The following is a 57671-nucleotide window of genomic DNA, read 5'->3' on the forward strand; positions in this document are numbered from 1 at the left end:
GGTGCTCCGCGGCGGCACCGGGCTCTCGCCGCCGCGGCGGCCGAAGGGGAACAGCAGCGGGAGCAGGATCCGGTCGTCCGCGAGCTCGGGGAAGCCGCCGTCCCGCAGCGCCCGGCGCAGCTCGGCGAACATCAGCGGCATCACGTCGCGCTCGTGGTCCACCCCCGCGGCGCGGACCGCGAGCTCGAGCACCCGCTCCCCCGTGAGCACCGCGGGGAGATAGGGCTCGGGCATCCGGTCGCCGAGATCGGGTTTGGGCCGGTAGACCATGCCGGAGCGGGAGCCGACCACCAGGCGCGGCTCCCCGCCACCGGGCAGGTAGCGCAGGCCGGAGGGGGCGGAGGCGTCGGGTTCGAAGCGGCCGCCGGCGACCTCGGTGAGCATGCCGATCGCGTCGTAGAAGTTCAGGCCCATGCCCTGGACCGCGACGGCCTCGCGCCCCAGCAGGGAGGCGTAGTCCACCTCGAGCGGGTTCGCGGGCCCGATGTGGACCAGAGAGTGGCGCTCGGCGGCGTCGGCGAGCTGCTGCGAGCGGGGTCCGAGCGCGGTGGGCAGGTGTCCGAGCGCGAGGGCGACCGCGTCGGCGCGCAGCACCCGCCCGTCGCTCAGTCGCACGCGCTGCGGACCGTCGGCCTCTCCGGTGACGTCGACCGCCTCGGCGGCGTGCTCGACGATCCGCAGCCGGGACGGATCCGCATCGCTGCGTGCTGTCTCGAGCACGTGGGCGAGGTAGCGGCCGTGCGCGGCGCGGGAGGCGAAGTCGGTGGGAGCGAGGCCCTCCCCTGCCAGATGGTCGGCGAGGGTGTCCGTTCGCGGCGCGGGCAGCAGCGCATGACAGGACTCGTCGGGGTACATCGTGGTCTGGCAGGTGGTGGTGTTCATCAGCAGCGCCTCGGACTGGTCGTGCCGCCAGACGGCACCGCCCCGGCCCACCAGGGGGTCGATCAGGTGCACGGTGAGGCCGCCCCGCCAGTTCGGACCGTTCGAGGCCGCCACCAGGCGTTCGATGATCGCCGTGCCCCGCGGCCCCGCCCCGACGACGGCGACGGTGCGGAGGGGGTCGGCGGCTGCGATCATCGCTCCAGTATGGCGCGCCGGTCGCCTGCGGCCGTCCGCGATCGCGCCGCCGCGTCCGCGCCGCCCCCACCGATCTGGGACGATGACACCATGTCGACTCCCGCCCCGTCGCCCAGACATCTCCCGCCCAGCGGCCCCTCGACACCCCCGGGACTGTTCGGCGGGCGCCAGGCGGCGAAGCTGCGCGCGATCGTGAGCGCGGACCTGCTGCCCGAGGAGCGCGCCTCGGCAGATGCGCTGGTGATGACGGCCTGGCTCACGGCGGCGCAGCGCGCGCAGTACGCCCCGTCGCTCCGCTCCGGTCCGAGCACCGAGGAGTTCGCCCAGCGCCTCGCGGACGAACGCCGGGTGGTGCTCGAGGAGGGGGCCGATCAGGTCCCCGACGAGCTGGAGTCCGCGGCACAGGCGGAGCGGCAGGCACGGCAGCTCCCGCTGCGGCTGGTCGAGGCCGGGCTGCTGCTGGTGGCGTTCACGCTCCTCGCGGTCACGATCATCCAGAGCATCCGCTCCGAGGCGGCCGAGATCGCCGAGCGCTTCCCGGAGCAGGGACCGACTCTGCTGGCGGTCGCTCTCGTGGCCGGGCTGCTCGCGGCGCTGGTGGGCGCGGTGGCGACCCGGCGACGGGACCGTCTCCTGCTGGACTGGGCGGTCTCCCGGCCCGGGCAGCTCGGCCGGGGCCTGCCGCTGCACCGCCCGCTGCAGGGCGAGTCGGCGGGTCCCGCCGTCGCCCGCTCCCTCGGCCCCGCACTGCTGGTGGGCGCCGGGGTGCTCGCGATCGTGGCGGGCGCGGCACTGCTGCTGATCTCTCCGATGCTGGGGGACGTGGGTGGGGTCTCGCACTGGGCGCCGTGGCTGCTCGGCGGGGGCGCCGCCGCTCTGGTGGTAGCGGTGCTCCTCATCTACGTGCGCTCCCGACGGCTCCGGAAGATCGTGCGCCGGTCCCGGGCCGCGGAATGGATCGGACCGATGCCGCAGGCGGAAGCACCGTCCGCGGTGTGAGCGGCCACCTCTCCCCTCCGTGCTCGCTCGCTGCGGGTCTCATCCCCCGTCAGCGATCCCCTGCTGGCGGGCGAAGCTCTCCCACTGCGCGGCGACCGGCACCCGGCGCAGGTCCGGACCGAGCACGGCCGCCAGCGCCCCGAGCGCGGTGATGGCCGCGAACAGCAGCAGCGTGGGCAGCGGGCCGGCCAGCTCGAGCCCCCAGCCGGCGAGCACCGGTGCCAGCGGCACCAGGCCCATCGAGACCAGGCCCATGAGCGCGGTGATCCGGCCCTGCATCGCCACCGGGGTGAGGTGCATGAAGAAGCCCTGGGTCGCCGCGTTCAGCGGTGCCAGGCCGAGACCCATCACGGCATAGGCGGCCCCGATCCCGAGCATCCCGGGAGCGACCGGGAGGAAGGCGCCGACGGCGACCATCAGCACGATCGGCACGATCGTGAGCGCCCCGGTGTGGACCCGGTCCACCAGGCGCGGCACAGCGATCGCCCCCAGCAGGATCGATGCCGCCAGGGCGGTGTTCAGCAGCCCGATCCGCTCTGCCGCGACGCCCGCGGAGGCCAGGTCCAGCAGCACCGTGAGGATCAGACCGTTCACGCCGAGGTTCACCGCGACCGCCACTGCCAGCAGCTGGCGGCGGATGCGCTGCGAGAGCGTCCAGGCGACCGCGTCGCGCAGATCATCGCGCACCCGGGAGCGCGGGGCGCCCTGGGGACGCGGCGGATAGCTGCCGCGCATGGCGAGGGTGGCGAGGACGGAGCCGAGCTCGCCCAGCAGCTGCGCGAGCGGCGGGCAGAGGAGCGAGATCCCCAGCAGCGCCCCGCCGAGCGGACCGGAGCCCATCTCGACCGCGGCCTCCCGGCCCTCGTTCACGGCGAAGGCCCGGGGCAGCAGTGCCGGTGGCACGATCTGCTTGAGCATCGCGTTCGACGCGCTGCCGAAGAGGGTCGCCCGCAGCCGGTCGGCGAAGACGAGGGCGGCGAGAGTCCCAAGGCTCCCCCACCCCGCCGCGAGCACCGCGATGAGCACCGCCTGCACCAGCATCCCCGTCATCCCCGCGAGCAGTCGCAGCCGACGACGCCCGCAGCGGTCGGCGAGCAGCCCGCCCGGGATCAACCCGGCCAGCGTGCCCAGGCCCTGCGCCAGACCGACCATCCCGGTCGCCCCGAGCGAGTCGGTGACCATCAGCGTGATCAGGGGAACGGCGAACATCCCGATCCCGGTGCCGAGATCGAGGCAGAGGTCGCCCACCAGCCAGCGGCGGTACTCGGGATTCGCGCGCAGCGTCTGGGCAGCGGCGGGAGCAGTGGCGGTCATGAGGGAGACAGTACTCACGCAACAGATCTTGCGCAATAGTTGTTGCGCACATAATGGTGCGCACGAGATCGCGCGCACGGAGCCGTGCGGAGCGCGGTCTCTTCCGTAGACTGCGGGGATGAGCAGCGGAGCACCCAGCGACAGGGACGGCACGGGACCGGCAGAGGATCCCGCATCGCCCGAGTACGCGAGCCGGGACCAGCTGCGGGCGATGGCCCATCCCCTGCGCCTGGACATCGTGGAGCGGGTGGGGCGGCGGGGCACGGCCCGTGCGGCCGATGTCGCCGCGGACCTGGGGATCCCCGCGAACTCGGTGAGCTACCACCTGCGGATCCTGGCGCGCGGCGGAGTCATCGAGGAGGCACCGGAGGCCGCCCGCGACCGTCGTGACCGGGTGTGGCGGCTGGCCCAGACCTCGTTCCATCTCGAGCGCCGCGGCACCGGTGCCCTCAACGATCCCGATGCCGCCGATGCGGACTACCGCAGCGCCTCCGGCGCCGCCGCCCTGGCCACCTTCGAGTGGATGCGCTCCGCCTGGAGCGCCGAGGTCGCCCGCTCCCAGGATCCGGACACCGATCCGGAGGGCGGTCTGGGTGTTCTGTACGGCACCACGCTGCGCCTGTCGACGGAGCAGATGGGCGAGCTGAATCAGCTGTTCAGTACCAAGCTCCAGGAGTACAGCCGGCTGAATCGGGACGAGCACGGCGCCGACCTGCCCGGGGATCCCGACTCCGACGGCGCGGCCCTCACCTTCCGTGCGCTCTGGGTGAGCGTCGGCGAACAGGCGCCTGAGCGGACGGCCGGCACGTCGGTCGAGGATCCCGACGCTCAGCGCTCGGAGGACGACTCCTCGTCCTCCTCGACCGCGAGCCCCTCCTGACGGGCGTAGACCTCCCACCGCGGCGCGGTGGGGATCCGGCGCAGGTCGGGGCCCAGCATCCCCACCAGGGCGCCGAGCGCCAGCACGGCGGCGAAGAAGAGCATGGTCGGCATGATGCCCAGGAGATCCAGTCCCCAGCCGGCGACCGCCGGCGCCAGGGGCATCAGCGCCGAGGAGACCACCCGCATCAGCGAGCTGACCCGCCCCTGCATCGACACGGGCGTGATGTGGGTGAAGAAGCCCTGGCTGGAGGCATTGATGGCCGGTATCCCGATCCCCAGCACCACATAGGCCACGCCGATCCAGACCATGCCGGGGGCGAGGCCGAGGAACACCCCGACCAGTGCCATCAGCACCACGGGAGCGATCGCGAGCGTCCCCGTCGGCACCGTGTCCACCAGGCGCGGCGCGAGGGCCGCGCCGAGCAGGATCGCTGCGGCCAGCACCGTGTTCAGCAGGCCGATCCGGGTGGCCGGGACCCCGTCCGAGGCGAGGTTCAGCAGCACCGCGAAGATCAGGCCATTGGCCCCGAGGTTCACCGCGGACGCGATCGCGAGGATCTGCAGGCGCAGCGGCTGGGAGACCATCCAGCCGAGCGCCTCGCGCAGGTCCTCCCGCACCCTCGTGCGCTCGGCCCCGGCGACCCGCGGATGGTATCGGCGCCGCATGCTGAGGGTCGCGACGACCGAGCCGAGGTTGCCCAGCAGCTGGGCCAGCGGCGGGAACACGATCGACAGGCCCAGCAGCGCGCCGCCGGCGGGGCCCGCGGCCATCTCCACCGCGGCCTGACGGCCCTGGTTGACCGAGACCGCCCGGGGCAGCTGCGTGGTGGGCACGAGCTGCTTGAGCATGGCGTTGGAGGCGCTGCCCAGCAGCGTCCCGCGGAACCTGTCGGCGAACGCCAGGGCGGCCAGCACCACGGCCCCGGCCACCCCGGTCAGCAGCACGATGACCAGCATCGCCTGCACGGCGGCACCGATCAGCCCGGCCAGCAGCCGCAGACGCCGCCGTTCGACACGGTCCGCCAGCAGCCCGCCCGGGAGCAGACCGACCAGCGCGCCGAGGCCCTGGACCAGCGCGACCAGTCCCGTCGTGCCGAGATCCTCGGTGACCATGAAGGTCACCAGGGGAAAGGCGAAGGCCCCGATCCCGGTGCCCGCATCCAGCAGGAGATCGCCGACCAGCCACCGCAGGTACTCGGGATTGCGGTGCAGCGGGGGCGGGGCCTCGTGTGCCGCCATCAGCGCCGGCCGCCGGGCACTGCTGTGCGGTTCGCCCCGAGCGGGGCGTCGCACATGACCTGGCACCCCGGAAGTTCGTAGACTCCGGAGATGACCACGACGACTTCGGACTCCCCCGCCTCGACGGCCTGGGGCATCGCACTCACCACCCTTGGCGCCGACGGCTCCGTCCTCGATGCATGGTATCCCTCACCCCGGCTCGGGGAGGCTCCTTCGCAGATCCAGGGTCATCCCCTGCATTCTCAGCTGACCGCCGCCGCCCGGGCCGACGAGGTGCGGGGCACCACGCAGGAGGTCGTGGTCCGCACGATCTCGCTGGCCGAGGCCCCCGCCGACGCGGTCGACGCCTATCTGCGCCTGCACCTGCTCTCCCACCGGCTGGTCCGCCCCAACACCCAGAACCTCGAGGGGCTGTTCGGAACGCTCACCAACGTGGTGTGGACCTCCGAAGGACCCTGCGCCGTGGCCGGCTTCGAGGAGACCCGTCTGCGCCTGATCGCGGCGGGCCGCACCCCCACCGTGTTCAGCCTCGACAAGTTCCCCCGCATGGTCGACTACGTGCTGCCGGCCGGGGTGCGCATCGGGGACGCGGACCGGGTCCGCCTGGGCGCGCATCTGGCCGAGGGCACCACCGTCATGCACGAGGGCTTCGTGAACTTCAACGCCGGGACCCTGGGCACCTCGATGATCGAGGGCCGCATCTCCCAGGGCGTCGTGGTGGGCGACGGCTCGGACATCGGTGGCGGCGCCTCGACGATGGGCACCCTCTCCGGCGGCGGTGCCGAGCGAGTGAGCATCGGTCGCCGCTCGCTGGTGGGCGCCGAGGCCGGCGTGGGCATCGCCCTCGGCGACGACTGCGTGGTCGAGGCGGGGCTGTACGTCACCGCCGGCACCAAGGTGGAGCTCGTCGGCGAGGCCGGTGCTGGAGCCGATCAGCCGCACGTGGTCGCGGCGCGGGACCTCTCCGGAGTGGCGAACCTGCTGTTCCGTCGCCACTCGCTGACCGGTGCGGTGCAGGCGGTGGCCCGCGCGGGGCAGACCGTCGAGCTCAACGCCGCGCTGCACGCGAACTGACGCGGGACCCGGAGGAGGCGAGGTGGCGGCACGCGCGCGTCGGCGCACCCGGAGGCGGAAGCGGTCCGCCGCTCGGCATCTCGCGGTGCCCCTGGTGATGGTGCTGCTATTCGGGGGCATCGCCGGGGGCAGCTATGTGGCGCTGCAGCGCTACGGCTCCCCCGCGCATGAGGGCACCTGCGTGGCGACCGGCCTGGGCACCAGCCACCGCTACTCCACCGACCGGGTCTCCAACGCGGCGCTGATCAGCGCGGTCGCCGTGGACCGGGAGCTGCCGCCGCGGGCGGCCTCCATCGCGCTGGCGACCGCCTATCAGGAGTCCCAGCTGCAGAACATCGATTACGGGGACCGCGACTCCCTGGGCCTGTTCCAGCAGCGGCCGTCCCAGGGCTGGGGCACCGCGGAGCAGATCCAGGACCCGGTCTACTCCACCAACGCCTTCTACGACGCGCTGGTGCGGATCCCCGGTTACCGGAGCGCGGACATCAACGACGTGGCCCAGCAGGTCCAGCGCTCCGGCCATCCGGAGGCCTACCGGGACCACGAGACCGAGGGCCGGCTCTATGCCTCGGCCCTGACCGGGCAGAGCGGGCCGAACCTGATGTGCACCCTCGGCGCGGTCGGCGCGACGGTCTCCCCGGAGCAGGTCCGCGCCGAGCTGGAGCGCCAGTTCCCGCGCGCCCTCGAGTCCGGTCGCCTCACCTCGGCCCTGGCCTCCGCCGCCGGGGCGGCGCCGCAGCCGCCCGAAGGCGCTGGCGCGACCGCCCTGGTGATCGATCCGGGCGGCGACGGCGCGCTGGGCTGGGCGGTCGCGAACTGGGCGGTCGCCCGTGCGGCGGACGACGGGGTGGTCCAGGTGTCCTATCAGGGCCGGGTCTGGGACCGCTCCGTGCACAGCGAGGAGGCCGGGAGCTGGGGCACCGCCGAGGGCGGCACCGCGGAGCGTGTCGTGGTGCTGGTCAGCGGGCGCTGACGCCGCGCGGTCGCGCGGGCTCAGCCCCGGCTGGCGATGTCGGACTGCAGGGCGGCCAGGCGCAGCTCGCTGGTGCCGGTGCGCTCGCCCATCTCCTGGTAGGTGCGCTCCGCGTGTCCGGTGTAGATCTGGCGGGGCCGGCCGATCTTGGTCTCCGGGTCGTGGACCATCTCCTCCCACTGGGCGATCCAGCCCGGCAGGCGGCCGATGGAGAACAGCACCGTGAACATCTCGGTGGGGAAGCCGATGGCGTTGTAGATCAGGCCCGTGTAGAAGTCGACATTCGGGTAGAGCCTGCGCTCGACGAAGTAGTCGTCCTTCAGGGCGATCTCCTCGAGCTTCATCGCCAGCTCGAGCCGCTCGTCGTGGACGCCGAGGCGTTCGAGCACGTCGTCGGCGATCTTCTTGACCAGGCGGGCGCGCGGATCGTAGTTCTTGTACACCCGGTGGCCGAAGCCCATCAGGCGGATCCCGTCCTCCCTGTTCTTGACCTTCTCCATGAAGTCGCGCGGATCGATGTCCTCGGCCTGGATCTGGTCGAGCATGTCCATCACCGCGGCGTTGGCGCCGCCGTGGGCGGGGCCCGAGAGCGCGCCGATCCCGGCGGAGATCGAGGTGAACAGGTTCGCCTGGGCGGAGCCGACCAGGCGCACGGCGGAGGTCGAGCAGTTCTGCTCATGGTCGGCATGGAGGATCAGCAGCTGCTCCATCGCGCGCACCACGACCGGGTCGGCGATGTAGTCCTCGACCGGGAAGCCGAAGGTCAGGCGCAGGAAGTTCTCGATCAGCGAGAGCCGGTTGTCCGGGTAGAGCAAAGCGTGGCCCTGGGCGATGCGGTGCGCGTAGGCCGCCATCGTGGGCAGCTTCGCGAGCAGTCGCACGGCGGAGATCCGTACCTGTTCCTCGTCGAAGGGGTCCAGGGTGTCCTGGTAGAAGGTCGACAGCGCGGAGGTGCCGGCCTGGAGCACGGCCATCGGGTGCGCATCCCGCGGGAAGTTGTCGAACATGCGCTTGAAGCGCTCGTCGAGCAGGGTGCGGTGCTCGACCTTGGCCTCGAAGTTGTCGAGCTGGCCCTTGGTGGGCAGTTCGCCGTTGATCAGCAGGTAGGCCACCTCGAGGTAGCTCGACTTCTCGGCGAGCTGCTCGATGGGGTAGCCGCGGTAGCGCAGGATGCCCTCGTCGCCGTCGATGTACGTGATCGACGACTTCGCGTTCGCGGTGTTCATGAAACCGGGGTCGTAGGTGACGGCTCCGGTCTCCTTGCGCAGCGGACCGATCGAGATGCCGGCGTTGCCCTCCACGGCGGGGACGGTGGGGAGGTCGAGGGTCTTCTCCCCCAGGCTGAGCTGAGCAGACGTCGTCGCGTGATCCATGGGCTCTCCGTTGTGCGTGGTCGGATCGGGGCGGCGCCCGTGGGCGCCGAAGATTCTAGAGGCGCTCGAGGCGCCGGGCGGCGGCAGCGATCCGCTCATCGGTCGCGGTGAGGGCGACCCGGACGAAATCTCCACCACTGCCACCATAGAACATCCCAGGTGCCACCAGGATGCCGCTGGCTGCGAGGCGTTCGACACTGGTCATCGCGTCCTCGCCGAAGGTGGTCCACAGGTACAGCCCCGCCTGCGAGCCCTGGATCGATCCACCGGCGGCCGCCAGCGCGGACCCGAGCAGTGTGCGCCGGGCGCGATAGATCTCACGCTGGGCGGCCGGGGCCTCGTCATCGCCGAGAGCTGCGGTCATCGCGGTCTGGAGCGGGCCGGGCAGCATCATCCCGGCCTGCTTGCGCACCGCCACCAGCTCGCCCACCAGTGCGGGATCCCCGGCGACGAAGGCCGCCCGGTAGCCGGCGAGGTTGGACTGCTTGGACAGCGAGTACACGCACAGCAGCCCCTCGAGCGAACCGTCGCTGACGCGCGCATCCAGCACCGAGGGGACCTCGTCCACGGTCCAGGGCAGCAGTGCGTAGCACTCGTCGGAGGCGACGACGATCCCCCGCTCCCGGGCCCAGCGCACCACGGCGGCCAGCTGCGTGACGTCGAGAACCTCCCCGGTGGGGTTCGACGGGGAGTTCAGCCACAGCAGCCGGATCCGCTGGGCGAGCGACGGGTCGGGCAGGGCCGCCTCCCCGCGGGCCGCGAGCTGGGCCATGTCCACCGGCAGCGGCTCGGCGCCGATGAAGCGCGCCCCCATGTCGTAGGTGGGATAGGCGATGTGCGGGAACGCGACGACGTCCCCGGGGCCGAGGCCGAGCTGGAACGGGAGATGCGCGACCAGCTCCTTGGAGCCGATGGTGGGCAGCACGCCCTCGACGCCCAGCGAATCCGGTGCGCCGCGGTGGCGATGGACGAAGCGCGCGAGCGCCTCACGCAGGGCCGGGGTGCCGATCGTGGTCGGGTAGCCGGGACTGTCGGCCGCACCGGCGAGTGCCGCCTGCACGGAGGCGGGCGTCGGATCCACCGGGGTGCCGACGGAGAGGTCCACGATGCCGTCCGGATGCGCGGCGGCGCGCTGCTTGGCCGGGAGCAGGGAATCCCAGGGGAAGGCGGGCAGTCGCTGGGCGAGCCCCGTGCGGGCGGACGCCCGGCGCGGCACGGCAGGGCGGGGGCCGGAAGTCACCGCCATGGCTCAGGTCAGAGGGTTCAGCTGCTGCGGAAGGGCTTCGATGATCGGGTGGTCCTTGTCGATCACGCCCATCTTCGCCGCGCCGCCGGGGGCCCCGAGTTCGTCGAAGAACTCGACGTTGGCCTTGTAGTACTCGGCCCACTGGTCCGGGGTGTCGTCCTCGTAGAAGATCGCCTCGACCGGGCAGACGGGTTCGCAGGCACCGCAGTCCACGCATTCGTCGGGCTGGATGTACAGCATCCGATTGCCTTCGTAGATGCAGTCCACCGGGCACTCGTCGACGCAGGAGCGATCCTTCACGTCCACGCAGGGCAGGGCGATGACGTAGGTCATGGGCGGCTTCCTTCGCTCGGAGACGGCACCCATCCTCTCATCCCGGCCGCTGCTCGGACGGCGCGACGAGCGAGGTTGCTCGCGGAGGTGACCGGTTGCACAGCCCGCCCCGGGCCGGTGATCAGGGATAGCCTCGGAGGATGACGTCGCCCGATGGTCCGCGGCCCCGTGCCGGCTGGGCGCCCTTCCTGCTGGAGGGGCGCCGGGTGGTGCTGCGCTATGCGATCGACGCGGAGCGCGCACCGCACGGGGAGTCGATGACGGACGCGCTGGGCACCATCGTGGGCAGTGACGAGTCCGCCGTGCAGGTGATGACCCGCCGGGGCCAGGTGCGGGTGCCGCGGGCACTGGTCATCGCGGCGAAGGAGGTGCCTCCACCGCCGGTCCGGCGGCGGGGGCCCGCCGCGCCCTGAGGATGTAGTCGATCCCCGAGACCGTGTGGAGCACCACGCCGAGCCAGATCAGTGCCTGCGCGGCCGGGACCAGGTCCGGCCACCAGGCAGCGGCGGCGACCAGCAGGAATACCGCGGACATCAGCACGAAGGTGCGGATCTTGCCGAGCCAGGACACCGAGATCCGCCCGCCGAGCGCCGCTCCGGTCGCGAACACCACCATCGCCACGTCCAGGACCACGATGAGCGCGAGCGCCGCCCAGGGCAGCAGGCCCGCCAGGGCCAGGGACAGCACGATCGCCGCCAGCCCGATGCGGTCCGCGATCGGATCGATGATCGCCCCGACCCGACTGCTCTGGTCCAGTGCCCTGGCGAGCATCCCGTCCACCCAGTCGGTGGAGGCCCACACCAGCAGCAGCACCACCGCGAGGGTGTCGGGACCGTCCACCAGCAGCAGGCACACCGGCGCCAGCAGCACGAACCGCAGCAGGGTGATGAGGTTCGGGACGGTGGCCCAGTCGGGACGGGGGGAGGCGCTCATGTGCTCAGCCTGCCCGAGGGAAGAGCTTCCCGAGGACCGTGATCACGGCCGCCGCGAGGAAGGGGATCGCGATGCCGAGACCCTGGACGATCCACCCCGACAGCTGCGGGACGTCGCCGATCATCGCCGGCAGCAGCACGCCGCCGCCGACGCTCCTGCCCAGGAACGGAGTGGCCAGCATCCCCCACAGGCACCCCAGCACCAGCAGCGGGAACCGCGAACCGGTCGCCGACCACAGGAACACGCAGGTCACCACCTGGAACACCGCCCCGAAGAGCATCCCCACAGGGACCTCGGGCCCGAACATCCCGAGCTCCAGCCGATGCGTGGTGAGCATCAGGAGCACCGAGATGATCGCGAGCACGATCGCCATCGCGGCCTGCGCGAGGCGGGCCGCGAGGGAGTCGGTGTCGACCCTGCGGGTCGACGCCGATGGCGACGGCGCGGGGGTCACGGCGTCACTTCCCCGACTTGGCCTTGGAGTGCGCACGACGACGCTCGTTCGCATCGAGGATGACCTTGCGGATGCGGACGATCTCGGGGGTGACCTCGACGCACTCGTCCTCGGCGGAGAACTCGAGTGACTCCTCGAGGGTCAGCCGACGCGGCGGCACCAGGTTCTCGAAGGAGTCCGAGGACGCCGCGCGCATGTTCGTCAGCTTCTTCTCCTTGGTGATGTTGACGTCCATGTCCTCGTTGCGGGAGTTCTCCCCCACGATCTGACCGGCGTACACCTCGGAGGTGGGCTCGACGAAGAAGGAGCCGCGCTCCTGGAGGTTGATCATCGCGAAAGGGGTGACCGTGCCCGCGCGGTCGGCGACCAGGGATCCGGTGGACCGGAACTCGATCTCGCCCAGCCACGGCTCGAAGCCGTCGGCGTAGGAGGAGGCGATGCCGTTGCCGCGGGTCTCGGTCATGAACCGGGTGCGGAAGCCGATCAGGCCGCGGGCGGGGACGACGAACTCCATGCGCACCCAGCCGGAGCCGTGGTTGCTCATGGTCTCCATGCGGCCCTTGCGCGAGGCCATCAGCTGGGTGACGGTGCCCAGGTACTCCTCGGGCACGTCGATCGTCATCCGCTCGACGGGTTCGTGGACCTTCCCGTCGATCTGGCGGGTGAGGACCTTCGGCTTGCCGACGGTCAGCTCGAAGCCCTCGCGGCGCATCTGCTCGACCAGGATCGACAGTGCGAGCTCGCCGCGGCCCTGGACCTCCCAGGCGTCGGGACGCTCGGTGGGCAGCACCTTCAGGGACACGTTGCCGACCAGCTCGGCGTCGAGGCGATCCTTGACCTGGCGGGCGGTGAGCTTGTGGCCCTTGCCGTTCTTGCCCGCCAGCGGCGAGGTGTTGATGCCGATCGTCATCGAGATCGCCGGGTCATCGATCGCGATCAGCGGGAGGGGTCGCGGATCGGCCAGGTCGGCGAGGGTCTCGCCGATCATGATCTCGGGGATGCCGGCGACAGCGACGATGTCGCCGGGCAGGGCGACCCGGGTCATCGGCACGCGGGAGAGCCCCTTGGTCTCCAGCAGCTCGGTGATCTTGACCTGCTTGGTGGTGCCGTCCTGGGTGCACCAGGCGACCTGCTGACCCTTGCTGAGCTCGCCGTTCTTGATCCGCAGCAGCGCGAGGCGGCCCAGGAACGGGGAGGCGTCGAGGTTGGTGACGTGCGCCTGCAGCGGCACCTCGTCGTCGAACTCCGGTGCGGGGATCTGCTCGAGGATGGTCTTGAACAGCGCCTCGACGTTCTCCTCCTCGGGGAGGGTGCCGTCGGCGGGCTGGCTGGTGGAGGCGCGGCCGGCCTTGCCGGAGGCGTAGACGACGGGCACATCGAGCACGGCGTCGAGATCGATGTCGTCCATCTCCTCGGAGAGGTCCGAGGCCAGGCCCAGCAGCAGGTCGGTGGCCTCGCCGACGACCGCTTCGATACGGGCGTCGGGACGGTCGACCTTGTTGACCACGAGGATCACGGGCAGCTTCGCCGCCAGCGCCTTGCGCAGCACGAAGCGGGTCTGCGGGAGCGGTCCCTCAGAGGAGTCCACCAGCAGCACCACGCCGTCGACCATCGACAGGCCGCGTTCGACCTCGCCGCCGAAGTCGGCGTGACCGGGGGTGTCGATGACGTTGATGGTGATGCCGTCGGTCTCGCCGATCGCCGCGGCCGACGGTCCGGTGTATCGGATCGCCGTGTTCTTGGCGAGGATCGTGATGCCCTTCTCGCGCTCCAGCTCGCCCGAGTCCATCGCCCGATCGTCGTGCTTGTCGCGATCGCCGAAGGCGCCGCCCTGGGTGAGCATGGCGTCGACCAGGGTGGTCTTGCCGTGGTCCACATGGGCGACGATGGCGACGTTTCGCAGATCGGTGCGGTGCTGGATGGTCATACGCAGATGCTCGTTTCAGGTTGCGCGGCGGGTCTCGGACCGAGCAGCGCCCGGCCGCACGCGACGTGCGGCCCGCTCCAGGGCCCCGGCGAGTCTATCCGTCCGCCGCCCGCTGCCACAGGGGGCGCGGTGAGACCTTCGACGCCCTGCTCCGGGAACGGCTGAGACGCAGGACGGCTGGGACGCGGAGGAGCTCGGCGGTGCCGGGCTCAGCGGCCGGAGCCCGCGAGCGGGATGGAACCACCGGGGATGGCGTCCAGCAGACGCCGGGTGTACTCCTGCTGCGGGTCGCGGAAGACGTCCTCGGTGGCACCCTGCTCGACCACCCGACCTGTCTCCATGACCATGGTCCGATCAGCGATCTGCCGGACGACGGCGAGGTCGTGGGTGATGAACACGTAGGAGAGGTCCAGCTCGGCCTGGAGGTCGTTGAGCAGGGCCAGCACCTGGTCCTGGACCAGCACGTCGAGGGCCGAGACCGCCTCGTCGAGCACCAGCACCTCGGGCCGCAGCGCGAGCGCCCGGGCCACCGCGATGCGCTGACGCTGCCCGCCGGAGAGCTCATTGGGGTAGCGCTGCATGGTCGCGGCCGGGAGCGACACCTGGTCCAGGAGCTCGCGGACGCGCGCTTCACGCTCGCCGCGCGAGGCCGTGCCGTGCAGGCGCAGCGGCTCCTCGATGGTGCGGAAGATCGAGTACGTGGGGTCGATCGACCCGTAGGGGTTCTGGAACACCGGCTGCATGCGTCGGCGGAGCGCGAACATCTCCCTGGTGGTCTTCGCCCCGATGTCCTGGCCCTCGAAGAGAATCCTCCCGGAGGTCGGGGGCAGCAGGCCCAGCAGCATCTGCGCGACCGTCGACTTCCCGGAGCCGGACTCCCCCACGATCCCGAGGGTGGTGCCGCGCTTGAGGGTGAAGGAGACGTCGTCGACCGCCGTGAACGGGGCGGCCTTCACCCAGGGCGCACCACCGCGGATGTCGAAGACCCGCGTGAGGTTCTCGGCGACGATGACGTCGTCGGTCCGTGCTGCCGTCGCAGCGGACTGCTCCGCGCCGGCCGGCTCCTCGCCGCGGCTGTCGTAGGAGGAGACCATCCGCTGGCTGGACAGCGAGGGGGCGGCCGCGATCAGCCGCTGCGTGTAGGGGTGCTGCGGGTTCTGCAGGATCTCCAGCGCCGGACCGGACTCCACCACCTGCCCGCGGTACATGACCACCAGGTGCTGGGCGCGCTCCGCGGCCAGACCGAGGTCGTGGGTGATCAGCAGGACGGCGATCCCGAGCTGCCCGGTGAGGACGTCGAGGTGGTCGAGGATCTGCCGCTGGACGGTGACGTCCAGCGCGCTGGTGGGCTCATCGGCGATGAGCAGAGAGGGCCGGGCCGCGAGACCCATCGCGATCAGGGCGCGCTGGCGCATGCCCCCGGAGAACTCGTGGGGGTACTGCTTCGCGCGACGGGCCGCATCCGGCAGCCCCGCCTCCTCGAGCAGCTCGACGACGCGCTTGTCCGCCGCCTTGCCCGTGGCGACCTTGTTCGCGGTCAGCGACTCCTTGATCTGGAAGCCGATCTTCCACAGGGGGTTGAGGTTCGACATCGGGTCCTGCGGGACCATGCCGATCTCATCGCCCCGCAGCTGGCGGATGCGCTTGCCGGAGGCCTTGGAGACGTCCTCGTCCTGGAAGACGATGCTGCCGCCGGAGACCCGACCGTTGGAGGCGAGGAGACCGGCGACCGACATGGCGGTGGTGGTCTTGCCCGAGCCGGACTCCCCCACGATCGCGACGGTCTGGCCGGGATAGACGGTCAGGTTCGCCCCGCGCACGGCCGGCACGTCGCCGCTGGAGGTCGTGAAGGTGATGTCGAGGTCCTTCACCTCGAGCAGCGGGCGGTCCGGGTCCCATTCGTGGACGGCGCCGGAGGTGCCGCCCGCGGTCGCATGGACCTGGGTGAGATCGGCCTCCGTCGCGTCCCCGGCGCCGTCGTCCCGAGGACCGCGGGGCTCGCTGGTGGGCTCCTCGGCGCGCTCGCTGGAGGTGTGCGGGAAGTTCGGGTCGTAGCTCATCGCTTCTTCGTCTTCGGATCGAGTGCGTCGCGCACGGCATCGCCCAGCATGATGAAGCTGAGGATCGTGATGGCGAGGGCACCGGAGGGATAGAACAGCAGCTCGGGGCGGGTGTACAGCCCTGTCTGCGCAGTGGAGATGTCCGCGCCCCAGGAGATCGTGGACTCGGGCAGTCCCACGCCCAGGAAGGACAGGGTGGCCTCCAGGACGATGTACATGCCCAGGTTGACCATCGCCGTGACGATCACCGGAGCGACCGCGTTGGGCACCACATGCCGGAACAGGTTCTGGGAGGAGGAGGCGCCGAGCGCCTTGGAGGCGGTGATGAACTCCTCGTTCATCACGCTCATGACGCTGCCGCGGGCGATGCGGGCGATGGCGGTCCAGCCGAACAGCACCAGGATCATCGCCAGGGTGAGCGCGTTGAGCTCGAAGAGCTGGCCGACCACGATCGCGGCGAGGATCAGCGGGATCGCGAAGAAGATGTCGGTCAGGCGGGACAGGATCGCGTCGATCCAACCGCCGAACCAGCCGGCCAGCGCACCGATCAGGCCGCCCAGCAGGAAGACCCCGAGGGTGGTCACCACACCGACGATCACCGAGGGGCGGGCCCCGTAGATGACCCGGGAGTACACGTCGCAGCCCTGCTGGTCGAAACCGAAGGGGTGTCCGGGGATGGGGTCCCCGTAGCTGTTGGTCAGGCGGCAGGCGCCCTGCGCGTACGGGTCGAGGCTGCTGAACAGCTGCGGGAACGCGGCGACGGCGACCACCACCGCGATGAGCACCGCGGAGACGATGAACATCGGATTGCGTCGCAGGTCGCGCCAAGCCTGCGACCACAGCGATCGCGGCTTGACGTCGGTGTTCAGGGCATCGACCGCCTGCAGCGGGGTCTCGTCGACCGGAGCGACGAAGTGCTCCTGGCCGCGGCGCGTCGTGGCGCCGCCGGTCTCACTTGCGTGCGTCATACCTGATCCTGGGGTCGAGAAGGGCGTACAGCAGATCGATGAGGAGGTTCGAGATGATGAAGATGATCACCAGCAGCGTCACCATCGAGACCATCTTCGTGCTCTCACCGCGCTGGATGGCGTCGAAGAGATGGAAGCCGAGTCCCGGGATGTTGAAGATCCCCTCCGTGACGATGGCCCCGCCCATCAGCTGACCGAGGTCCACGCCGAGGAAGGTGACCACCGGGATCAGCGAGTTGCGCAGGATGTGGACGGTGATCACGCGCGGCCGGGAGAGCCCCTTGGCGGTCGCGGTGCGGACGTGATCGGCGGTCATCGTCTCGGTGATCTGGGTGCGGGTCAGGCGCAGTACGTAGGCGAAGCTCACCGCACCGAGCACCATCCCCGGCAGCAGCAGGTTCTGCCAGGTCACATTCGCACCGACGTTGATCGTCACCCACCCCAGCTGCACGCCGAAGATGAACTGGGCCACGAAGCCGATCACGAAGGTCGGCACCGCGATCACCAGGATGGACGTGACCAGCAGCGTGGAGTCGATCCAGGTGCCCTTGCGCAGACCGGAGACGACGCCGCCGACGATGCCGAGGATGGCCTCGAAGGTGATCGCGACCAGCGCCAGGCGCGCGGTGACCGGGAAAGCGCTGCGGATGTCCTCGATCACGGGACGTCCGGCGAAGGTCGTGCCGAAGTCACCCTGGGCCAGGCCCTGCAGGTAGAGCAGATATTGGACGATGAAGGGTTCGTCGAGGTTGTACTCCGCGCGCAGACGATCCTGGACCGCGGGCGAGAGCGGCTTGTTGCCGCCGAGGGCCGCGATCGGGTCACCGGGCATCGAGAACACCAGGAAGTACACCAGGAACGTCGCGCCGAAGAAGACCGGGATCATCTGCAGCACGCGCCGGAGGACGTACCAGGCCATGCGTTGCACCTTAGGGGAGGGAGGGCGCCCCGGACCGATCAGGTCGGACGGGGCGCGGGGGAATCTGGAACACCATAGCCACTTGCGGGGCTGCGGTACGCATCGACGCCATGCGGCGTCGCGCGGACCCGATGCGGGGCGGGGGCGGCTGCCGAGCCGCGTCCCCGCCCCGTCGGGTCAGGAGGATCAGGCCGACTTGGTGATCTCGTGGTACTGCGGCTGGCTGTCCCAGCCGAAGACGACGTTCTCCACGGTCTCCGCGGAGCCGCCGGTGACGTTGTCGTTCCACAGCGGCACGGCCGGCAGGTCGCGGAAGAGCAGCTCCTCCGCGGCCTGGGCCTTGGCGAACGCGGTCTCGTCATCGGTGGCCGAGAGGCCGTCGGCCAGCAGCTGGTCGAACTCCTCGTTCATGTAGTCGGCGTCGTTGGACCCGCGACCCTCCGCCGCGGCCGAGCCGTACAGCGGGCCGAGGAAGTTGAACACGGAGGGGTAGTCCGCCTGCCAGCCGCTGCGGAAGCCGCCGGTGATCGTGCGGTTGCCGACCTCGTCGCGCAGCGCGGCGAAGGTCGGGTACGACTTGCCGGTGGCCTCGATGCCGAGGTTGTTCAGCAGCTGGTTGGTGACCGCCTCGACCCAGGTGGCGTGGTCGCCGTCGGCGTTGTAGGCGAGGGTGAAGGGGCCCTCGAAGGGCTGCATGCCCTCGGCCTCCTCCCATAGCGCCTTGGCGCCCTCGGGATCGAACTCCAGCACCTCGCTGCCGGGGATCGAGTCCGAATAGCCGTTGACCACAGGAGTGGAGAAGTCCGTGGCCGGGGACGAGGTGCCCTGGAAGATCGTGTCGCAGATCTCCTGACGGTTGATCGCCTTGGACAGGGCCTGGCGACGCAGGGCCCCGGCCTCCCCGCTGAAGTTCGGATCCTCCATGTGGATGGTGAAGGACTGGAAGATCGCGGCCGGCTGGTTGACCGCGCGCTCCCCGAGCTCCTGCTCGAAGGAGGTGAGGCGGCTGGCGGGAATGTTGTCGATGACGTCGAGCCCGCCCGAGAGCAGGTCGTTGTAGCCGGTCTCGATGTCCTGGTAGAAGGTGAAGCGCACGCCGTCGTTCTGCGGGGCGCGGGGGCCCTGGTAGTCCGGGTTCACCGCGAGCTCGGCGGAGACCTCGTGCTCCCAGGAGGTGAGCGAGTAGGGGCCGTTGCCGATCGGGTTCTCCCCGAAGCCCTCCGGGTCGTCGAAGAACGCCTGGGGCAGGGGCGAGAACGCGGTGTAGCCCAGCCGGATCGGGAAGTCCGCCTGCGGAGAGACCAGGGTGACGGTGAAGGTCAGGTCGTCCTCGACGGCGAGACCGGTGAGGGTGGCATCGGCGGCCACGTCCTCGCCCTGGAGGTCCGCAAAACCCTCGATCGGCTCGAAGAAGTAGCCGGAGAGCTGGGCGTTGGCGGCATTGGCGCCGAAGTTCCAGGCGTCCACGAAGCTCTGGGCCGTGACCGGATCACCGTTGGTGAAGGTCCACCCCTCGGCGAGGGTGATCGTGTAGTGCTGGCTGTCCTCGGTCTCGATGGACTCCGCCACCTCGTTCTGCGGGGTGCCCTCGGCGTCGTAGGAGACCAGGCCCGAGAAGATGTTCTGGACGATGCGGCCGCCGCCGACCTCATTGGTGTTGGTCGGGATCAGCGGGTTCTGCGGTTCGGTGCCATTGGCCAGGATCATGCCACCGCCACCGCCGCCGCCCTCGCCACCGCCGGCGCCCCCGGACCCTCCCTCGTCGCCGCCGCAGGCGGCGAGCGTCAGGGCAGCGGCACCGCCGGCGGCGGTGCCCATCATCATCGAACGGCGCGAGATGGTCATGAATACTCCTGTGGTGTCTTGGGTTCGTGAACCGCACGACAGTGTGCAGCATCACCGACAAGTGTGCACCCTCCCCTGTCAATGGCATCCCATCTGGTGGTAACACTTCGGTCTCAGGACGCTGTCCGTCCCCTGACACCCGCCCCGGGAACACCCGAGAGGACTCTGCACTTTCGACGCCCGCGGTGTTCAATGGCTGTATGCCTGCTCCTACCTCACCCGCCGCCCCGATCGACCCCACCACCACCGACGCCTGGGCTGAGCTCGAGGCGCACCACCTCGAGATCGAGGGCTCGCTGCGAGAGTGGTTCGCCGCCGACCCCCGGCGCGCCGAACGGTTCACGCACGACGCCGCCGACCTGCACGTCGATCTCTCCAAGAACCTCGTCGCCCCGAAGACCGTGGAGCTGCTGCTGCAGCTGGCCCGCGAGGTCGGGGTCACCGAGCATCGCGACGCGATGTTCGCCGGCGCCCACATCAACACCACCGAGGACCGCGCCGTGCTGCACACCGCACTGCGCCGACCGGCCGGCGCCTCGCCCGCTCTCGAGGTGGACGGCCAGAACATCGACGAGGACGTCCAGCAGACCCTGCAGCGCGTCTTCGACTTCGCGGACGCGGTGCGCTCGGGAGAGTGGACGGGCGTCACCGGCAAGCGCATCGAGACGGTCGTGAACATCGGCATCGGCGGCAGCGACCTGGGCCCGGTGATGGTCTACGAGGCGCTGAAGCCGCTCGCGCAGGACGGTCTCGAAGCCCGGTTCATCTCGAACATCGACCCCACCGACGCCTTCGCCACCACGCAGGACCTCGACCCCGAGACCACCCTGGTGATCGTCGCCTCGAAGACGTTCACCACCCTGGAGACCCTCACCAATGCGCGTCTGGTGCGACAGTGGCTGCTGACCGGGCTGCGGGAGAACGCGGCCCTGACCACCGAGCAGGAGTCGGAGGCGATCGCCCAGCACTTCGTCGCCGTCTCCACCGCGCTGGACAAGGTCGCGGACTTCGGCATCGATCCCGACAACGCCTTCGGCTTCTGGGACTGGGTGGGCGGCCGCTACTCGGTGGACTCCGCGATCGGCGCCGTGCTCGCCACCGTGCTCGGACCGGACACCTTCGAGGAGCTGTTGGCCGGCTTCCACGCGATGGACGAGCACTTCGCCACCGCCCCGGCGGAGCAGAACGTGCCGCTGCTGATGGGGCTGCTGAACGTGTGGAACGTGAACTTCCTGGAGGCGGAGACCCATGCGGTGCTTCCCTACTCGCAGTACCTCCACCGCTTCCCCGCCTATCTCCAGCAGCTCACGATGGAGTCCAACGGCAAGGCGGTGCGCTGGGACGGCTCGCTCGCGACCACCGAGACCGGTGAGGTGTTCTGGGGCGAGCCCGGCACCAACGGCCAGCATGCCTTCTACCAGCTGATCCACCAGGGCACCCGGGTGATCCCCGCGGACTTCATCGCCTTCGCGACCCCGAACCATCCGCTGCAGGACGGGGACCAGGACGTCCACGAGCTGTTCCTGGCGAACTTCTTCGCCCAGACCAAGGCGCTCGCCTTCGGCAAGACCGCCGAGGAGGTCCGGGCGGAGGGCACCGAGGGCGCGCTGGTCGCGGCCCGCGAGTTCTCCGGCGACCGGCCCACCACCTCGATCATGGCCCCGCAGCTCACCCCGGCGGTGCTGGGGCAGCTGATCGCTCTGTACGAGCACATCACCTTCGTGCAGGGTGTGGTGTGGGGCATCAACTCCTTCGACCAGTGGGGGGTGGAGCTGGGCAAGCAGCTGGCCAAGGGTCTCGCGCCCGCCGTCGCCGGGGACGAGCAGGCGATCGCGGGCGAGGACGCCTCGACCGCAGGGCTGATCCGCTACTACCTGGGGCAGCGCGCGCAGCGCTGAGCGGTGCTCGAGGCATGACGACGGCGCCCCGGTCCCTCCTCGCGGAGGGGCCGGGGCGCTCGGCTGTGCCTGTCGCGGCCGGGAGCGGTCCACGCCCAGGCCGCGGCACCGTCGAAGGGGGCCGGTGGTCCTGTGGGGGTCCGGCCCGCACCTCTAGAGTGGATGGGGGACGCACCGCTCCCCCGCCCGCGCTCGACGAGAGAAGACAGCTTCCCATGAAGATCGGAATCCTGACCTCCGGCGGCGACTGCCCCGGGCTGAACGCCGTGATCCGCGGGGCGGTGATCAAGGGCGCTCAGCACTTCGAGGACGAGTTCATCGGGTTCCGGGACGGCTGGCGCGGTGTGATCGAGGATGACTGGATGACGCTGCCCCGTCGGCGCGTGCGCGGCATCGGCCGCCTCGGCGGCACGATCCTGGGCACCTCCCGCTCGAATCCCTTCGCCGAGGGCGAGGACGGGGCGGAGATCGTGCGCCGTCACCTCGACGAGAACGACATGGACGCGATCATCGCGATCGGCGGCGACGGCACCCTGTTCACCGCGAATCGGCTCTGCGAGTCGGGCATCCCGGTGGTCGGGGTCCCCAAGACGGTCGACAACGACCTCGACGCCACCGACTACACCTTCGGGTTCAACACGGCGGTGGAGATCGCCACCGAGTCCCTGGACCGGCTGCGGAGCACCGGCGATTCCCATCACCGCTGCATGGTCGCCGAGGTGATGGGCCGCAGCGTCGGCTGGATCGCCCTGCACTCGGGAATGGCCGCGGGAGCGCATGTGATCTGCCTGCCGGAGTTCCCGCTGACCATCGGCGAGATCTGCACCCAGGTGGAGTCGGCTTTCGCCCGGGGCCGGGCACCGCTGGTCGTGGTCGCCGAGGGGTTCGTGCCCCGGGATGCTCCGGGAGGCTTCATCGACTACGAGCTGGACGAGTTCGGACGGCCCCGCTTCGGCGGGGTGGCCGAGGTGCTGGCCCCGCTGATCGAGGAGCGGCTGGGCATCGAGTCCCGGGCCACGGTGCTGGGACACATCCAGCGCGGCGGGGAGCCGACCGGTTATGACCGGGTGCTCGCCACCCGGCTCGGGACCGCGGCGGTGGATCTGGTCCACCAGAACCGTTTCGGCCGGATGGTCGCGCTGCGCGGCACCGAGATCGTGGATGTCCCGCTCACCGAGGCGATCGACAGCGTCAAGCGGGTGCCGGAGTCCCGCTGGCGCGAGGCCGCGGTGCTGTTCGGCTGATCGACGACCCGCGAGCGCACCTGATCACCGCGGCAGCGCCGGGCGGGGCGCCCCGATCTCGCCGAGCAGGGCCTTGGCGTAGGAGGCGTGCACGGACTCCTCGTCGGAGGGGTGGTACATGCCGGCGCGCACGTCCCGGGAGAGCCGCTCCAGCTCGCTGCGCCGGAAGTACTGGGCGCCGCCGCTGGCGCGCAGCACCTGGTCCACCGCGGCGATCGCCGTCTCCGTCGCCCGGGACTTCACGCCGGAGAAGTGCAGGAACCAGCGTGGGCCGTGATCGCTCAGGCCCCTGCCCTGCTCCCCCGTGCCGAGGGCATCGAGATCTGCCATGACCTTCTCGATCTGCAGGATCGAGCCGTCCACCGCGATCGCCGCCTCGGCCAGACGCCAGCGGATGTCCGGGTCGTCGGCGTGGACGATGTCCTTGGTGGCGCTGCGACGAGTGGTCGCGATCCCGGTGCCGACCGTGATCGCGCGCTCCGCGATGCCGGTGTACACCGAGGCGATCAGCAGCTCGAAGGCGCCGAAGATGCCCATCACGAACGGGTCGGGGTTGGGGCCGACGGGAGTGTGCGTGAGCACCCGATCGCCGAGGATCGGGGCGTCGTGCAGGCGGGTGGTGCAGGACTGAGAGGGGCGCATCCCGTGGGTGTCCCAGTCATCGAGGGTCTCGACCTCGTCGGTGCGCTCGATGATCCCGAAGACGAGCCGCGGCTCGGCCTCGGACGCCTCGGCGACGCGGCCGTGCACCACCAGCCGGTCCCAGACCGGGGCGAGCGAGGTGAAGATCTTGGTCCCGGTGAGCGCGAATCCGCCGTCCTCCTGCTCCTCGGCGCGGGTGGAGGAGTCGAAGAGCATCGCGTCGTTGCCGGCCTCGGAGATCCCGAAGGCGAACAGCCGATCCGCGGCGGCGTCCTCGAGGATGGTGCGCACCGGTGCCACACCGAGGCGGTGGGCATGCAGCGCCGCCCCGGTGACCACCAGGTGCATGTTCATCGACAGCGCCGTGGCGGGCGCGGCCTCGGCGAGTCGGCGCTGGATCCGCGTGGCCTCCAGCAGCGAGGCGCCGAGCCCACCGAGCTCGGTCGGCACCAGCAGGCGCAGGTAGCCGCGCTCGCGGAGGTCGGCGAGGTCCTCGCCGGGGAAGGTGTTCTCCCGGTCGTGGACCGCCGCGCGCTCGCGGAAGGTCTTCAGCAGGGATTCGGGCAGCAGGTCCTCGGCGGTGGGGCTCATGAGGCAACGCTAGTCCAGGCCGGCCCGCTGGGGGCGGCGGGCAGCGCGATTCCCGCTGCGGTCTCCCGGCGCGTCAGTGAGGGGTGCGCAGGGTCTCGCTCACCGGGCGGTGGTCCGAGGCGCCTCGGGGCGCCACCACCGGGACGCGCGCCTCGATGGCACCGGGGTGTCCAGAGTGCGTCGATCCGTCGCAGCGGGAACCGGGCCGGATGAGTGGCCCCTCCACGGGTGCGCAGCCGTGCCAGGACGGCGCGATGCGCCCTGCTGGCATTGTCGAGGTGCGTCACGAGCACGTCGAGCTCCTGGCCCTCGGCGCAGCGGCACCGACGTGCGGCGGCGGGAGATCGATCGCGACGCCGACGCAGACCCGCGTACCCAGCAGCGCCGCGAGCCGTGCGGGCTGGTCCTCGTGAGCGGAGCGGAGCCCGACCCCCTGGTCGACCTCCTGCAGGCCGATCACGTCGGCGTCGAGCCGCCGGATCTCGCGGGCGGTGCGCAGGAGATCCACCCGAGAATCGGGGCCCAGGCCGTGGCGGATGTTGAAGGTCGCGACCCGCCACGCGCTCATCGCCTCACTGCAGGCAGCTCGGTCCCAGCAGGGTCTTCAGCGAAGCGTACAGCGCGGCCGAGGGGGTGACCGAGAGCCGCTTGTCCAGCTGCATCAGCGTGGTGCGGCCGGGCTCCTGCAGGCGCAGGCGCACCTCGCTGCCGCCGGGGTTGTCCTCGAGCACGCCGCGCAGGTCCGAGACCACCCGCTCGCTGGCGCGCATCGCGGGCAGCGCGATGACCACGGGACCGTCGGGCCCTCCCCCGGTCTCCGGGATGGACATCTCCATCACCTTCAGCTCGGGCATGCCCTTGGAGGTGTCCACCCGTCCCTTCATCGAGACGATCAGATCCTCGGCGAGCTCGGTGGCGACGGTCTGGTAGGTGGAGGGGAACATCAGGCAGTCGATCGAGCCCTCGAGGTCCTCGACCGTGGCGATCGCCCACATGTCGCCCTTCTTGGTGGTCTTGCGCTGCAGGGAGGTGATCAGCCCCGCGATCGTGACCATCGCCCCGTCCTCCACGGCGCCGTCGTCGGCGAGCGCACTGATGGCGGTGGACGAGTTCTGGGCGATGACGTGCTCGAGCCCGTACAGGGGGTGGTCCGAGACGTACAGGCCCAGCATGTTCCGCTCGAAGGCGAGCTTCTCCTTGCGGTCCCATTCGGGCAGATCGGGGACCGTGATCGTCGCGGCGGAACCGGAGGCCATCCCGCTGTCGTCCCCGCCTCCGCCGCCGAAGACGTCGGCGAACAGGTCGTACTGGCCCTGGGCCTCCTTGCGCTTCACATCGACCACGGAGTCGACGGCGTCCTCGTGGATCAGCACCAGGGAGCGGCGGTTCGCGCCGAGCGAGTCGAAGGCGCCGCCCTTGATCAGGGACTCGATGGTGCGCTTGTTGCACACCGAGAGCGGCACCTTGTCCAGGAAGTCGGTGAAGGAGGTGAAGGCACCCTTCTCCTCACGGGTGGCGATGATCTCCGTGACCACATGGGCGCCGACGTTGCGGATCGCGGAGAGGCCGAAGCGGATGTCGTCGCCGACGGCGGAGAAGTACAGATCGGACTCGTTGACGTCCGGTGGCAGCACGGTGATCCCGCGGTGGCGGCAGTCGCCGAGGTACAGGCCGAGGCGGTCGCGGTTCTCCTGCGTGGAGGTCAGCAGCGCGGCCATGTATTCGGTGGGGTGGTTCGCCTTGAGGTAGCCGGTCCAGTAGGAGACCACGCCGTAGGCGGCCGAGTGCGACTTGTTGAAGGCGTAGTCGGCGAAGGGCATCAGGGTCTCCCACAGCGCCGTCACCGCGGCCGCGGAGTAGCCGTTCTCCTTCATCCCGGCCTCGAAGGACGCGAACTGCTTGTCCAGCTCCGCCTTCTTCTTCTTGCCCATGGCGCGGCGCAGGATGTCCGCCTGTCCCAGGCTGTACCCGGCGACCTTCTGCGCCGTCTGCATGACCTGCTCCTGGTAGACGAGCACGCCGTAGGTCTCGCCGAGGATCTCCGCGAGCGGCTCCTCGAGCTCGGGATGGATCGGCGTGATCTCCTGCAGGCCGTTCTTGCGCAGCGCGTAGTTGGTGTGGGAGTTCATGCCCATCGGGCCCGGCCGGTACAGCGCCGAGACCGCGGTGATGTCCCCGAACTGGTCCGGCTTCATCTGCCGCAGCAGGGTGCGCATGCCGGAGCCGTCCAGCTGGAACACACCCAGCGTGTCCCCCTTCTGCAGCAGCTCGTAGGTCTTCGCATCGTCGAAGGGGAGCGTCTCGAGATCGGGCGGGGTCTTGCCGTTGCGCGCCATGTTCTCGACCGCGTCGGAGAGCACGGTGAGGTTCCGCAGCCCCAGGAAGTCCATCTTCAGCAGCCCGAGGGCCTCCAGGGTGGGGTACTCGAACTGGGTGATGATCTGGCCGTCGGAGGGACGGCGCATCATCGGGACGATGTCGATCAGCGGATGGCTGGACATGATCACGGCGCAGGCGTGCACGCCCCAGCCGCGGGTCAGGCCCTCGACGCCCTGGGCGATCTCGACGACCTTCTGGACGTCGGGGTCCTCGTCGTGGATCCGGCGGAACTCCCCCGCCTCGGCGTAGCGCTTGTCCTCGGGATCGAAGATGCCCTTGACCGAGATGTCCTTGCCCATCACCGTGGGCGGGAGCGCCTTGGACAGCCGGTCGCCCATCGCGTAGGGGTAGTCCAGCACGCGCGCGGCGTCCTTGAGGGAGTTCTTCGTCTTCATCACGCCGTAGGTGATCACCTGTGCGATGCGGTCATCGCCGTACTTGCGCTCGACGTACTCGATGACCTCGCCGCGGCGGCGATCATCGAAGTCGACGTCGAAGTCCGGCATGGAGACGCGGTCGGGGTTCAGGAACCGCTCGAACAGCAGGCCGTGCTCGAGCGGGTCGAGGTCGGTGATCCGCATGGCGTAGGCGACCATCGAGCCGGCGCCGGAGCCACGGCCGGGGCCCACGCGGATGCCCTGCTCCTTGGCCCACTTGATGTAGTCCGAGACCACCAGGAAGTAGCCGGGGAAACCCATCTGCAGGATGACGGAGACCTCGTAGTCGGCGCGCTGCTGCACGTCCTCGGGGATGCCGCTCGGGTAGCGGTACTCGAGCCCGCGCTGGACCTCCTTGACGAACCAGGACTCCTCGTCCTCCCCCACCGGGGTGGGGAAGTTCGGCATGTAGTTCGCGCCCTCGTCGGTGGTGCGGAACTCGACCTCGCACATCTCGGCGATCCGCAGGGTGTTGTCGCAGGCCTCGGGGAACTCGCGGAACAGCTCACGCATCTGTCGCGCGGACTTCAGGAAGTAGCCGGAGCCGCCGAACTTGAAGCGGTCGGGGTCGTTCAGGCGGGAGCCGGAGTTGATGCACAGCAGGACGTCCTGGATCTGGGCGTCCTGCTCGGTGACGTAGTGGAGGTCGTTGGTGGCCACCAGCGGGGCGCCCACGGCCTTGGCGACCTCGAGCAGGTCCTTGGTGACCCGCTTCTCGATGTCGAGCCCGTGGTCCATCAGCTCGATGAAGTAGTTCTCGCGGCCGAACATGTCCTGGTACTCGCCGGCTGCCTTGACCGCCTCATCGAACTGGCCCAGCCGCAGGCGGGTCTGGACCTCGCCGGAGGGACAGCCCGAGGTGGCGATCAGCCCGTCGGAGTACTGGGAGAGGATCTCCCGGTCCATGCGCGGCCATTTGCCCATCTGCCCCTCGAGCGAGGCGTAGGACCCCAGGCGGAACAGGTTGTGCATGCCGGCGGTGGTGCGGGAGAGCAGCGTCAGGTGCGTGTAGGCGCCGCGGGCCGAGACATCGTCCCCGGCGAGCTGCTGCTCCCGGGTGCCCCACTGCTGGCGGGTGCGGTCGTGGCGGCTGGTCCCCGGCGTCACGTAGGCCTCGATGCCGATGATCGGCTTGATGCCTGCGCCCGTCGCCGCCTTGTAGAACTCGTAGGCGCCGAACAGGTAGCCGTGGTCGGTGATCGCGACCGCCTGCTGGCCCTGCCGCACCGTCTCCTCGACGAGCTTGTCGATCTTCGCGGCCCCGTCCAGCAGGGAGTAATCGGTGTGCACGTGGAGGTGTACGAAGTCATCGGAGTCCGCGGGAGCCATGCTCTCCAGGGTAGCCCTGCCCACGACATCCGAGGCGCTCAGGAGGGGGTCGGAGAGGTCACCTCGGCGCGCTCGGCGTGTCGCCGTCGGGAGCCGTCGGCGGCGCTGGTCTCACCGCGGCGCGGCGACCTCCGCATGGGTGCGCAGGATCCCTTCGGTGGTGCCTGCGGGGGCGCGGCCGATGCCGCATTCGGTGGCCACACCGACGTCCTGACGGACGGCGGAGTCCGCCGCGGCGAGGCGGCGGCGTGCGCCCGCGGCCCCGTCCTCGCGGTGGATGAGTCCGAGATAGAGCTCCGCGACCTCCGTGAGCTCGGCGAGCGGGGCGAAGTACGCCTCGTCCGCACGGTCGATCGGCACCGGCAGGTGCAGCCAGGACAGCTCGCGGCCGGCCGCGACGAGGACGGCGTTCGCGACCCGCACCAGGTTCGCGGTGTCGCTCGGTTCCACGAAGTGCTTCTCCCCGGCGTCGCCGTAGCACAGGTGCATCCCCACCTCGACCTCGGGCGGGACGGAGTCCACCAGAGCGGCCAGGCGCACGACGATCCCGTCGAGCACGTCCCCGGCCCACCAGTGCTCCATCACCGAGCCGTAGCCGGAGGCCCCCTCGAGGATGCCCATCTCGCTGGCCACGTCCCACTGGATCGCGAGATCGGAATGGGGGATGTGCTCGAGGATCTGCTCGAGCTCGCCGAGGATCGCGTCGGCGTAGACGGGCTCGAAGGCGCCACGGTCCTCACCGCGGAAGAAGCTGGAGATCACCGCGACGGGGGTGGGCAGGGAGACCTGGAACCTGACCCCGGCGGGGATCGTCCCCTCTGCGCGCAGCCGGGTGAACAGGGCATAGGACTCCGCTGCGGCGCTCGCATACCCGAGCGGGGGCAGGTCGATGCGTGCGGGCTCCACACCGCTCGCCAGGCGCAGCGGGCGGATGTCGAGTCCGGCGCCGAAGGGGATCGGCTCCTCCCCCACCCGCTCGATGCCCTCGGCCTCGCCGAGCACGTCCGGCTGGAACATGATCCAGTGGAATCGCTTCCCCACCTCACCGTCGGGGATGCGGCGCACGTGCGCGCCGAGGATCTCGGCGACGGTGCGCATCGTGGTCTCGGCGTCATCGAAGTTCACGCTGCCCACCAGCTGGGCGCCCCTGGTCTCGGTCATGGTGTCAGCCTACGCGGCGAGATCAGCCCTTGATCGCGCCGTCCTCGACGCCGCGGAAGAAGAACTTCTGGAAGACGGCGAAGAAGATGATGATCGGGATCAGCGCGATCATGGTGCCGGCGGCGACCACGCGCGGGTCCGAGCCGAAGTTCGAGTTCAGGTACTCCATGCCGACGGTGAGGGTGTACTTCGCCGGGTCCGTGAGCACGATCAACGGCCACAGGAAGTCGTCCCAGCCACCGATGAACGCGAAGATCGCGACCACGCTGGCCATGCCGCGCACACTCGGCCAGACGATGTTTCGCAGGATCTGCCAGGTGCTGGCGCCGTCGATGACCGCGGCCTCCAGCAGCTCCTTGGGGATCGCCCGGCAGGCCGCGGTCATCAGCAGCACGTTGATCGCCCCCACCAGTCCCGGCAGCATCACGCCGCCGAGAGTGTTGGCCAGCCCGAGGGACTTGATCGTCAGGAACTGACTCATCAGCGTCACCTCGCCGGGGAGCAGCAGCGTCGACAGGAGGATCAGCATGGCGACCGTCTTCCCTCGAAAGCGCAGGCAGCCCAGCGCGTAGCCCGCGAGCGTGCCCAGCACGACGTTCGCGACCACCAGTGCCACGGCGACGATGAGAGAGTGCCAGGCGTAGTCGAAGATCGGGATGGTGCTGGCGACCCGCGAGTAGTTCTCCAGCGTGAAGTCCGCGGGGAGCAGCGTCGGCGGGAACGAGTAGATGTCGTCGCGCGGGCCCTTGAAGGAGCTCGACAGCTGCCAGATGAACGGACCGATGGCGATCACCAGCACGATCAGGAGCAGCACGTAGCGGACGATCAGCCCCGTGAGGGTCGGCTTGCCGAAGCCGCCGCCGCCCTTGGTCTTCCAGGGCCTGTCGGTGCGGCGCTGACGCGTCGGCATGCCTGACGGCGGGACCTGGACGGGAGCGGGGTCGTGGGTCAGAGTGTTCATCTCAGGCTCCCTTCGCCGGCTTGTCGCCGCGGTTGAGGTAGGCGACCAGCAGCAGCGGCCCGATGGTGAGCAGGAACAGCGCCACACTCGCCGCTGAGGCGTACCCGAGCCGCCCCTGCAGTCCCGAGCCGGTCTGCTGGACCAGCATGACGATGCTCGCCGCTGCGCCGCCCGGACCGCCGGAGCCGTTGGACAGGACGTACAGCTCGGTGAACACCCGCATGGCGCTCACCGTGATCAGCGCACTGACCAGGAACATGGCCCCGCGCACCCCGGGAATCGTCACGGAGAGCAGACGGCGCAGACCGTTCGCGCCGTCCATCGCCGCGGCCTCGTGCAGCTCGCGCCCGACGTTCCCCAGCGCGGCGAGATAGACCACCATGTAGTACCCCAGGCCCTTCCACACGGTCAGCAGGACAGCCGTGCCGATGAGTCCCCAGCGGCTGGCGAGGAACGGGATCGGCTCCTGGATCAGGCCGATGAACTCGAGCGCCTCGTTGACGATGCCGCGCGAGTCGAACAGCCAGGTCCAGATCAGACCCACCACGACCACGGAGGCGATCACCGGGAAGTAGAAGGTGGTGCGGAAGGCGGAGATCCCCGGGATCTCCTTCTCGACCAGGAGGGCCATCAGGAGAGGCAGGAAGGTGAGGAAGGGGACGCACAGCGCCACGTAGGCGAGGCTCGTCACCAGCGCGTTCCAGAAGCGCTGATCCCCGAGGAGGTCCGTGTAGTTCTCGAGGCCGACGAAGCTGCCACCGGTCAGTGGCCGAGCGTCGGTGAACGACAGCACGATGGTGTTCAGGAACGGCCACAGGGCGAACACGATGACCCAGATCAGGGCCGGTGCCACGAGGATCCACGGAATATACCAGCGGAACGCGCGCATGCGAGATCACTCCTTCGTGTCGGCCTGCGGAGGCCGGGAGATCGGGACGCGGCCGAGCGGATCGCGTCCGGGGTGGGGGAAGGAAGGCCCTCGGCGTCAGGCGAGGTTCTGGTTGCCGTACTCGACGGCCGCCTCGAGCGCGGCCTGCGCCGTGATCTCCCCCTGCATCGCCGTGGCCATCTGCTGAATAAGATTGGTCTCCATGTCCTCGGTCCACCGCACGTTCGTGTTGTCGACCGCGGTGTCCATCGACTCGGAGGCGACCTCGACAGCCCGGTTCTGCAGCTCGAGGTCGCTGTCCTGGGCAAACTTCGAGGGATCAGCGGCGGCCTTCTGGGTGCCGGGCAGGAATCCCTGCGCGAGGGTGCAGAACTCGATCTGATTCTCGTCGTTGGTGAGGAACTGCGCGAAGGCCAGAGCCGTGGCGGCGTTCGCGGACTTCTTCGAGACGCAGACGCCTTGGACGAACAGTGGCGGTTCGCCGAAACGGGGAGAGACAACGGTGTCCTCCAGCAGGGAGGGTGCTCCCTCCTTCAGCTCGCCGGCGTAGGTCGAGGTGGCGGTGGTCCATAGAACCTTGCTCTGCTTGTACAGCGCGGCATTGCCCGTGTAGTCGTTGTTCAGGACCTCGGGCGGCATGGCCCCGGCGGCGTAGAGATCGACGTACTTCTGCAGGAGCGCGACGTTCTCCTCAGTGGCGAAGTCGAACTCGCCGCTGTCGCCCGAGGTGATCACGATCTCCGGCATGCTCGACATGACGGGGCTCTCGCCACCCTCTTCGTGGACCTGCAGGGCGAGGTCGAACATCTCGTCGAGCGAGGTGGGCAGCGAGGACTTGTCGACACCGAACGCGGAGAGCTGGGCGATGTTCCACCAGTTCATATCGGTGCCCAGGTACCAGGGGAACCCGAAAGAGCCCTCCAGCTGGGGGAACTGGTAGCCCTTGACGGCTCCTTCGACATAGGTGGACGCGAGCTCGGGAACCGCTGCGCCCAGGTCGAGCAGGAAGTCGGTCGAGGCCAGGGGGTAGGCCAGGTTCGGCGGGAGATTGATGACATCGGGCAGCGCCTCGGAGTTCGCCTGGGCCAGGACCTTGTCCTGATAGCCCTCACCGGGCTGATCCATCCAGTTCACGGTGGTGCCCGGGTACTTGTCCTGGAAGTCCTGGATCACCTGCTCGAAGAAGGGCGTGAACTTCTCGTTCTTCAGCGACCACGACTGGAAGGTGACCTCCCCGGCGATCTCCCCCGACGCGGCCTGCTCGGCGACGTCGTCGCTGCTCCCGCCGCTACCGGAGAGACCACATCCTGCCAGGGTGGCAGCGGCGGCTCCGGAACCGGCTGCGAGGAATGTGCGTCGGGTAGCTGACATGACTGGACCTCTTCTGTGGTGCACGACTCTTCATGACGTGGGTGGAACGCGCGCTGGGAAGGACACTCCCGACAACCTGGAACTAAAGCGCTAAAGTGATCGTGGCACCCCGCCTGCCGCCTGTCAACATCCGCGCCGTCCGGGCGCGTCGGCCCGACTGCCTGGGGCGGTCCTCCGCCCCGGCCCACCGGGTCTTCCGAGGCAGAGCGCGGCGCCGGGGCTGCCGCAGACCCCCGGCGCCGTCATGCCTGTCACCTCAGAAGCGGACGCGCACGCTCGTGATCTCGAAGGGCTTCAGCGCCAGAGCCATCGACGACCCCTCCGCAGCGGCGGCCCGATGCCCCAGCGGGGACTCCTCGGTCAGCGGCCGCTCCAGCAGGTCGACCACCGTCAACGACGTCGCCCCGGGCACCTCGAGCGTCGCCGCGGCGCGGCGCCCCGCGGACTCGTACAGCCGCACCACGAGGTCTCCCGAGCGGTCCTCGGCGAGCTTGACGGTCTGGATCCGGGCGCTGCCCTCCCCACCCTCGGACGCCACCAGGCGCGCCACCGGCGCGAGCTCCTCGGCTCGGCGGAGCGTGCGCAGGGGCTGGTTGAGCTCCTCGCCGAGGTCCACCGCGTCCCCGAGGCCGGCGTCCGGACGGATCGCGTAGCGCAGGGAGTACTGCCCCTCCTCGGCCAGGGGGTCCGGGAACTCCGCCGCCCGCAGCACCGTCGCGCGGACCACCGTGGTGGTCCCGCCGTCGTCCTCCCGCAGCACACGCCTCACGTCGTGTCCGTAGGAGGAGTCATTGGCCAGCGCGATGCCGAAGTCCGGCTCGGCCACCTGCACCCAGCGGTGTGCGCAGGTCTCGAACCGGCCGAAGTCCTCGTTGGTGTTCACGGGGATCGGCCGGTCGATGTGGCCGAACTGGATCTCGCTGCTCATGACGGCGGCCCGGACATCCAGCGGGAAGGCCAGCTTGAGCACCTTCTTGCGTTCGTGCCAGTCGACGTCGAGATCGATGCCGAGGGCCGAGGCGCCGGGAGCGACCGAGTACGTCAACGTGATGCGTGATCCGGTCCCGACCGACGGCATCCCCTCGTGGGGCCGCTCGACGGCGCCGGCCTCGCGGGTGCGGTGGGTGACGGCGATGCGCACGGTGCCGTCCACGTCGTGCGTGACCTCCGGGGCGTCCTCGGCCACCAGGTCGCGGTGGACGTGTCGGTAGAACTCATCGATATCCCAGGAGTCCCAGGCGTTGGGTGCGTCCCGGTGCAGCTGGAGCAGGGCCCCGGAGGCACCCGGGGCGATCGCCTCACGGCCGTCGGCGCCCGCGCGCAGCGAGGTGAGCCGCCCGCGCTCGTCGATCTCGACGTGGAGCTCGGGCGTGGTCACGGTGAGCGCGCCGCCCGCCTCCCGCACCGTCGGCGCGGCGCTAGGATCGCTCGCCGCGGCGATCGCCAGCGGCGCCACGCCCTGGCGCGGGCGGGACGCCGAGTTCGCGGTCACGAGGATGCCGGAGCCGTCGTCGAGCGCGTCGAGTGCGGCCGCGACCAATGCCTCTCCCCGCTCGGTGAGGTAGTCGTAGGACTGCTCGGCCTCGCGATGCACCCAGGCGATCGACGAGCCCGGCAGGATGTCGTGGAACTGCAGCAGCAGCAGCTTGTCCCACAGCGAATCGATCTCCTCGTACGGGTAGGCGAAGCCCTCGACCAGGCGAGTCGCGGTGGCGCTCCAGAGCTCGACGTCGTGCATCAGCGCCTCGGTGCGACGGTTGCCCTGCTTGCCGAGGATCTGCGAGGAGTACGTCCCGCGGTGCAGCTCGAGGTAGAGCTCTCCGTTCCAGACGGGAGCGTTCGCATACTCCTCGCGGGCACGGGTGAAGAAGTCCTGCGACGTGGACCACTCGACCTTCGGCGCACCCTCGAGATCCGCGAAGCGCTCCTGGGAGGCGAGCATCTCGCGGGTGGGGCCGCCGCCCCCGTCACCCCAGCCGGTCGGGGTCAGACCGATGTGGCTGGCGCCCTTGTCCTTGAAGTTCTTCTCGAAGTAGGCGAGTTCGGCGGCGGTGAGCTGGCCGTTGTAGGCGTCGATGGGTGGGAAGTGGGTGAACTGCGTGGTCCCGTCGATGCCCTCCCACTGGAAGCTGTGGTGCGGGAAGGTCGAGTACTGGTTCCAAGACACCTTCTGGGTGAGGAAGGAGTCGTTGCCCGCGAGCGCGCAGATCTGCGGCAGCGCGGCGGAGTAGCCGAAGGAGTCCGGCAGCCAGGTCTCCTTGGTCTCGAACCCGAACTCCTCGAGGAAGAACTTCTTGCCGTGGAGGAACTGGCGGGCCATGGCCTCGGAACCGGGCATGTTCGTGTCGGACTCGACCCACATGCCGCCGACCGGCACGAACCGGCCCGCCTCGACGTGCCCGGCGATGCGGCGGAACAGTCCGGGGTACTCGTCGCGGATCCACTGGAACTGCTGCGCCGAAGAGCATGAGAAGACCAGCTGCGGGTAGTGCTCGAGCAGCCAGCAGACGTTGGAGAAGGTCCGGGCGCACTTGCGCTTGGTCTCCCGCAGCGGCCACAGCCAGGCGGAGTCGATGTGGGCGTGGCCCGTCGCGATGACGGTCAGTGCTGACGCGTTCGCCGGGGCGTCGAGCACGCCGCGCAGCTGGGCGCGCGCCTGCGCTGCCGTGCCGTGCAGGTCATCAGGATCGGCAGCATCCAGGGCCGCCCCCAGGGCGTGCAGGATGTCGAAGCGGCGCGCGGACTGCTCGGGCAGGGTGTGCATGAGACCGTTCAGCGCGGTCACGTCTTGCTCGAGCTCCCAGACCGCCGTCGAACGCCAGGCCAGGCGCAGCATGGTGAGGTCGTAGAAGGGGTCCTCGCCGGCGGTCGCCTTGTCCCCCAGTGCGGTGGTGGCGAAGGTCCAGTCGCCGGGCACGTTGGGATTGGCGGCGCACTCGAGGTAGAGATCGACCTCCTGACCGGCCTCGAGGGTGAGGTACTGGTTGAAGGGGTTGATCGCCTTGACGGTCTCCCCCTCAGGGGTCCAGATCAGCGCCTCGGCCTGGAAGCCGGGCATGTTCGTGAAGGACAGGTCGAGCTGGAGCTCGATGTCGCGGTCCTCGTCGGCGGTCCAGGAGCTCGGCACCTGGCCTGTGACGTGCAGCCACAGGGTCGACCAGGGGCGGCCCCAGCGGTCGCCGACGGACACGGGGGTGTATCTCTGGCGCCGCGCCTCCTCGAAGGGGACCGGCTCATCCGGCACCTCCCACGCCTCGATGGTCAGCGGCGCGGTGGCCAGGTGGCGGCGTGCGGGGAGCATTTCGCGGAGGAACCGGCGGACGCGATCCTCGCTGGTGGGACGGTTGTCGTGCATGAGAGCTCCTCGAAGAGCGTGGGGAGAGCGACGGAGGCAGCCGCTGACCGGGCATAAAGCGGTTTAGGAAGCCTAGCACCGTGACCGTGCCGACTGTCGCTCGTCCTGGCTCTCCCGCGGCTGCTCAGCCCGCGTCGCCCTCCGCCTCCTGCTCGCGCCGCATGTCTGCCAGCAGGGTGTTCATATAGTCGTGCACGTCCTCGAAGCTCAGCGAGCGCTCGTCGCGGCGGGGCGGTATCCCGCCCACGAAGGCGCCGCCGTGCCAGGACATCGAGTCGTCCGGCAGGGTCGGGTCATCGTCCTGCCAGAGGTCGATGGGGACCGCGTGAGCGGCCAGGTCGCGGGCGATCTCGTCAGCCTGCGCGGGGCTGCCGGAGCGCTGCAGCACGGAGACCAGCAGCGACTGCGCGGCCCAGGCGATCGCGTCGTCCGCGCTGTCCTGCCCGGGATCGATCGACTCCTGGACCAGGGCGAGGTAGCTCGCAGCGAGCTGGTCGGCACCGTCCTCGTGGTGATCCTTCGCGACCCGCAGCGCGACGCGGGGCACCAGGTCCCGGGCATCCCAGAGCACTGCGGCGCCCACCAGAGCCATGCCCACCCCGGTCGGGAAGTCCGGATCCAGGGCGAGCGCGGTGGACGGGGCGCGGCCGGCGCGCCGCTCGTCATCGGCCGCGAGGAACTCCTGGATCGAGCGGGCGATCGCCGCCCGCGCCCTGGCGTCGTCACGCAGGACGGCCTCGGCCTCGGCGGGGTCCACGCCCAGCCGGAGCGCGATGCGCGCGAAGGGGAAATCCGGACGGGCCAGGGCCGCGTCTCGGGTCGGAACCAGTGCGCCGGTCGTCTGCTCATCGCTCATGTCTCGACGCTACCTCCCGGGAGACGGCTCCCGCGAGGAGCATTCCCGGCTCAGCGGCCGCGCAGCGCCTCCAGCGCCCGCTGCAGGTCCGCGGGGTACTGCGAGCGGTAGGTGACCTCTCGCTCGGACACCGGATGGATGAAGGTCAGCTCCATGGCGTGCAGCCACTGGCGGATCAGCCCCACCTTCTCGGCGAGCGTCGGATCCGCCCCGTAGAGCGGATCCCCCACCAGCGGATGGTGCAGTGCGGACATGTGCACCCGGATCTGGTGGGTGCGGCCGGTCTCCAGGCCGATCTTCAGCAGGGTCGCACCCGAGAGGTCCTCGAGGGTCTCGTAATGGGTGATCGAGTGCTTGCCGTCGTGGCGCACGGCGAACTTGTAGTCATGCTGCGGGGAGCGGCCGATGGGCGCCTCGATGGTGCCGCGCGGCTGGTCCGGGGTGCCCTGACAGACCGCGTGGTAGACCTTTCCGACCTCCCGGGCGCGGAAGGCGTCCTTGAGGGTGGTGTAGGCGCGCTCGGTGCGGGCGACGACCATCAGCCCGCTGGTGCCCACGTCCAGGCGGCTGACGATGCCCTGCCGCTCCGGGTCGCCGGTGGTGCGGATCCCGACCCCTGCGGCGGCCAGGTGACCCAGCACGGTGGGGCCCCGCCACCCGGCGCTGGGATGCGCGGCGACCCCCACGGGCTTGTCGATCACCACGATGTCCTCGTCCTGATGGATCAGGCTCATGCCCTCGGCGATCTGCGGCCGCACCTCGACGACGGGCTTCTCGTCGGGCAGCTCGACGTCCACCACCGCTCCGGGCTCGAGCCGGGTGGAGCGGGCCGGCATCTCGCCGTCGACGAGCACGTGCCCGGCCACCACCAGCTCGGCGACGCGGGTGCGGGACAGGCCCAGCATCCGCGAGACGCCCACGTCGACCCGCTCGCCGGCGAGGCCGTCGGGCACCATCAGGGTGCGCGAGGCGCTCACCGCGGCTCCTCCGGGGTCGTGTCCCGGTTCTGGGCGGACTCCGGTGCCGGAGCGTCGGTGGCGGGGTCGGCGGCGATGCCGAACAGCCCGAGGGCGATGATCAGGATCGCGCCGCCCACCACGGCCATGTCGGCGATGTTGAAGACCGGCCAGTGGGGCAGCTCGAGGAAGTCCACGACGGCGCCGTGGAAGGGAGAGGGATCCCGCAGCAGCCGGTCGTGGATGTTGCCGAGCGCGCCGCCCAGGACGAGGCCGAGCGCGAGCGCGTATCCCGGGGAGCGGACGGCCTTGAGCGCGAAGACGATCACGCCGATGACGATGGTGATCTGCGCTCCGGTGACCACCGGGGTGATCTCCGACCCCATCCCCCAGGCCGCGCCGGTGTTGTAGAGCAGGGTCAGCTGCAGGAACTCACCCAGGAAGGGCTGGGGCACCAGCTCCTCCAGGTTCGCCACGGCCCAGTTCTTGGTGATCTGGTCGCTCACCGCGAGCACCGCGGCGATCACCCCCATGATCCCCAGGACCGCGCCCCGGCTCAGACGGCGGCGAGCGCCGGAGCCCTCGGGCCCGGCGCTCGCCGACTCGGTGGCAGCGTTGTTCACAGACCGAAGTTCGCCTGCTTGTCCTGCGTCTCGCTGGTGTCGAGATCGCGGAGCTGGTTCTCCAGGTAGTTGCGCAGACGGTTGCGGTAGTCGCGCTCGAAGTTGCGCAGGCCCTCGATGGTCTTGTCGAGCTCGGCCTTCTTCTCCTGGAGCTCGGTGAGGGTGAGGCGGGACTTCTCCTCGGCCTCGCCCACGATCCGCTTGTGCTCCTCGTTGGCCTCGGTGATCAGGCGGTCGCGCTCGTCCTGACCGTTCTTGACGTGCTCGTCGTGCAGACGGTTCGCCAGGGCGATGATGCCGGCCGCGGACTGATCCGGGGTCTCCTGCACGGGGGCGGCCTCGACAGCGGGCTGCTGTGCGGGGGCGGCGTCCGCGGAGACGGGCTCCTGCGCGGAGGTGTCGGCGACGACGGTGTCCGCGTCGGCCTCGTCGGCGGCGACCGCGTCCTTCTCGTCCGCGGTCTCATCCGCGTCGGTGACCGAGGTGGTGTCGATGATCGCATCGGTCTCGCCGGTGGCGGAGACGTCCGCTGCCGGGGCGACGGCGGTCTCGCCGGTCTCGAGCTCGGCGATGCGGTTGTGCGCCTCCTCGAGCTCCATCTTCAGGCGCTCGTTCTCGGCGATGAGTTCCTTGAGACGAGGTTCCACGTCGTTGTCGAGGAAGTTGTCCACCTCGTCCATGTCGTAGCCCTCGGAGAACCGAACGGGGGTGAACCGCTGATTCTGCAGGTCTTCGGGCATCAGAGCCATGGGTCACCTTTTCCTAGTGATTACGTCAGAAGCGCGGTGCGCGCAGTGCCGTCAGCCTAGCGGATGCTGCGGAACTTCCCGAACCGGAAGGTCGTCACATCGCCAGGCTGCCGAGGACCCGCAGCAGGATCCATCCGACGATCAGCAGGAGCATCAGGCTCAGGTCGAGGGAGACGGCGCCGATGCGCAGCGGGGGGATCAGGCGTCGGAGGCCCTTCACCGGCGGGTCGGTCAGCGTGTAGACGACCTCGAACAGCACGAGCACCAGTCCCGAGGGCCGGTACTCCCTCGCGTAGGACTGGATCCACTCGAGCACCAGTCGCGCGATGAGCACGATCAGATATATCAGGACTGCGAGGTACAGCGCTCCCGCGATGAGCTGCACGGGATCTCAGCTCTGGTTGTAGAAGCTGCCCTCGTCGGCAGAGCTGTCTCCGTCGACCTGGACGAACTCCGGCGAGAGCAGGAACACCTTGGACGTGACGCGCTCGATGGTCCCCCGCAGGCCGAACACCAGGCCCGCCGAGAAGTCGACCATGCGCTTGGCGTCGCCGTCCTGCATGTCCGTGAGGTTCATGATGACCGGCACGCCGTCGCGGAACGACTCGCCGATCGCCTTCGCGTCGTTGTAGGACCGCGGATGGATCGTGGTGATGCGATGCATCGACTCCTCCACTGCCGGGGCCATGGAGACCACGTTGGAATGCTGACGGATCGGGGTCACCTGGGCCTCCCGGTCGGGTGCGGGCTCAGGGCCGCGCTCGGTGCGGCGGGGCGCAGCGACGGCCTCGTCATGGCGGAGCCGCTCGTCCTCGTAGTACTCGTCGTCGACCTCGTTGGCGAGGCCGAGGGCGACCATGGCGTTGCGCCAGTTTCCCATCGCAGATCTCCCAGTCTGTTGTTCACGCTGACCTGGGCTCCAGGGAAGCACGGGGGAGTGCGCGGGAGCCCTTGCCCACTGAAAGTACCGTAGCCATTTCCCCTGCGACGGGAGGCGCCCGGCGTGTCGTGGGCGTGTCCGGTGCGGCGGAGCTCATCCTCCAGGCACCCCGCGGGCTCACCCACGGCGGAGCACCCCGGCGAAGCGGCCGGTGCGGGAGCTGCGGCGGTAGGAGAAGAAGCGCTCGTCCTCGAGGGTGCAGGGATGCTCCATGTCGAGGGCATCGCGCGGCACCCCAGAGGCTTCGAGCACCGCGGCCGCGCCGGCGCGCAGGTCCAGGGACGGCGAGTTCCAGGAGGTGCGCGCCCAGGTCGCCGGCAGCCGGGCCGCGGCCTCCTCGCGCAGGGATGCGGGGACCTCGTAGCAGGCCCCGCAGATCGAGGGCCCGATGCTCGCCTCCAGGTCCTCCGCGCGGGCACCGAGCCCGATCATCGCCGCGACCGTGTGCTGCAGCACGCCGCTCAGCAGGCCCTGGCGACCGGCGTGGGCGACCGCGACGACGCCGGCGACGGGATCGGACAGCAGCACCGGCAGACAGTCGGCGACCATGATCGCCAGCGCGACGTCGCGCCGGTCGGTGACCATCGCATCTGCGGTGCGGAGCGGCACGTCCCCCCTCGCGGGCAGCACGTGGACGTCGGCGGAGTGGACCTGGTCGACGAAGGCCACCGGGGCGCCGATCTCCGCGGCGAGCAGGGCACGGTTGTGCTGCACGCGGCGCTCCTCGTCCCCGACGTGGCGGGCGAGGTTCAAGCCGGCATGCTCCCCGGTGCTCACTCCTCCGTCCCGGCCCGTGAACAGGGCACGGGCCCCGCGAAGACGCGGGACCCGTGCGGTGAGGAGTGCGCTCACTTCAGGAACGAGGGCAGATCCAGATCGTCGTCGTCCGACGGCGGCTCCTCGATGTGCGGCGGGCGCGCGGGCTCCCGCTCGGGGGCCCGCGGCGCCGGCTGCGGGGCGGCCTGGCCCTGCGCCGAGTCCTGGTCGCCCTCCGTGTCCGCCGCATCCATGACCTCGGTCTCGGCCTCCGCAGCGCTGGCGCGCGACGGGGAGAAGGCCTGCTGCGGCAGACCCCAGGCGCCGGGCGCGGCGGCGTTCCCGCTCTGGGCGGGGCGCTGCTCCTGGGCCGCCGGGCGGGGCTGGGCGGCGCGCGGCGGAGCGGCCTGCTCGGTGCGCGGTGCCGGCCGCTGCTGCGGGGCGATGTCGTGGCGCGGGGCCGGGCCGCCGCCTTCGAAGCCGGCGGCGATGACGGTCACGCGGACCTCATCGCCCAGGGCGTCGTCGATGACGGAGCCGAAGATGATGTTCGCATCCGGGTGCGCGGCCTCCTGCACCAGGCGAGCCGCTTCCGAGACCTCGTACAGGCCCAGATCGCTGCCGCCCTGGATGGACAGGAGCACGCCATAGGCGCCGTCGATCGAGGCCTCCAGCAGCGGGCTGGAGACGGCGAGCTCGGCAGCCTGCAGGGCGCGGTCGTCGCCGCGGGCGGAGCCGATGCCCATCAGGGCGCTGCCGGCACCCTGCATCACCGACTTGACGTCCGCGAAGTCGAGGTTGATCAGGCCCGGGGTGGTGATCAGGTCCGTGATGCCCTGGACACCGGAGAGGAGGACCTGGTCCGCGCTCTTGAAGGCGTCGAGCATGGAGACCTGCTTGTCCGCGATGGACAGCAGCCGGTCGTTGGGGATCACGATGAGGGTGTCGACCTCGGCCTGCAGACCGGCGATCCCGGACTCCGCCTGGGTGGAGCGGCGGCGGCCCTCGAAGGTGAAGGGGCGGGTGACCACGCCGATGGTCAGCGCACCGAGGCTGCGGGCGATCTTGGCGACCACGGGCGCGCCCCCGGTGCCGGTGCCGCCGCCCTCGCCGGCGGTCACGAAGACCATATCGGCCCCGCGCATGACCTCTTCGATCTCCTCGGCGTGGTCCTCGGCCGCCCGTTTGCCGACCTCGGGGTCGGCGCCGGCGCCGAGGCCGCGGGTGATGTCCTTGCCGACGTCGAGCTTGACGTCCGCGTCGGACATCAGCAGCGCCTGGGCGTCGGTGTTGATCGCGATGAACTCGACGCCCTTCATCCCGGACTCGATCATGCGGTTGACGGCGTTGACACCTCCGCCGCCGACGCCGACGACCTTGATGACTGCGAGGGAGATCTGGGTTCCGGCCACGTTTGGGTCCTTGCTCTTGTCGTTCCTCCGCGGAGAGGGGCCTGCGTCGCACCTGGTCGTGGACTTCCGAAACCCTGGACCTCGAGTTGAGGTTCGGACTTCGGGGCACCGCTCCTTTCCTCTGACGCTAGGGACCGGTGCACGTGCACGCAAACACCGAGGGCGCGTGTCGGCGACGGAGGGGGCCGAGATCACCGAGGCGACCTCGGCCCGCGTCATCGGGTGACGGGTGCGACCGGCGAGGAGACGTCGATCACGGAGCCCGGCTGGCCGAGCAGCGCCTGGACCACCTCGGCCTTGAGCTCCGCGTCACGGGCGTCGCCCCACACGACGGTCTTGGCACCCCCGCCCTCGAGGGCGAGCTCGATGGTGACGTCGCTCGCGGAGGAGGCCGAGACCTCCCGGACCGCGCCGCGCAGCGAGGCGGGCATCTCCGCGAGGACTTCGCTCATCGCGGCGGCCGCTCCCTCGGGATCGGTGGAACCGCTGGTGACCGTGAGCGGGACCAGGGTCTGCCCCTCCCCCGCCGCGGCGGGCAGCGCCTGCCCGTCCTCGCCGACCACCACCGAGGTGCCGTCGAGCGCGGTGAGCAGCGCGATCGGAGCGGACTCGGTGATCCTCACCCGGACTCCGTCCGGCCAGACCCGCTCGACGTCGACGGAGGCGACCCCGGGCACCGCGCCGACCTGTTCGGCGATCTCCCCGGTGGGCAGCAGCAGCACGCTGCCGTCGGCTCCCGGCCCCAGCGCGGCGCGGATGTCCGCCTCCTCGACGTAGCCGGTGCCCTCGACCTCCACCTCGCGGACCTGCAGCGCGGGCAGGAAGACCGCGGCGGCCAGGGCCGCGACCACCAGCCCTGCGGTGATCGCGACGCCGATGACGATCGCGCGGCGGCGACGGCGCCAGGGACGGCCCACGACCAGCGCGCGGAAGCGGCCGGCGGCCTGGACCACCCGGCCGCCGTCCCTCGACTCCTCGGCCGCCGCAGCGAGCGGACGCGGGCGACCGACGGTCCGGGAGCGGGGACGGGGGGCCGGGGCGGGCGACGCTGCCGACGGGGCGGGGCGGGACGCGGACGATGCGGACGGAGCGGAGCGCGCCGAGGCCGGGGACGCAGGCGCGGGGCGCGCCGGACCCGCCGTGCGCGAGGACGCGGGAGCAGGTGGGACCTCGGTCGCGCGCCGCCGGACGGCCGGGGTCTCCGAGGGGCGCTGCGGGCTCGCCGACCCCGCCGACCGACGGGGGCTCTGCCGGGGCCGCGGGGCGGTGGGGCGCCGGGCCATCAGGGGCGTCCTCGGGCGGCGTCCAGTGCGGCCATCAGCCCGGGGGTGATCTCCACGACGTCCCCGGCGCCGAGCATCAGCAGCAGGTCACCGGGGCGGGCGGCCGCGACGACTCGTGCCACGAGCTCCTCGTCCCCGGCGACCGGCTCCACGGCCTCGGCCGCGAGGTCGGTGATCGTGCGCGCATCGACCCTCGGGTCCGGGTCCTCACGGGCCGCGTAGACGGGCAGCACCCAGGCCAGATCGGCGGCCGAGAGCGCGGCGGCGAAGTCGACCGCGAAGTCGCGGGTGCGGGAGTACAGGTGCGGCTGGAATCCGACGAGGACCCGTCCCGGCACCGGCCGCGCGGCGACGATCCCCCGGGCGGCGGCGATGGTCGCGGCCACCTCCCGCGGATGGTGGGCGTAGTCGTCCACGACGGTCACTCCCCCGGCGGTCCCGGCTACGTCGAAGCGGCGGGAGGCGCCCGTGAAGGTCCCCAGCCCGGCGGCGAGGGCAGTGAGGTCCGCCTCCGGCACGGCGGCGGCGCTCGCGGCGAGGGCGCCGAGGGCGTTGAGCACGTTGTGGTGCCCGGTCACCGAGAGCTGTGCGGTGAGCTCCCCGCGGGGCGTGTCGATCGCGATCTCGGCGCCGCGGGGACCGCTGCGCTCCTGCCGCAGCGCCCACTGGGCGTCCTCGCCGGTGCCGTAGCCCACGACGGTGAGGCCGCGCTGGGCCGCGCGTCGCCCGAGCGCGCGGGCGCCCGGGTCGTCGGCGCACACCACGAGCGTGCCGCCCGGGACGAGCTGTGCGGTGAGGGCATCGAACGCCGCGGTGAGGTGCGCGGTGTCGCCGTGGAAGTCGAGGTGGTCGGGCTCGAGGTTGGTCACCACCAGGGAGCGCGGGGCGAAGGCGAGGAAGGAGCCGTCGGACTCATCGGCCTCGACCACCGCGAGTCCGGTGCCCGGGGCGGGTCCGGACGGAGCGGACGGCACGGACGCCGCGGCGCCGAGGCCGGCGTTGCGGCCCAGATCGGGCACCGCCGCGCCGAGCGCCCAGGCGGGGTCGTGCCCCGCGCCGCGCAGCGCGGTCACGGCCATCCCCGTGGTGGTGGTCTTCCCGTGGGTGCCGGCGACGGCGACCAGGTCGCGGTCGCCGAGCAGACCGGCGAGGGCGGCGGCGCGGTGGATGACGGGGAGCCCCCGCTCGCGGGCGGCGAGCACCTCGGGGTTGTCGGCACGCACGGCGGTGGAGACGATCACCAGGTCGAGGTCCGGGGCCAGCAGGCTTGCGTCGAAGCCGATGCCGATGCGGGCTCCGGCTGCGCGCAGCGGGTCGATGAACTGGCCCTCCTGCGAGTCGGAGCCGCTGACGGTGAGCCCGGACTCGAGCGCGAGGCGGGCGACGGCGCTCATCCCGGCTCCGCCGATGCGCACCACGTGCACCGAGCGCACGTCCCTGCCCGCCGGCCAGTCCGGCTGGGTGACCACGTCGCCGGCACGCAGGATCGTGCGCGGGGTCAGCGGCGGCAGGGAACCGTTCTCGGGGGCAGAAGTCATGTGCTCACCGTAATCCGCTCGGCGGGTCGCCCGCCTCACGCGCGGCGTGCGACGCCGGTCACCACGTCGGCCATGACCTCGGCGGCATCGGTGATCCCGAAGGCACGTGCGGCCTCGCTCATCTCCTGCAGCCGGTCCCGGTCCTGCAGCAGCGGCAGCACCTGCTGGATGAGGCGCGCGGCGTCGAGCTCGGCGTCCGGGATCAGCAGGGCGCCGCCGGCGGCGAGGACCTGCTCCCCGTTCAGCGCCTGCTCGCCGTTGCCGATGGGCAGCGGGACCAGAACGGCGGGGAGGCCGATGGCGGTGAGCTCGCTGACCGTCCCGGCGCCGGAGCGGGTCAGGGCGAGATCGGCCGCGGCGTAGGCGTCCTCCATCGCGGTCACGTACTCGAGCACGCGGTAGCCCTCGTGCTCGGGGAGGTCCGCGGCCTTGCCGCGACCGGAGACGTGCAGGATCTGCGCACCGGCGTCGACGAATGCCTGCGCGGCCTCCGCCACGGCGGCGTTCAGACGCTGGGCGCCGAGGGAGCCCCCGGTGACCAGCAGCACGGGGCGGGCGGGGTCCAGGCCCATGCTGCGCACCGCCTCCTCACGGCGCGCGGCACGGTCGAGATGGGCGATCGCTTCCCGCATCGGCATGCCGATGCGGCGGGCGCCGGGCAGGCTCGAGCCCTCGAAGGCGGTGAGGACGGCCGCGGCGCGGGGCGCCCCGAGCCGGTTGGCCAGGCCGGGCCGCCGGTTCGCCTCATGGACCACCAGCGGGCGCCGCAGCGAGGCGGCGGCGAGGTAGGCGGGAGGGCAGACATAGCCTCCGAACCCGGCGACCACATCGATCTCGCGCTCGCGCAGCAGGGTGCGGACCTCGCGCAGTGTGCTCAGGAAGCGGCCCGGGAAGCGCAGCGCGGCGCCGTTCGGACGGCGGGGGAAGGGCACCTTGTCGATGGTGATCAGCTCGAAGCCGGCCGCAGGCACCAGGTCGACCTCGAGGCCCTGCGGGGTCCCCAGCACGGTGATCTCCGCCTCGGGACAGCGATGGGTGAGCTGGGCGGCGGTGGCCAGCAGCGGCGAGACGTGCCCGGCGCTGCCGCCACCGGCCAGGAGGATGCGCGGCGTGGTGGAGGACATCAGGACCTTCGGGAGGGAGCGGTGCCGCGGCCCGAGCGCCGCGGGCGGGAGGACGAGGAGCGCGTCGTGCCCGTGGCCGGGCGCTTCGCGGGGGCGGAGCGCCCGCGCGGTGCGGGCAGCACGCTGATGGAACTGCGCACCGAGCTCAGTCGTGCACCGATCGCCTTCGCCGCGCCCGGCTCCCGCCGCGCGAAGGAGATCAGCACGCCCAGCGCCGTCATGGAGGCCAGCAGTGCGGAGCCGCCCGAGGAGATGAACGGCAGCGGCACCCCGATGACGGGCAGCAGCCCGGTGACCACCATCATGTTCACGAAGGCCTGTCCGAGCAGCCAGGCGCTGATGCCCGCGACGGTGATCTGCATGAAGTGGTCGTCCAGCCGGGTGATCATCCTGAACATGAGCAGCGCCAGGGCGGTGAACAGCGCCAGCACGCCGAGGGTGCCGATCAGGCCGAGCTCCTCGCCGATGATCGCGAAGATGTAGTCGTCCTCGGCAGCGGGCAGCCGACCCCACTTCTGCCGGGACTCGCCGAGCCCCACGCCCCACCAGCCGCCCTCGGCGAGACCCATCATCCCCTGCTTCGACTGCAGGCAGGTGTCCCCCGGGCAGGTGCCGTGGAGCCAGTTGTCGATCCGGGCCATGCGATTGCCGCTGCTGATGGTGAGCGCGATGACGGCCGCCGTCCCGGCCAGCCCGGCCACCACGAACCAGCGTCGCGGGACTCCCGAGACCCAGACCGCGCCGGCGACGAGCATCGCCATTACCAGCGTGGTGCCGAGGTCGTGGCCGAGGATCACCAGGCCGAGCGCGGCACCGGCGCCGGGGAGCAGGGGGATGATCAGATGGAAGGGGCGGTGCAGCAGCGGACGCTTCATCGCGAGCACGGCTCCCAGCCAGACGGCGAGGGCGAGCTTGAGGAACTCCGAGGGCTGCAGGCGCTGGGAGCCGATCTGGATCCAGTTGCGGTTGCCGTACACCTCGACGCCGAGGCCGGGCACATGCACCAGGCACTGCAGCGCCAGGCCGAGGGCGAAGAGGAACCAGGCGGCACGACGGTAGAAGCCCGGCGGCATCAGGGCGGCGACCACCAGCGCGACCAGGCCCATGCCGGCGAACGTGCCCTGGCGCAGCAGCCCGGCGAAGCCGGAGTCGCCGCGGGAGATGTTGCCGACCGAGCTGGAGGACAGCACCATCACCAGGCCCACGCTGATCAGCAGCGAGCCGACGACGATGAGACCGTAGAAGTCCAGCGCCGGGGACTTCAGCCAGCTGCCGACGCCAAGGCGCACCCGCCCGCCGATATTGCCCAGCGGGTGCTCCTCGTCCGGCCGCACGACCTCGGCAGAGCGACGCGCATCCCGACGGGTGTCCTCCATCCTCATGCGCGCTCTCCTGGCAGTCGGGTCACGGCCGCCGCGAACAGATCCCCCCGTTCCGCGTAGTCACGGAACTGGTCGATGGAGGCGGCGGCGGGAGCCAGCAGCACCACGTCACCGGCGGCGGCGAGCGAGCGGGCGGCCTGCACCGCCTCCTCCATCAGCCGGGATCGCCCGGGGTCGTCGCCAGTCTCACCCGGATCGATGCGGCGCAGAGGGATCTCGGGCGCGTGTCGCGACAGTGCGGTCGTGAACGGGTCGGCGTCGATGCCCAGCAGCACGACGCCGACCAGGCGGTCGTGCACCGCGGCGATCAGCGGGCCGAGATCCGCGCCCTTGGCGTCGCCGCCGGCGACCCAGACCACGCGCTCGGCGGAGCGCAGGGACGCGGCCGCGGCGGCGGGATTGGTCGCCTTGGTGTCGTCGACGTAGTCGATGCCGTCGATCGTGGCGAGGTGCTGGGCGCGGTGGCTGCCCATCCGGTACGCCCGCAGCCCGTCACGGATCGCCGCGGGCTCGACCCCGTGGGCCCGGGCGAGCGCGGCGGCGGCCAGCGCATCGAGCACGAGGTGGGGGCCGGCGCCCTGCGGGCCCAGGTGGGCGAGGTCCTCGAGGGTGGCGAGCTCGGCGGCGGCCGAGCGCCGCTCGGCGAGGAAGGCCCGGTCCACCAGGACCCCGTCGATCAGCCCGAGCTCGGAGAGGCCGGGGGGGCCCAGGGTGAGACCGACGGCGCGGGCGCCCTCGACCACGTCCGCCTCCTCGACCAGTTCTCGGGTGACGGGGTCGGCGACGCTGTACACGCAGGCGGTGCGCACCCCCTCGAAGATGCGGCCCTTGGCTGCGGCGTAGGCCGCGGCGCCGCCATGCCAGTCCAGGTGGTCGGCGCTGACGTTCAGCACCACGGCCGCCTCGCAGTCCAGGTGCTCGGTCCAGTGCAGCTGGAAGCTCGACAGCTCGAGCGCGAGCACATCGAAGCCCTCGGGGTCCAGCGCGGCCTCGATGACGGGCAGGCCCACGTTGCCGCAGGCGACGGCGCGCAGCCCGGCCTGGACCAGCATCGACTCCAGCATGGTGACGGTGGTCGTCTTGCCGTTGGTGCCGGTGATGCCGAGCCACACGGGGCCGTCGGCGGCCTGCATCCGGCGGGCCAGCTCGACCTCGCTCCAGACGGGGATCCCCGCGGCCTGGGCGGCGACCAGCAGCGGCTGGTCGGGGCGCCAGCCCGGGGAGGTGACCACGAGGTCGATCTCGCGATCCTGCGGCAGCTGGCGGGTGTGGTCGGAGCCGAGACGGAACTCCACCCCGAGCACCTCGAGGATCCGGGCCCGTTCCCGCAGCTGCGGGGTATCGGCCCCCTCGACCACGAGCACCTGGGCGCCGCGCTGCATGGTCTGATCCGCGATGGCGTAGCCGGAGACCCCGAAGCCGGTCACCAGGATCCGCAGCCCGCTCACGTCCAGGCCCGGCCAGGAGCGCTCCCGGACAGGCCCCCCGGGCGAGGCGATGCTCATGAGGTGAGCCTCGGCAGGGCGTCGAGGTAGAAGATGCCCAGCCCGATGCCGGCGAGGATGCCGGCCACGATCCAGAAGCGCACCACGATGGTGACCTCGTTCCACCCCTTGAGCTCGAAGTGATGCTGCAGCGGGGCCATCCGGAACACACGCTTGCCGGTGGCCTTGAAGCCGGCGACCTGGATGATGACCGACAGCGAGATGATCACGAACAGGCCGCCGATGACGGCGCCGACGATCTCGGTGCGGGAGATGATCGTCAGGCCCGCGATCGCGCCGCCGAGGGCCAGTGAGCCGGTGTCGCCCATGAAGATCTTCGCGGGGGAGGTGTTCCACCACAGGAAGCCGACGCAGGCGCCGATGATGGCCGCGCACAGCACGGCGGTGTCCAGCGGGTCCCGGGCGTCGTAGCAGTGCACGAGGCCCCCGGCATCGAGGTCGACGTTGCACACCTGCCGCCACTGCCAGAAGCTGATGATCAGGTAGGCGCCGGTGAAGATGATGGTCGCGCCGCTGGCGAGGCCGTCGAGGCCGTCGGTGAGGTTCACTCCGTTCGACCAGGCGGCGACCAGGAAGTTCGCCCAGATGGCGAAGAGCAGGAAGCCGACCACGGTGCCCAGGAAGGCGAGGTCCAGCCAGGGGACGTCGCGCACGAAGGAGATGTGCATGGACGCGGGGGTCAGCCCGTTCTCGTCCGGGAACAGCAGCGCCAGCACGGCGAAGGCGGTCGCGACCAGGAACTGGCCGACCAGCTTGTACCGGGGGCGCAGGCCGGTGCTGTCCTGCTGGGAGATCTTGAGGTAGTCGTCGAGGAAGCCGACGATGCCGAGGCCGACGGTCAGGAACAGCACCAGCAGCACGGAGACGCTGGGTGAGGTCCACAGCACCAGGTGGGTGAGGAAGTAGGCCGCCAGCACCGCCAGGATGATCGCGACGCCGCCCATGGTCGGGGTGCCGCGCTTGGTGGCGTGCGTGGTGGGACCGTCGTCGCGGACGAACTGGCCGTAGCCCCGGCGCTCGAGGACCTTGATGAACAGGGGCGTGCCGAAGATCGACAGCACGAGTGCGATCGCCCCGGAGACGATGATCGCGATCACTGATCGGCTCCTGTCTGCAGTCCGTCGTGGTCGCCGCGCCGCCCGAGGTGCTCCACGAGGGGGCCCGCGATGCGGCGCAGTCCCGCATCACGGGACGACTTCAGCAGCACCGCGTCCCCGGGCCGCACGGTCCGTTCCAGCTCGGCGATGGCCTCCTCGACGGTGTCGAGGTGCTCGGACTCCCCGCCGAAGCTGCCCTCGAGGCTCGCCCCGTGGTGGATGGGCGCCGCGCCGTCACCGATCACGTACAGCTGGCCGATGTTCAGCCGCACCGCGAGCCGACCGATCTCGTCGTGCAGCCGCACGCTGTCGGGCCCCAGTTCCAGCATCTCGCCGAGCACGGCGATGGTGCGGTGGCTGCGACCCAGGTGGGCGAGCGTCTTCAGGGCCTGCTTCATGGAGTCGGGGTTCGCGTTGTAGGCATCGTCGATGATCAGCGCGCCGCCGGCGCGCAGTGCCTGCATCCGCTGCGCAGAGGCGAGGGTGGCACCGTCGACGGCGGCGGCGGCCGAGGCGGGGTCGACCCCGGCGACCAGGGCGGCGGTCAGTGCCGCCAGCACATTGGCGGCCTGGTGCTCGCCCAGCAGATCCGGGCGCACCGGGAAGCTGCCCGCACCCACCGGGTCACCGCCCAGGGTGGTCAGGCCCGCGGGGATCTCGAGCACGAAGCTCACCCGGGCCTGCTCGTTCAGGGACAGCTCGCCGCCACGGACCTCACCTGTGGTGAATCCCCAGGTGACGACCGGGGCGCTGGAGCGCTCGGCCATACCGGCGACGAGCCGGTCCTCGGCGTTCAGGACCGCGCGACCGCCGGGTGCCAGAGCCTCCACCAGCTCCCCCTTGGCCTGCGCGATGGCATCGATGCCGCCGAACTCGCCGAGGTGGGCGGAGCCGACGTTGAGCACGAGCGCGATATCGGGCCGGGCGATGGCGGTGAGCTGGGCGATGTGCCCGATGCCGCGAGCCCCCATCTCGAGCACCAGGAAACGGGTCTCCGCGGTCGCTCGCAGCACGGTCAGCGGCAGTCCGAGCTCGTTGTTCAGGCTGCCGACAGGGGCCACGGTGGGCCCGGCCGCGCCCAGGATCGTGCCCAGCAGGTCCTTGGTCCCGGTCTTGCCGGCGCTGCCGGTCACCGCCAGCACCACCAGCTGCGGGTTCTCCTGGCGGGCACGGGCGAGCTGGCCGCGCGCGAGGGCGGACAGCGCCTCACGGACGTCGTCCACCTGCACCGCCGGGATGCCATGGTCCTCGCTCACCAGGGCGAGGACCGCTCCGGCCCGCCGGGCGGCGGCGAGGAAGTCATGGCCGTCGACGTGCTCTCCGCGGAAGGCGGCGAAAAGGTCGCCGGGGCCGACGTCGCGCGAGTCGATACCTGCGGTGCCGGTGACGAGCTCATCACCGGTCGCGCCTCCCACGAGTGCGCCGCCGGTGAGGTCGGCGATCTCCCGTGCCGTGGTCTGGAGCATGTTCAGCGTCCTTCGTCCCTGTCGTCGGCGACTCCGCGCGCCGTGTGCGCATCCCGCAGTGCATCCCGCAGTCGGAGGCGGTCATCGAACGGCTGGACGATACCGCCGATCTGCTGCCCGGTCTCGGCGCCCTTGCCCGCGACCAGGATGGTGTCGGACACGTCCGCCAGATACGCGGCCAGGGCGATCGCTTCTCCGCGCCCGCCCACGTCGTGGACCTGCGCGTTCGTCCGGTCAGGGATGCCGTCGAGCACCTCGCGCCGGATCACCGCCGGATCCTCGGTGCGCGGGTTGTCGTCCGTGACGATCACCACGTCCGCGAGGCGTGCTGCGACCTCCCCCATGCGGGGGCGCTTGCCGCGGTCGCGGTCGCCGCCGGCCCCCATGACCACGAGGACGCGGCGCGTGCCGGGGACCCCGCGGAGGGTGGCCAGCGCCTGCTCGAGGGCGTCCGGGGTGTGGGAGTAGTCGACGATGCCGAGGACCGGGTCGGTGGCCACGGGTTCCATCCGCCCGGGGACCGTCCCGGCCCGACCGAGCGCCGCGGTGACCTCCTCACCGGTGTGTCCGATCGCGGCCAGCAGCAGCTCGGCGGCCAGGGTGTTGGCGACGTAGTGGCGGCCGGGCAGTGCCGCCTGCAGGCTGCGGGTGCCCTCCGGGCCCTCGACCTCGAAGGTGGAGCCGTAGCCCTCGGGACGATGGGCGCCGGCCCGGTGGTCGGCCTCGACGTCCGCCCGGGTGGTAAAGGTGGTCACCGGGATCTCCGCCTCGCGGGCCAGCCGACGGCCCCACTCGTCGTCGACGCAGATGATGCCCCGTCGTGCGTGCGCCGGGGTGAACAGCAACCGCTTGGCCTGGTAGTAGGCCTCCATCGTGCCGTGGAAGTCGAGGTGATCCTGGGTGAGGTTGGTGAAGCAGGCGACGTCATAGACCACCTCGTCCGCACGGTGCAGGACCAGGGCGTGGCTGGAGACCTCCATGGAGACCACCGCGACGTCGTCCTCGAGCATCCGCGCCAGCAGGCCGTGCAGCTCAGGAGCCTCGGGAGTGGTGCGGACGGTGCCGATCGCGTGGTCCGCACCGCGGGCGTCGCGGTAGCTGGTGCCGCTGGTGCCGATCGCCCCGGCCGGGACGGCGAGTTCGAGCAGGGTGCGGGTGATCGCGGTAGTGATCGAGGTCTTGCCGTTGGTGCCGGTCACGCCGATGGTGGCCAGGTGGTCGGCGGGCCTGCCCTGGACCAGGGCCGCCGCGGTCGCGGTGGCGGCGCGAGGGTCCTCGACCACGAGCACCGGCAGCCCCGCGGCGTCGCAGCGCTCACGACCCGCCGGGTCGGTGAGCGCCATCGAGGCACCGAGACCGACAGCCTGCTCGGCGAACTGCGCGCCATGGGCATGGGCGCCGGGCAGCGCGCACCAGAGATCACCGGGCTCCACGGAGCGCGAATCGAGCGTGACGCCGAGCAGCACGAGATCAGCTGCGCCGCCGGTCACGTCGGGCACGGGAACGCCGAGCATCCGGGCGAGGTCCGCCGCACTCGCTCCGCGGGCACGGCGCGGTCGCGCCGGTTCGGGGACGGGCTGCGTCATCGAGGTCATCATGCGCTCACCATTCGTTCTCGAACTCGCGACCGGGCACGCCGGTCGGGGCGATGCCCTGGTTCTGGAGCGCGAAGGTGGTCAGCTCGGAGTAGGCGGGGGCCGCGGCCCGGCTGCCGGAGATGAAGGAGTTCAAGCCGAAGACGAACACGCCCACCACCAGATCGGGATCATCCGCGGGGGCGAAGCCGATGAAGGAGGCGGTGTAGGTGCCGTCGCCGACCTGGGCGGTGCCGGTCTTGCCGGCGACCGCGTAGCCGTCCACCGCGGCGGAGGACGTCTCCTCATCCACCGCGTTGTCCATCAGCGCGCGCATCGTCGCGGCGGTCTCGCCGGAGACCACACGGGTGCTCTGCGGCTCGCCGAGCGGTCGCACGGAGCCGTCGTCCTGCTGGATGCCCTTGATCAGGGAGGGCTGGACCCGCACGCCGTCATTGGCGAAGGTACCGACGGCGGTGACCATCTGAAGAGCGTTGACGCTGTATCCCTGGCCGAAGGCGGTCGTGTACCGGGTGCGCCCCTGCCACTCCTCGACCGGATGGACGATCCCGGCGGACTCGCCCGGCAGCTCCACCCCGGTCGTCGTCCCCAGGCCGAAGGCCTTGAGGTAGTCGTAGCGCACCTCGGGGCTGACGGTCTCGGCGATCTGCACGGTGCCGACGTTCGAGCTGTGCTTCAGCACGCCGGCGAGGGTGAGGCGCTGGTCCGGGTGCTGATGCGAATCCTTGACGCGGTGGCCGTCGAACCACATCTCATAGGGGATCTCGTACTGCGACTCGGCAGTGACCGTCCCCTCCTCGAGCGCTGCGGCGAGCGTGAACAGCTTCCCGGTGGAACCGGGCTCGAACACGCTGGAGATCGACCGGTTGCCGAGGTCCTCGGGGGCGAAGGCACCGGGTGTGTTGGGGTCGAAGCTGGGGTGCTCGGCGAGGGCGAGCACCTCACCGGAGTGCGCGTTGTAGACGACGGCGCTGCCTCCGGAGGCGCCCCACGTCTCGACGGCGCCGGCGACGATCTGCTGCGCCTTCCACTGCAGGTCCCGGTCGATGGTGAGCACCACGTCGTCGCCGTCGACCGCCGGAGTGGTCTCCTGCGTCCCGGTGGGGATGATCTGTCCCTGCGCTCCGCGCTCGTAGGTGGTCTTGCCGTCGGTGCCGCGGAGCTCGTCGTCGAACGAGAACTCGGTGCCCGCCAGCGCGGTGCCGTCGGCGCCGACGAATCCCAGGATGTTCCCGCCGACGGAACCGGCCGGATAGATCCGCTCCGCCACCCGATCCGCACCGATGCCGGGGATGCGCAGCGAGAGCGCGGCATCTCGCACCTCGGGCTCGATGCTCTTGCGCAGATAGGAGAACCCGGCGTCGCCGGTGAGCGCCTCCTCGGTCTCGGGGACGCTCCACCCGAGGACCGGGGCGAGATCCTGCGCGGCCGCTGTCACCCCGGTGACCTCGGCGGTCTTCGAGTTCTCGAGGTACTCGTCGACCTGGAGCTGATTGACCCACAGGTCGTAGCGCTCGACGGAGCTGGCCAGGGTGGTGCCGTGGCGGTCGGTGATGTCGCCGCGCAGGGCGGGGATGGTGCGGGTGACGGTGCGCTGGGCGATCGCCTCCTCGGCACGGGCGCTCGCATCCAGGCCCTGCACCCAGAGCAGGCGTCCGGACAGGGCGAGGACGGCCACCAGGATCACGCTGATGAGCAGCCGATGCCGGGTGGAGGGGTCGCCGACCCTCGCCGGCGGGATGAGGGCCCGTCCCGGGCCACCGGACCGGGGCTTCCGAGCACCGCCCGTGCTGCGGGTGGTGGTGCGCCGGCTGCTGTGCGGTGGCGTCATCCTCAGGCCCCTTCGTTGCCCATGCCGTGGTAGGCGGTGGGCTCGTCATAGATCTGCGCCGGCGGCACGGCGACCCTCTCGGGCACCTGCGCCAGCTCCGCAGTGGCACCAGTCTGCGCCGCCGGGGACGTCTCTCCGATGATCTCGCCCGTGTCGAGGTCGATATATGCCGGATCCGACACCGGGACCATGCCGATCTCACGCGCCTGGCGTGCGAGCTCCTGCGGCGTGCCCAGGCGCTCATCGGTCTCGGCGAGCGCCTGGCTCTCCTCCGTGAGCCGCTGGGACTGACCCTGCAGGCGGGTGATCTCGTAGCTCGTGTCGGACATCTGGATGTTGAGGTAGAGCAGTGCGGCCAGGGTCGCCACGACGATCAGCGTGCACAGCACGGTGAACGGCATCGAGCTGCCCGCGGTCCTGGGCGTGGTGACGACCGTGAGCCCGGGTCGTGCAGCAGCGGAGCGCCGGGTCCCTCGGACCGGGCGGATCGCAGGTGCATGAACGGCAGACGTGCTGGCCATCTCAGTGTGCTCCCTGGTCGGGTCGGGTGCGGGTCAGGGCACGCAGCCGGACGGAGGCTGCGCGGGGGTTGGTATCGCGCTCTTCGTCGTCGGCCTGGAGGGCGCCGCGCACGAGCGGGGTGAAGGTGGGTTTGTGCTCCTCCAGCTCGACCGGGAACCCGGGCGGCGCCGAGGAGCGGGTGCGGCGGGTGAACGCCGTCTTGACCAGCCGGTCCTCGCCGGAGTGGTAGGACTCCACGACGATGCGGCCGTCGAGGTGGAGGCAGTCCAGGGCGGACTCGATCGCCGAGGTGAGGATCTCGAGCTCCTCGTTCACGGCGATCCGCAGCGCTTGGAACGTGCGCTTGGCCGGATGGCCCCCGCTGGCCTTGGAGGCCGCCGGGATCGCTCGTTCCAGCAGTTCGACGAGCTCGCCGCTGCGGGTCAGCGGCGCTTCCTGGCGCTGCTCGACGAGACGGCGCGCGATCCGCTTCGCGAAGCGCTCGTCGCCGAGATCGCGCAGGATGCGGGCGAGCTCCGCCTCCGGCAGGTCCCGCAGCAGGTCCGCGGCCGTGGGCCCGTCCGACGAAGGGTCCATCCGCATGTCCAGCGGCGCGTCGACGGCGTAGGAGAAGCCGCGGTCCGTGGTGTCGATCTGGAAGCTGGACAGACCCAGATCCATCATCACGCCGTGCGCGCCGGGCAGTCCGAGATCCTCGAGCACCTCGGGGATCTGGTCATAGGTGGCATGCACCAGCGTGGCCCGCTCCCCCACCCCGTCGCGGTCCAGCCGCTCCCGGGCGAGGACGAGTGCCTGGGGGTCGCGGTCGATGCCGACCAGCCGCGACTGAGGAGCGGCCCGGAGCACGGCGGAGGCGTGACCACCCATGCCGAGAGTGGCATCGAGGTGGATCGCTCCGGGCTCCTGCAGCGCAGGAGCCAGGAGCCGGACCGAGGTGTCCAGGAGGACGGGCACGTGCCGGCCCTCTGCCGACCGGCCGCTCGGCGTCTGATCCATGTCACCCCTTCCCTGGGTCGGTGCTGTCGTGCTGTCTGTGGTGCTACGGGTCTGCACCTGCCCGGCTCCGCGAACTCTCCGCGATGCCGTCCTGCCAGATTCCCCGTCGTTCCCGACCCGCCACCGGGGAAGTTGCGTCGGGGCGGGAACGACGAGAGGTCTCACAGGACGGAGATCCTTCGATCCGAGCTCAGAACAGGCCGGGGATCACCTCCTCGGAGGTCTCCGCGAAGCCCTCCTCCTTCTGCTCGAGGTAGGTCTCCCAGGCCGGGAGCGACCAGATCTCGAGGCGGTCCAGAGCACCGATGACGGCGCATTCCCGGTCCAGGTCCGCGTAGGTGCGCAGAGGGCCCGGGATGGTGATGCGGCCCTGCTTGTCCGGGATGACGTCCTCCGCACCGGAGAGCAGCACCCGCAGGTAGTCACGGATGCGCTTGTCGGTGGTGGGCGCCCGACGGGCGTCCTCGAGCTTCTGGCGGAACTCCATGAGCGGATACACGGCGATGCAGTGCTCCTGTCCACGTGTCATGACCAGTCCCGAGGCGAGCTCGTCGCGGAACTTCGCCGGGAAGATCAGGCGACCCTTCTCATCGAGCTTGGGCGTGAAGGTGCCGAGAAACATCAGCGCCCTCCTTCACCTGCCGCGACTCGCGATCCGGACTCCCTCTCCTCCCAACGCGCTCCACTTTACCCCACTACCCCCCACCGTTGGCCCCAGAAATCCCAGAACTGTCCCCTCGATGCGATATAGCACCAGGTCAACGGGGTGGAGCGGGGTGGGGGAAATTCCCGCCGGGCATGTCTCCGGGGGAGCTCCCCCACCCTCCCCCCACTGCTTCCGCTCCGACCTTGCGGCATCGCAACCGACAGAACCGCAGGCCAGAGCGTTCCCGGCGGGGATGATGCGGGGCAGGGAGGGGGATGGAGGGGCGGGGAGAGCTGCGGTGGAGCGATGTGGGGAGTCAGGGGGAGGTCGCACGGCGGCGCGCACTCGCACCTGGGCCGGGGTCACCCCTGCCCCAGCGGCGACCGATCGGTCACCTGCCGGCTGCGGACATGACGATGCCCCGGCGCAGAGCCGGGGCATCGTGGTCCCTCAATGCGGTCGTGCCGCACCGCCGGGGCGGGCGATCAGGAGCGGGGGTCGTCTCCTGCGCGCTTCTCCCA

At 70.9% G+C, this 57671-nt stretch carries 49 protein-coding genes (2 of these 49 only partly in view); 7 read left to right on the plus strand and 42 right to left on the minus strand.

All coding sequences use genetic code 11. From position 1 onward, the window contains the following. Window positions 1–1077, minus strand: the 5' portion of a protein-coding gene (locus ACHUEU_RS03250; protein ID WP_394214454.1) for an FAD/NAD(P)-binding protein. Its footprint begins 693 nt before the window's first position; only the first 1077 of its 1770 coding nucleotides appear in the window; the start codon lies at window positions 1075–1077; its stop codon lies off the left edge, out of view. A gap of 90 nt (window positions 1078–1167) precedes the next feature. On the opposite strand from ACHUEU_RS03250, the gene ACHUEU_RS03255 reads away from it, so the two are divergent. Beyond that, window positions 1168–2076: a hypothetical protein gene (locus tag ACHUEU_RS03255; protein WP_394214456.1), complete on the plus strand. Its 909-nt coding sequence runs from the start codon at window positions 1168–1170 to the stop codon at window positions 2074–2076. A gap of 39 nt (window positions 2077–2115) precedes the next feature. On the opposite strand, the gene ACHUEU_RS03260 is transcribed toward ACHUEU_RS03255, so the two are convergent. Further along, entirely contained in the window at window positions 2116–3390 is a 1275-nt protein-coding gene (locus ACHUEU_RS03260) for an MFS transporter (protein WP_394214457.1), read from the minus strand. 118 nt (window positions 3391–3508) lie between these two features. Here ACHUEU_RS03260 and ACHUEU_RS03265 point away from each other — a divergent pair, with 118 nt between their 5' ends. Next, window positions 3509–4270: a winged helix-turn-helix domain-containing protein gene (locus tag ACHUEU_RS03265; protein WP_394214458.1), complete on the plus strand. Its 762-nt coding sequence runs from the start codon at window positions 3509–3511 to the stop codon at window positions 4268–4270. Here ACHUEU_RS03265 and ACHUEU_RS03270 read toward each other — a convergent pair. After that, on the minus strand, window positions 4219–5511 hold the full coding sequence (locus tag ACHUEU_RS03270) for an MFS transporter (RefSeq protein ID WP_394214459.1): 1293 nt from the start codon (window positions 5509–5511) through the stop codon (window positions 4219–4221). The genes ACHUEU_RS03265 and ACHUEU_RS03270 overlap by 52 nt on opposite strands. A gap of 90 nt (window positions 5512–5601) precedes the next feature. On the opposite strand from ACHUEU_RS03270, the gene dapD reads away from it, so the two are divergent. Both dapD and ACHUEU_RS03280 read left to right on the plus strand, forming a co-directional pair. Further along, complete coding sequence (dapD, locus tag ACHUEU_RS03275; RefSeq protein ID WP_394214460.1) at window positions 5602–6585, plus strand: 2,3,4,5-tetrahydropyridine-2,6-dicarboxylate N-succinyltransferase; 984 nt, start codon at window positions 5602–5604, stop codon at window positions 6583–6585. A gap of 22 nt (window positions 6586–6607) precedes the next feature. Further along, window positions 6608–7558, plus strand: a complete 951-nt coding sequence (locus ACHUEU_RS03280; protein ID WP_463454936.1) for a hypothetical protein — start codon at window positions 6608–6610, stop codon at window positions 7556–7558. Between the two features lie 20 nt (window positions 7559–7578). Here ACHUEU_RS03280 and ACHUEU_RS03285 read toward each other — a convergent pair whose 3' ends face one another. Genes ACHUEU_RS03285 through fdxA form a run of 3 tightly spaced genes read right to left on the minus strand, consistent with a single transcriptional unit; the run spans window position 7579 to window position 10510 of the window. After that, complete coding sequence (locus ACHUEU_RS03285) at window positions 7579–8931, minus strand: citrate synthase (RefSeq protein ID WP_394214461.1); 1353 nt, start codon at window positions 8929–8931, stop codon at window positions 7579–7581. Between the two features lie 55 nt (window positions 8932–8986). Next, window positions 8987–10177 (minus strand): succinyldiaminopimelate transaminase, encoded by a 1191-nt coding sequence (gene dapC / locus ACHUEU_RS03290; protein ID WP_394214462.1) that lies wholly within the window; start codon window positions 10175–10177, stop codon window positions 8987–8989. A 3-nt stretch (window positions 10178–10180) separates the two neighbouring features. Next, window positions 10181–10510, minus strand: a complete 330-nt coding sequence (fdxA, locus tag ACHUEU_RS03295) for a ferredoxin (RefSeq protein ID WP_394214463.1) — start codon at window positions 10508–10510, stop codon at window positions 10181–10183. A 140-nt stretch (window positions 10511–10650) separates the two neighbouring features. Between fdxA and ACHUEU_RS03300 the strand changes: the two genes are divergently transcribed. Beyond that, on the plus strand, window positions 10651–10923 hold the full coding sequence (locus ACHUEU_RS03300) for a putative acetyltransferase (protein WP_394214465.1): 273 nt from the start codon (window positions 10651–10653) through the stop codon (window positions 10921–10923). Here ACHUEU_RS03300 and ACHUEU_RS03305 read toward each other — a convergent pair. The 7 genes from ACHUEU_RS03305 to ACHUEU_RS03335 form a co-directional block, all read right to left on the minus strand. Continuing rightward, complete coding sequence (locus ACHUEU_RS03305) at window positions 10862–11443, minus strand: CDP-alcohol phosphatidyltransferase family protein (RefSeq protein WP_394214466.1); 582 nt, start codon at window positions 11441–11443, stop codon at window positions 10862–10864. The two genes, ACHUEU_RS03300 and ACHUEU_RS03305, sit on opposite strands and share 62 nt — an antisense overlap. A 4-nt stretch (window positions 11444–11447) precedes the next feature. Next, a complete protein-coding gene (locus ACHUEU_RS03310) occupies window positions 11448–11897 on the minus strand; it encodes a hypothetical protein (RefSeq protein WP_394214467.1) in 450 nt (149 codons plus the stop codon). A 4-nt stretch (window positions 11898–11901) separates the two neighbouring features. Then, window positions 11902–13824 (minus strand): translational GTPase TypA, encoded by a 1923-nt coding sequence (gene typA, locus ACHUEU_RS03315; RefSeq protein WP_394214468.1) that lies wholly within the window; start codon window positions 13822–13824, stop codon window positions 11902–11904. A gap of 209 nt (window positions 13825–14033) precedes the next feature. Then, complete coding sequence (locus ACHUEU_RS03320; RefSeq protein WP_394214469.1) at window positions 14034–15884, minus strand: ABC transporter ATP-binding protein; 1851 nt, start codon at window positions 15882–15884, stop codon at window positions 14034–14036. Further along, entirely contained in the window at window positions 15881–16852 is a 972-nt protein-coding gene (locus ACHUEU_RS03325) for an ABC transporter permease (RefSeq protein ID WP_394214470.1), read from the minus strand. Before ACHUEU_RS03325 ends, ACHUEU_RS03320 begins: the two co-directional genes overlap by 4 nt. Then, window positions 16836–17771 (minus strand): ABC transporter permease, encoded by a 936-nt coding sequence (locus tag ACHUEU_RS03330; protein WP_394214471.1) that lies wholly within the window; start codon window positions 17769–17771, stop codon window positions 16836–16838. The genes ACHUEU_RS03325 and ACHUEU_RS03330 overlap by 17 nt, the downstream gene beginning before the upstream one ends. A 186-nt stretch (window positions 17772–17957) precedes the next feature. After that, the gene (locus ACHUEU_RS03335; protein ID WP_394214472.1) at window positions 17958–19616 is read right to left on the minus strand and encodes a peptide ABC transporter substrate-binding protein; all 1659 of its coding nucleotides are present in this window, start codon (window positions 19614–19616) and stop codon (window positions 17958–17960) included. Between the two features lie 200 nt (window positions 19617–19816). Here ACHUEU_RS03335 and pgi point away from each other — a divergent pair, with 200 nt between their 5' ends. Together pgi and ACHUEU_RS03345 are read left to right on the plus strand one after the other, a co-directional pair. Beyond that, on the plus strand, window positions 19817–21514 hold the full coding sequence (gene pgi / locus ACHUEU_RS03340) for a glucose-6-phosphate isomerase (RefSeq protein ID WP_394214474.1): 1698 nt from the start codon (window positions 19817–19819) through the stop codon (window positions 21512–21514). Between the two features lie 215 nt (window positions 21515–21729). Then, a complete protein-coding gene (locus ACHUEU_RS03345) occupies window positions 21730–22758 on the plus strand; it encodes an ATP-dependent 6-phosphofructokinase (protein ID WP_394214475.1) in 1029 nt (342 codons plus the stop codon). A gap of 24 nt (window positions 22759–22782) precedes the next feature. Here ACHUEU_RS03345 and ACHUEU_RS03350 read toward each other — a convergent pair whose 3' ends face one another. The 29 genes from ACHUEU_RS03350 to ACHUEU_RS03490 form a co-directional block, all read right to left on the minus strand. Further along, window positions 22783–23991: an acyl-CoA dehydrogenase family protein gene (locus ACHUEU_RS03350; protein ID WP_394214476.1), complete on the minus strand. Its 1209-nt coding sequence runs from the start codon at window positions 23989–23991 to the stop codon at window positions 22783–22785. Window positions 23992–24274: 283 nt separating this feature from the next. Then, window positions 24275–24559, minus strand: coding sequence for an endonuclease/exonuclease/phosphatase family protein (locus ACHUEU_RS03355; protein WP_394214477.1), 285 nt, complete (start codon window positions 24557–24559; stop codon window positions 24275–24277). Window positions 24560–24563: 4 nt separating this feature from the next. Continuing rightward, complete coding sequence (dnaE, locus tag ACHUEU_RS03360; protein WP_394214478.1) at window positions 24564–28136, minus strand: DNA polymerase III subunit alpha; 3573 nt, start codon at window positions 28134–28136, stop codon at window positions 24564–24566. Window positions 28137–28247: 111 nt separating this feature from the next. Further along, window positions 28248–29297 carry a hypothetical protein gene (locus ACHUEU_RS03365; RefSeq protein WP_394214479.1) on the minus strand — a complete coding sequence of 350 codons (1050 nt, stop codon included), beginning with the start codon at window positions 29295–29297 and terminating at the stop codon, window positions 28248–28250. Window positions 29298–29319: 22 nt separating this feature from the next. Then, window positions 29320–30258, minus strand: a complete 939-nt coding sequence (locus ACHUEU_RS03370) for a carbohydrate ABC transporter permease (protein ID WP_394214480.1) — start codon at window positions 30256–30258, stop codon at window positions 29320–29322. Between the two features lies 1 nt (window position 30259). Then, window positions 30260–31147 carry a carbohydrate ABC transporter permease gene (locus ACHUEU_RS03375; RefSeq protein ID WP_394214481.1) on the minus strand — a complete coding sequence of 296 codons (888 nt, stop codon included), beginning with the start codon at window positions 31145–31147 and terminating at the stop codon, window positions 30260–30262. A 96-nt stretch (window positions 31148–31243) separates the two neighbouring features. Continuing rightward, window positions 31244–32518: an ABC transporter substrate-binding protein gene (locus ACHUEU_RS03380; RefSeq protein ID WP_394214482.1), complete on the minus strand. Its 1275-nt coding sequence runs from the start codon at window positions 32516–32518 to the stop codon at window positions 31244–31246. 256 nt (window positions 32519–32774) lie between these two features. Next, a complete protein-coding gene (locus ACHUEU_RS03385; protein ID WP_394214483.1) occupies window positions 32775–35873 on the minus strand; it encodes an alpha-mannosidase in 3099 nt (1032 codons plus the stop codon). Between the two features lie 124 nt (window positions 35874–35997). Then, window positions 35998–36729: a hypothetical protein gene (locus tag ACHUEU_RS03390; protein WP_394214484.1), complete on the minus strand. Its 732-nt coding sequence runs from the start codon at window positions 36727–36729 to the stop codon at window positions 35998–36000. Between the two features lie 50 nt (window positions 36730–36779). Next, the gene (locus tag ACHUEU_RS03395) at window positions 36780–37706 is read right to left on the minus strand and encodes an RluA family pseudouridine synthase (protein ID WP_394214486.1); all 927 of its coding nucleotides are present in this window, start codon (window positions 37704–37706) and stop codon (window positions 36780–36782) included. Further along, on the minus strand, window positions 37703–38308 hold the full coding sequence (gene lspA / locus ACHUEU_RS03400) for a signal peptidase II (protein WP_394214487.1): 606 nt from the start codon (window positions 38306–38308) through the stop codon (window positions 37703–37705). The genes ACHUEU_RS03395 and lspA overlap by 4 nt, the downstream gene beginning before the upstream one ends. After that, window positions 38305–39057 (minus strand): DivIVA domain-containing protein, encoded by a 753-nt coding sequence (locus ACHUEU_RS03405; RefSeq protein ID WP_394214489.1) that lies wholly within the window; start codon window positions 39055–39057, stop codon window positions 38305–38307. The genes lspA and ACHUEU_RS03405 overlap by 4 nt, the downstream gene beginning before the upstream one ends. A 94-nt stretch (window positions 39058–39151) precedes the next feature. Continuing rightward, complete coding sequence (locus ACHUEU_RS03410; RefSeq protein WP_096803625.1) at window positions 39152–39442, minus strand: YggT family protein; 291 nt, start codon at window positions 39440–39442, stop codon at window positions 39152–39154. Window positions 39443–39448: 6 nt separating this feature from the next. Continuing rightward, entirely contained in the window at window positions 39449–39937 is a 489-nt protein-coding gene (locus tag ACHUEU_RS03415) for a cell division protein SepF (protein WP_096803626.1), read from the minus strand. A gap of 177 nt (window positions 39938–40114) precedes the next feature. Then, window positions 40115–40849: a peptidoglycan editing factor PgeF gene (gene pgeF, locus ACHUEU_RS03420; protein ID WP_394214490.1), complete on the minus strand. Its 735-nt coding sequence runs from the start codon at window positions 40847–40849 to the stop codon at window positions 40115–40117. After that, entirely contained in the window at window positions 40846–42165 is a 1320-nt protein-coding gene (gene ftsZ, locus ACHUEU_RS03425; RefSeq protein ID WP_394214491.1) for a cell division protein FtsZ, read from the minus strand. The genes pgeF and ftsZ overlap by 4 nt, the downstream gene beginning before the upstream one ends. Before the next feature lie 215 nt (window positions 42166–42380). Further along, window positions 42381–43118 carry a cell division protein FtsQ/DivIB gene (locus tag ACHUEU_RS03430; protein WP_394214493.1) on the minus strand — a complete coding sequence of 246 codons (738 nt, stop codon included), beginning with the start codon at window positions 43116–43118 and terminating at the stop codon, window positions 42381–42383. A gap of 329 nt (window positions 43119–43447) precedes the next feature. Next, window positions 43448–44986, minus strand: a complete 1539-nt coding sequence (murC, locus tag ACHUEU_RS03435; protein ID WP_394214495.1) for a UDP-N-acetylmuramate--L-alanine ligase — start codon at window positions 44984–44986, stop codon at window positions 43448–43450. Window positions 44987–45021: 35 nt separating this feature from the next. Beyond that, window positions 45022–46110: an undecaprenyldiphospho-muramoylpentapeptide beta-N-acetylglucosaminyltransferase gene (murG, locus tag ACHUEU_RS03440; protein WP_394214496.1), complete on the minus strand. Its 1089-nt coding sequence runs from the start codon at window positions 46108–46110 to the stop codon at window positions 45022–45024. After that, window positions 46110–47492, minus strand: coding sequence for a putative lipid II flippase FtsW (gene ftsW / locus ACHUEU_RS03445; RefSeq protein WP_394214497.1), 1383 nt, complete (start codon window positions 47490–47492; stop codon window positions 46110–46112). The genes murG and ftsW overlap by 1 nt, the downstream gene beginning before the upstream one ends. Then, window positions 47489–48997, minus strand: a complete 1509-nt coding sequence (gene murD, locus ACHUEU_RS03450; RefSeq protein WP_394214498.1) for a UDP-N-acetylmuramoyl-L-alanine--D-glutamate ligase — start codon at window positions 48995–48997, stop codon at window positions 47489–47491. The genes ftsW and murD overlap by 4 nt, the downstream gene beginning before the upstream one ends. Further along, window positions 48994–50094, minus strand: a complete 1101-nt coding sequence (gene mraY, locus ACHUEU_RS03455; protein WP_394214499.1) for a phospho-N-acetylmuramoyl-pentapeptide-transferase — start codon at window positions 50092–50094, stop codon at window positions 48994–48996. The genes murD and mraY overlap by 4 nt, the downstream gene beginning before the upstream one ends. Continuing rightward, entirely contained in the window at window positions 50091–51560 is a 1470-nt protein-coding gene (locus tag ACHUEU_RS03460; RefSeq protein ID WP_394214500.1) for a UDP-N-acetylmuramoyl-tripeptide--D-alanyl-D-alanine ligase, read from the minus strand. Before ACHUEU_RS03460 ends, mraY begins: the two co-directional genes overlap by 4 nt. Window positions 51561–51562: 2 nt before the next feature. Further along, window positions 51563–53146 (minus strand): UDP-N-acetylmuramoyl-L-alanyl-D-glutamate--2,6-diaminopimelate ligase, encoded by a 1584-nt coding sequence (locus tag ACHUEU_RS03465; RefSeq protein WP_394214501.1) that lies wholly within the window; start codon window positions 53144–53146, stop codon window positions 51563–51565. 16 nt (window positions 53147–53162) lie between these two features. Then, window positions 53163–54986, minus strand: coding sequence for a peptidoglycan D,D-transpeptidase FtsI family protein (locus tag ACHUEU_RS03470; protein WP_394214502.1), 1824 nt, complete (start codon window positions 54984–54986; stop codon window positions 53163–53165). Window positions 54987–54988: 2 nt separating this feature from the next. Then, window positions 54989–55387, minus strand: coding sequence for a cell division protein FtsL (gene ftsL, locus ACHUEU_RS03475; RefSeq protein ID WP_394214503.1), 399 nt, complete (start codon window positions 55385–55387; stop codon window positions 54989–54991). 121 nt (window positions 55388–55508) lie between these two features. Beyond that, window positions 55509–56504, minus strand: coding sequence for a 16S rRNA (cytosine(1402)-N(4))-methyltransferase RsmH (gene rsmH / locus ACHUEU_RS03480; RefSeq protein WP_394214504.1), 996 nt, complete (start codon window positions 56502–56504; stop codon window positions 55509–55511). A gap of 190 nt (window positions 56505–56694) precedes the next feature. Then, the gene (mraZ, locus tag ACHUEU_RS03485) at window positions 56695–57126 is read right to left on the minus strand and encodes a division/cell wall cluster transcriptional repressor MraZ (RefSeq protein ID WP_394214505.1); all 432 of its coding nucleotides are present in this window, start codon (window positions 57124–57126) and stop codon (window positions 56695–56697) included. A 509-nt stretch (window positions 57127–57635) separates the two neighbouring features. Continuing rightward, window positions 57636–57671: the 3' portion of a DUF3040 domain-containing protein gene (locus ACHUEU_RS03490; RefSeq protein WP_394214506.1), read on the minus strand. 372 nt of this gene lie beyond the right edge of the window; 36 of the gene's 408 nt are visible here — the last part of the coding sequence; the start codon falls outside the window, past its right edge; its stop codon occupies window positions 57636–57638.

Origin of the sequence: Brachybacterium vulturis (assembly GCF_043641765.1) — a bacterium.
In the GTDB taxonomy this organism is placed as follows: domain Bacteria; phylum Actinomycetota; class Actinomycetes; order Actinomycetales; family Dermabacteraceae; genus Brachybacterium; species Brachybacterium vulturis_A.

Bases quoted from the DNA above. Each gene is read 5' to 3' on its own strand.
- ACHUEU_RS03465 (WP_394214501.1), bottom strand. From the start codon at position 53,146: ATGACGCAGCCCGTCCCCGAACCGGCGCGACCGCGCCGTGCCCGCGGA.
- murC (WP_394214495.1), bottom strand. From the start codon at position 44,986: ATGACTTCTGCCCCCGAGAACGGTTCCCTGCCGCCGCTGACCCCGCGC.
- ACHUEU_RS03255 (WP_394214456.1), top strand. From the start codon at position 1,168: ATGTCGACTCCCGCCCCGTCGCCCAGACATCTCCCGCCCAGCGGCCCC.
- ACHUEU_RS03305 (WP_394214466.1), bottom strand. From the start codon at position 11,443: ATGAGCGCCTCCCCCCGTCCCGACTGGGCCACCGTCCCGAACCTCATC.
- mraZ (WP_394214505.1), bottom strand. From the start codon at position 57,126: ATGTTTCTCGGCACCTTCACGCCCAAGCTCGATGAGAAGGGTCGCCTG.
- ACHUEU_RS03270 (WP_394214459.1), bottom strand. From the start codon at position 5,511: ATGGCGGCACACGAGGCCCCGCCCCCGCTGCACCGCAATCCCGAGTAC.
- ACHUEU_RS03405 (WP_394214489.1), bottom strand. From the start codon at position 39,057: ATGGCTCTGATGCCCGAAGACCTGCAGAATCAGCGGTTCACCCCCGTT.
- ACHUEU_RS03265 (WP_394214458.1), top strand. From the start codon at position 3,509: ATGAGCAGCGGAGCACCCAGCGACAGGGACGGCACGGGACCGGCAGAG.
- ACHUEU_RS03365 (WP_394214479.1), bottom strand. From the start codon at position 29,297: ATGACCGAGACCAGGGGCGCCCAGCTGGTGGGCAGCGTGAACTTCGAT.
- ACHUEU_RS03300 (WP_394214465.1), top strand. From the start codon at position 10,651: ATGACGTCGCCCGATGGTCCGCGGCCCCGTGCCGGCTGGGCGCCCTTC.
- ACHUEU_RS03470 (WP_394214502.1), bottom strand. From the start codon at position 54,986: ATGACGCCACCGCACAGCAGCCGGCGCACCACCACCCGCAGCACGGGC.
- ACHUEU_RS03460 (WP_394214500.1), bottom strand. From the start codon at position 51,560: ATGCTCCAGACCACGGCACGGGAGATCGCCGACCTCACCGGCGGCGCA.
- ACHUEU_RS03375 (WP_394214481.1), bottom strand. From the start codon at position 31,147: ATGCGCGCGTTCCGCTGGTATATTCCGTGGATCCTCGTGGCACCGGCC.
- dapD (WP_394214460.1), top strand. From the start codon at position 5,602: ATGACCACGACGACTTCGGACTCCCCCGCCTCGACGGCCTGGGGCATC.
- ACHUEU_RS03285 (WP_394214461.1), bottom strand. From the start codon at position 8,931: ATGGATCACGCGACGACGTCTGCTCAGCTCAGCCTGGGGGAGAAGACC.
- fdxA (WP_394214463.1), bottom strand. From the start codon at position 10,510: ATGACCTACGTCATCGCCCTGCCCTGCGTGGACGTGAAGGATCGCTCC.
- dnaE (WP_394214478.1), bottom strand. From the start codon at position 28,136: ATGGCTCCCGCGGACTCCGATGACTTCGTACACCTCCACGTGCACACC.
- ACHUEU_RS03320 (WP_394214469.1), bottom strand. From the start codon at position 15,884: ATGAGCTACGACCCGAACTTCCCGCACACCTCCAGCGAGCGCGCCGAG.
- dapC (WP_394214462.1), bottom strand. From the start codon at position 10,177: ATGGCGGTGACTTCCGGCCCCCGCCCTGCCGTGCCGCGCCGGGCGTCC.
- ACHUEU_RS03355 (WP_394214477.1), bottom strand. From the start codon at position 24,559: ATGAGCGCGTGGCGGGTCGCGACCTTCAACATCCGCCACGGCCTGGGC.
- murD (WP_394214498.1), bottom strand. From the start codon at position 48,997: ATGAGCATCGCCTCGCCCGGGGGGCCTGTCCGGGAGCGCTCCTGGCCG.
- ACHUEU_RS03415 (WP_096803626.1), bottom strand. From the start codon at position 39,937: ATGGGAAACTGGCGCAACGCCATGGTCGCCCTCGGCCTCGCCAACGAG.
- murG (WP_394214496.1), bottom strand. From the start codon at position 46,110: ATGTCCTCCACCACGCCGCGCATCCTCCTGGCCGGTGGCGGCAGCGCC.
- typA (WP_394214468.1), bottom strand. From the start codon at position 13,824: ATGACCATCCAGCACCGCACCGATCTGCGAAACGTCGCCATCGTCGCC.
- ACHUEU_RS03260 (WP_394214457.1), bottom strand. From the start codon at position 3,390: ATGACCGCCACTGCTCCCGCCGCTGCCCAGACGCTGCGCGCGAATCCC.
- ACHUEU_RS03390 (WP_394214484.1), bottom strand. From the start codon at position 36,729: ATGAGCGATGAGCAGACGACCGGCGCACTGGTTCCGACCCGAGACGCG.
- ACHUEU_RS03380 (WP_394214482.1), bottom strand. From the start codon at position 32,518: ATGTCAGCTACCCGACGCACATTCCTCGCAGCCGGTTCCGGAGCCGCC.
- ACHUEU_RS03335 (WP_394214472.1), bottom strand. From the start codon at position 19,616: ATGACCATCTCGCGCCGTTCGATGATGATGGGCACCGCCGCCGGCGGT.
- ACHUEU_RS03385 (WP_394214483.1), bottom strand. From the start codon at position 35,873: ATGCACGACAACCGTCCCACCAGCGAGGATCGCGTCCGCCGGTTCCTC.
- rsmH (WP_394214504.1), bottom strand. From the start codon at position 56,504: ATGGATCAGACGCCGAGCGGCCGGTCGGCAGAGGGCCGGCACGTGCCC.
- pgi (WP_394214474.1), top strand. From the start codon at position 19,817: ATGCCTGCTCCTACCTCACCCGCCGCCCCGATCGACCCCACCACCACC.
- ACHUEU_RS03325 (WP_394214470.1), bottom strand. From the start codon at position 16,852: ATGACGCACGCAAGTGAGACCGGCGGCGCCACGACGCGCCGCGGCCAG.
- ACHUEU_RS03330 (WP_394214471.1), bottom strand. From the start codon at position 17,771: ATGGCCTGGTACGTCCTCCGGCGCGTGCTGCAGATGATCCCGGTCTTC.
- ftsW (WP_394214497.1), bottom strand. From the start codon at position 47,492: ATGAGGATGGAGGACACCCGTCGGGATGCGCGTCGCTCTGCCGAGGTC.
- ftsL (WP_394214503.1), bottom strand. From the start codon at position 55,387: ATGCCGTTCACCGTGCTGTGCACGCTGATCGTCGTGGCGACCCTGGCC.
- ACHUEU_RS03345 (WP_394214475.1), top strand. From the start codon at position 21,730: ATGAAGATCGGAATCCTGACCTCCGGCGGCGACTGCCCCGGGCTGAAC.
- ACHUEU_RS03370 (WP_394214480.1), bottom strand. From the start codon at position 30,258: ATGAACACTCTGACCCACGACCCCGCTCCCGTCCAGGTCCCGCCGTCA.
- ACHUEU_RS03350 (WP_394214476.1), bottom strand. From the start codon at position 23,991: ATGAGCCCCACCGCCGAGGACCTGCTGCCCGAATCCCTGCTGAAGACC.